This is a genomic window from Streptomyces sp. NPDC001393 (assembly GCF_053597455.1).
Genome location: NZ_JBSFIH010000012.1, coordinates 113037 through 169629, shown reverse-complemented (window position 1 = coordinate 169629; position 56593 = coordinate 113037). Strand labels below are relative to the sequence as shown.

Annotated in this window: 51 protein-coding genes and 5 tRNA genes (2 of these 56 only partly in view); 40 read left to right on the top strand and 16 right to left on the bottom strand. The window is 71.2% G+C overall.

What is annotated here, in order from left to right; all coding sequences use genetic code 11:
- From ACWC2T_RS16545 to ACWC2T_RS16520, 6 genes are all read left to right on the top strand, one after another.
- Positions 1-167, top strand: partial view of an HAD family hydrolase gene (locus tag ACWC2T_RS16545; protein ID WP_450671048.1) — the 3' end only. It extends 565 nt beyond the left edge of the window; 167 of the gene's 732 nt are visible here — the last part of the coding sequence; its start codon lies off the left edge, out of view; its stop codon occupies positions 165-167.
- 90 nt (positions 168-257) lie between these two features.
- Positions 258-329 (top strand) — tRNA-Gln (locus ACWC2T_RS16540).
- A 21-nt stretch (positions 330-350) separates the two neighbouring features.
- Positions 351-423: transfer RNA gene (locus ACWC2T_RS16535), tRNA-Glu, on the top strand.
- A 29-nt stretch (positions 424-452) separates the two neighbouring features.
- Positions 453-525: transfer RNA gene (locus tag ACWC2T_RS16530), tRNA-Glu, on the top strand.
- A gap of 21 nt (positions 526-546) precedes the next feature.
- Positions 547-618, top strand: a tRNA-Gln gene (locus tag ACWC2T_RS16525).
- A 28-nt stretch (positions 619-646) separates the two neighbouring features.
- A tRNA-Glu gene (locus ACWC2T_RS16520) sits at positions 647-719 on the top strand.
- A gap of 53 nt (positions 720-772) precedes the next feature.
- Here the strand turns inward: ACWC2T_RS16520 and ACWC2T_RS16515 are convergent.
- Entirely contained in the window at positions 773-1417 is a 645-nt protein-coding gene (locus tag ACWC2T_RS16515; RefSeq protein WP_450671047.1) for a MerR family transcriptional regulator, read from the bottom strand.
- Between the two features lie 85 nt (positions 1418-1502).
- Between ACWC2T_RS16515 and ACWC2T_RS16510 the strand changes: the two genes are divergently transcribed.
- A complete protein-coding gene (locus ACWC2T_RS16510; protein WP_450671046.1) occupies positions 1503-2012 on the top strand; it encodes a DUF4188 domain-containing protein in 510 nt (169 codons plus the stop codon).
- Positions 2013-2088: 76 nt separating this feature from the next.
- On the opposite strand, the gene ndgR is transcribed toward ACWC2T_RS16510, so the two are convergent.
- Positions 2089-2805, bottom strand: coding sequence for an IclR family transcriptional regulator NdgR (gene ndgR / locus ACWC2T_RS16505; protein WP_014675221.1), 717 nt, complete (start codon positions 2803-2805; stop codon positions 2089-2091).
- Positions 2806-3002: 197 nt separating this feature from the next.
- Between ndgR and leuC the strand changes: the two genes are divergently transcribed.
- The 4 genes from leuC (at position 3003) to ACWC2T_RS16485 (ending at position 6306) form a co-directional block, all read left to right on the top strand.
- Entirely contained in the window at positions 3003-4427 is a 1425-nt protein-coding gene (gene leuC / locus ACWC2T_RS16500; RefSeq protein ID WP_450671045.1) for a 3-isopropylmalate dehydratase large subunit, read from the top strand.
- Positions 4428-4433: 6 nt separating this feature from the next.
- A complete protein-coding gene (gene leuD, locus ACWC2T_RS16495; RefSeq protein ID WP_351216358.1) occupies positions 4434-5027 on the top strand; it encodes a 3-isopropylmalate dehydratase small subunit in 594 nt (197 codons plus the stop codon).
- Between the two features lie 264 nt (positions 5028-5291).
- Positions 5292-5522, top strand: a complete 231-nt coding sequence (locus ACWC2T_RS16490; protein ID WP_450671044.1) for an SCO5555 family protein — start codon at positions 5292-5294, stop codon at positions 5520-5522.
- 136 nt (positions 5523-5658) lie between these two features.
- Positions 5659-6306, top strand: a complete 648-nt coding sequence (locus ACWC2T_RS16485) for an HU family DNA-binding protein (RefSeq protein WP_450671043.1) — start codon at positions 5659-5661, stop codon at positions 6304-6306.
- 80 nt (positions 6307-6386) lie between these two features.
- Here ACWC2T_RS16485 and ACWC2T_RS16480 read toward each other — a convergent pair whose 3' ends face one another.
- Both ACWC2T_RS16480 and cofC read right to left on the bottom strand, forming a co-directional pair.
- Complete coding sequence (locus ACWC2T_RS16480) at positions 6387-6590, bottom strand: hypothetical protein (RefSeq protein ID WP_450671042.1); 204 nt, start codon at positions 6588-6590, stop codon at positions 6387-6389.
- Between the two features lie 50 nt (positions 6591-6640).
- A complete protein-coding gene (gene cofC, locus ACWC2T_RS16475; protein WP_450671041.1) occupies positions 6641-7279 on the bottom strand; it encodes a 2-phospho-L-lactate guanylyltransferase in 639 nt (212 codons plus the stop codon).
- Between the two features lie 154 nt (positions 7280-7433).
- Between cofC and ACWC2T_RS16470 the strand changes: the two genes are divergently transcribed.
- Genes ACWC2T_RS16470 through ACWC2T_RS16460 form a run of 3 tightly spaced genes read left to right on the top strand, consistent with a single transcriptional unit; the run spans position 7434 to position 10428 of the window.
- Complete coding sequence (locus tag ACWC2T_RS16470; protein ID WP_450671040.1) at positions 7434-8204, top strand: lysophospholipid acyltransferase family protein; 771 nt, start codon at positions 7434-7436, stop codon at positions 8202-8204.
- The gene (locus ACWC2T_RS16465; RefSeq protein WP_450671039.1) at positions 8201-9211 is read left to right on the top strand and encodes an NAD(P)H-dependent glycerol-3-phosphate dehydrogenase; all 1011 of its coding nucleotides are present in this window, start codon (positions 8201-8203) and stop codon (positions 9209-9211) included. Before ACWC2T_RS16470 ends, ACWC2T_RS16465 begins: the two co-directional genes overlap by 4 nt.
- Positions 9212-9270: 59 nt before the next feature.
- Positions 9271-10428, top strand: coding sequence for a D-alanine--D-alanine ligase family protein (locus tag ACWC2T_RS16460; protein ID WP_450671038.1), 1158 nt, complete (start codon positions 9271-9273; stop codon positions 10426-10428).
- Positions 10429-10440: 12 nt separating this feature from the next.
- On the opposite strand, the gene ACWC2T_RS16455 is transcribed toward ACWC2T_RS16460, so the two are convergent.
- Together ACWC2T_RS16455 and ACWC2T_RS16450 are read right to left on the bottom strand one after the other, a co-directional pair.
- The gene (locus ACWC2T_RS16455; protein ID WP_450671037.1) at positions 10441-10962 is read right to left on the bottom strand and encodes a DUF3515 domain-containing protein; all 522 of its coding nucleotides are present in this window, start codon (positions 10960-10962) and stop codon (positions 10441-10443) included.
- Between the two features lie 20 nt (positions 10963-10982).
- A complete protein-coding gene (locus tag ACWC2T_RS16450; RefSeq protein WP_003997603.1) occupies positions 10983-11216 on the bottom strand; it encodes an Lrp/AsnC family transcriptional regulator in 234 nt (77 codons plus the stop codon).
- 246 nt (positions 11217-11462) lie between these two features.
- On the opposite strand from ACWC2T_RS16450, the gene ACWC2T_RS16445 reads away from it, so the two are divergent.
- Both ACWC2T_RS16445 and thiD read left to right on the top strand, forming a co-directional pair.
- Entirely contained in the window at positions 11463-12428 is a 966-nt protein-coding gene (locus ACWC2T_RS16445) for a thiamine-phosphate kinase (RefSeq protein WP_208898615.1), read from the top strand.
- Complete coding sequence (gene thiD / locus ACWC2T_RS16440; protein WP_450671036.1) at positions 12425-13210, top strand: bifunctional hydroxymethylpyrimidine kinase/phosphomethylpyrimidine kinase; 786 nt, start codon at positions 12425-12427, stop codon at positions 13208-13210. Before ACWC2T_RS16445 ends, thiD begins: the two co-directional genes overlap by 4 nt.
- A 92-nt stretch (positions 13211-13302) precedes the next feature.
- Here the strand turns inward: thiD and rpmB are convergent, their stop codons facing one another.
- Entirely contained in the window at positions 13303-13488 is a 186-nt protein-coding gene (gene rpmB / locus ACWC2T_RS16435) for a 50S ribosomal protein L28 (protein ID WP_003993230.1), read from the bottom strand.
- A gap of 261 nt (positions 13489-13749) precedes the next feature.
- Between rpmB and ACWC2T_RS16430 the strand changes: the two genes are divergently transcribed.
- Positions 13750-15444 carry a DAK2 domain-containing protein gene (locus ACWC2T_RS16430; protein ID WP_450671035.1) on the top strand — a complete coding sequence of 565 codons (1695 nt, stop codon included), beginning with the start codon at positions 13750-13752 and terminating at the stop codon, positions 15442-15444.
- 22 nt (positions 15445-15466) lie between these two features.
- Here the strand turns inward: ACWC2T_RS16430 and ACWC2T_RS16425 are convergent, their stop codons facing one another.
- Both ACWC2T_RS16425 and ACWC2T_RS16420 read right to left on the bottom strand, forming a co-directional pair.
- Complete coding sequence (locus tag ACWC2T_RS16425) at positions 15467-18559, bottom strand: tetratricopeptide repeat protein (protein WP_450671034.1); 3093 nt, start codon at positions 18557-18559, stop codon at positions 15467-15469.
- Entirely contained in the window at positions 18559-20394 is a 1836-nt protein-coding gene (locus ACWC2T_RS16420; RefSeq protein ID WP_450671033.1) for an HSP90 family protein, read from the bottom strand. Before ACWC2T_RS16420 ends, ACWC2T_RS16425 begins: the two co-directional genes overlap by 1 nt.
- Before the next feature lie 151 nt (positions 20395-20545).
- Here ACWC2T_RS16420 and ACWC2T_RS16415 point away from each other — a divergent pair, with 151 nt between their 5' ends.
- From ACWC2T_RS16415 to ACWC2T_RS16375, 9 genes are all read left to right on the top strand, one after another.
- Complete coding sequence (locus tag ACWC2T_RS16415; protein ID WP_450671032.1) at positions 20546-23830, top strand: helicase-related protein; 3285 nt, start codon at positions 20546-20548, stop codon at positions 23828-23830.
- A gap of 41 nt (positions 23831-23871) precedes the next feature.
- Entirely contained in the window at positions 23872-24459 is a 588-nt protein-coding gene (gene rsmD, locus ACWC2T_RS16410) for a 16S rRNA (guanine(966)-N(2))-methyltransferase RsmD (protein WP_450671031.1), read from the top strand.
- A 26-nt stretch (positions 24460-24485) separates the two neighbouring features.
- Entirely contained in the window at positions 24486-24965 is a 480-nt protein-coding gene (gene coaD / locus ACWC2T_RS16405) for a pantetheine-phosphate adenylyltransferase (RefSeq protein ID WP_450671065.1), read from the top strand.
- Between the two features lie 66 nt (positions 24966-25031).
- Positions 25032-26090, top strand: coding sequence for a cell division initiation protein (locus ACWC2T_RS16400; RefSeq protein WP_450671030.1), 1059 nt, complete (start codon positions 25032-25034; stop codon positions 26088-26090).
- A gap of 128 nt (positions 26091-26218) precedes the next feature.
- Positions 26219-26869, top strand: coding sequence for a YceD family protein (locus ACWC2T_RS16395; protein ID WP_450671029.1), 651 nt, complete (start codon positions 26219-26221; stop codon positions 26867-26869).
- 2 nt (positions 26870-26871) lie between these two features.
- Entirely contained in the window at positions 26872-27045 is a 174-nt protein-coding gene (gene rpmF / locus ACWC2T_RS16390; RefSeq protein ID WP_003951102.1) for a 50S ribosomal protein L32, read from the top strand.
- Between the two features lie 8 nt (positions 27046-27053).
- Positions 27054-27911, top strand: coding sequence for a ribonuclease III (gene rnc, locus ACWC2T_RS16385; protein ID WP_450671028.1), 858 nt, complete (start codon positions 27054-27056; stop codon positions 27909-27911).
- Between the two features lie 83 nt (positions 27912-27994).
- Positions 27995-28876 carry a bifunctional DNA-formamidopyrimidine glycosylase/DNA-(apurinic or apyrimidinic site) lyase gene (mutM, locus tag ACWC2T_RS16380; RefSeq protein ID WP_450671027.1) on the top strand — a complete coding sequence of 294 codons (882 nt, stop codon included), beginning with the start codon at positions 27995-27997 and terminating at the stop codon, positions 28874-28876.
- A gap of 13 nt (positions 28877-28889) precedes the next feature.
- Positions 28890-29309, top strand: a complete 420-nt coding sequence (locus ACWC2T_RS16375; protein WP_450671026.1) for a DUF6924 domain-containing protein — start codon at positions 28890-28892, stop codon at positions 29307-29309.
- A gap of 12 nt (positions 29310-29321) precedes the next feature.
- On the opposite strand, the gene ACWC2T_RS16370 is transcribed toward ACWC2T_RS16375, so the two are convergent.
- Positions 29322-29714 carry a winged helix-turn-helix transcriptional regulator gene (locus ACWC2T_RS16370; RefSeq protein ID WP_450671064.1) on the bottom strand — a complete coding sequence of 131 codons (393 nt, stop codon included), beginning with the start codon at positions 29712-29714 and terminating at the stop codon, positions 29322-29324.
- 117 nt (positions 29715-29831) lie between these two features.
- Here ACWC2T_RS16370 and ACWC2T_RS16365 point away from each other — a divergent pair, with 117 nt between their 5' ends.
- Positions 29832-30428, top strand: coding sequence for a flavodoxin family protein (locus ACWC2T_RS16365; protein ID WP_450671025.1), 597 nt, complete (start codon positions 29832-29834; stop codon positions 30426-30428).
- 79 nt (positions 30429-30507) lie between these two features.
- Here ACWC2T_RS16365 and ACWC2T_RS16360 read toward each other — a convergent pair whose 3' ends face one another.
- Complete coding sequence (locus tag ACWC2T_RS16360; RefSeq protein WP_450671024.1) at positions 30508-31842, bottom strand: CAP domain-containing protein; 1335 nt, start codon at positions 31840-31842, stop codon at positions 30508-30510.
- 182 nt (positions 31843-32024) lie between these two features.
- Here ACWC2T_RS16360 and ACWC2T_RS16355 point away from each other — a divergent pair, with 182 nt between their 5' ends.
- The 4 genes from ACWC2T_RS16355 (at position 32025) to ACWC2T_RS16340 (ending at position 38414) form a co-directional block, all read left to right on the top strand.
- Positions 32025-32306, top strand: a complete 282-nt coding sequence (locus ACWC2T_RS16355; protein ID WP_351216313.1) for an acylphosphatase — start codon at positions 32025-32027, stop codon at positions 32304-32306.
- Positions 32307-32687: 381 nt separating this feature from the next.
- The gene (locus ACWC2T_RS16350) at positions 32688-32891 is read left to right on the top strand and encodes a hypothetical protein (protein WP_031167290.1); all 204 of its coding nucleotides are present in this window, start codon (positions 32688-32690) and stop codon (positions 32889-32891) included.
- Between the two features lie 247 nt (positions 32892-33138).
- Complete coding sequence (locus ACWC2T_RS16345) at positions 33139-36792, top strand: AAA family ATPase (protein ID WP_450671023.1); 3654 nt, start codon at positions 33139-33141, stop codon at positions 36790-36792.
- Between the two features lie 203 nt (positions 36793-36995).
- Entirely contained in the window at positions 36996-38414 is a 1419-nt protein-coding gene (locus ACWC2T_RS16340) for a sugar porter family MFS transporter (RefSeq protein WP_450671022.1), read from the top strand.
- 118 nt (positions 38415-38532) lie between these two features.
- Here the strand turns inward: ACWC2T_RS16340 and ACWC2T_RS16335 are convergent, their stop codons facing one another.
- The 3 genes from ACWC2T_RS16335 to ACWC2T_RS16325 are packed head-to-tail and all read right to left on the bottom strand — an operon-like array spanning position 38533 to position 41237.
- The gene (locus tag ACWC2T_RS16335) at positions 38533-38697 is read right to left on the bottom strand and encodes a hypothetical protein (RefSeq protein WP_450671021.1); all 165 of its coding nucleotides are present in this window, start codon (positions 38695-38697) and stop codon (positions 38533-38535) included.
- A 53-nt stretch (positions 38698-38750) separates the two neighbouring features.
- Positions 38751-39722: an LLM class flavin-dependent oxidoreductase gene (locus tag ACWC2T_RS16330; protein ID WP_450671020.1), complete on the bottom strand. Its 972-nt coding sequence runs from the start codon at positions 39720-39722 to the stop codon at positions 38751-38753.
- Between the two features lie 54 nt (positions 39723-39776).
- Positions 39777-41237, bottom strand: a complete 1461-nt coding sequence (locus tag ACWC2T_RS16325; RefSeq protein ID WP_450671019.1) for a cytosine permease — start codon at positions 41235-41237, stop codon at positions 39777-39779.
- Between the two features lie 171 nt (positions 41238-41408).
- Here ACWC2T_RS16325 and ftsY point away from each other — a divergent pair, with 171 nt between their 5' ends.
- Complete coding sequence (gene ftsY / locus ACWC2T_RS16320; protein WP_450671018.1) at positions 41409-42623, top strand: signal recognition particle-docking protein FtsY; 1215 nt, start codon at positions 41409-41411, stop codon at positions 42621-42623.
- Between the two features lie 250 nt (positions 42624-42873).
- Here the strand turns inward: ftsY and ACWC2T_RS16315 are convergent, their stop codons facing one another.
- Positions 42874-43530, bottom strand: a complete 657-nt coding sequence (locus tag ACWC2T_RS16315; protein ID WP_450671017.1) for a bifunctional DNA primase/polymerase — start codon at positions 43528-43530, stop codon at positions 42874-42876.
- Positions 43531-44030: 500 nt separating this feature from the next.
- On the opposite strand from ACWC2T_RS16315, the gene nsdA reads away from it, so the two are divergent.
- The 6 genes from nsdA (at position 44031) to ftsH (ending at position 53726) form a co-directional block, all read left to right on the top strand.
- On the top strand, positions 44031-45509 hold the full coding sequence (gene nsdA, locus ACWC2T_RS16310; protein WP_450671016.1) for a transcriptional repressor NsdA: 1479 nt from the start codon (positions 44031-44033) through the stop codon (positions 45507-45509).
- Positions 45510-45851: 342 nt separating this feature from the next.
- Positions 45852-47195: an ammonium transporter gene (locus ACWC2T_RS16305; RefSeq protein ID WP_450671015.1), complete on the top strand. Its 1344-nt coding sequence runs from the start codon at positions 45852-45854 to the stop codon at positions 47193-47195.
- Entirely contained in the window at positions 47192-47530 is a 339-nt protein-coding gene (locus tag ACWC2T_RS16300) for a P-II family nitrogen regulator (RefSeq protein WP_403960290.1), read from the top strand. Before ACWC2T_RS16305 ends, ACWC2T_RS16300 begins: the two co-directional genes overlap by 4 nt.
- A gap of 29 nt (positions 47531-47559) precedes the next feature.
- Positions 47560-50001: a [protein-PII] uridylyltransferase gene (locus ACWC2T_RS16295; RefSeq protein WP_450671014.1), complete on the top strand. Its 2442-nt coding sequence runs from the start codon at positions 47560-47562 to the stop codon at positions 49999-50001.
- 124 nt (positions 50002-50125) lie between these two features.
- Positions 50126-51676 carry a signal recognition particle protein gene (gene ffh / locus ACWC2T_RS16290; protein WP_450671013.1) on the top strand — a complete coding sequence of 517 codons (1551 nt, stop codon included), beginning with the start codon at positions 50126-50128 and terminating at the stop codon, positions 51674-51676.
- A 109-nt stretch (positions 51677-51785) separates the two neighbouring features.
- A complete protein-coding gene (gene ftsH / locus ACWC2T_RS16285) occupies positions 51786-53726 on the top strand; it encodes an ATP-dependent zinc metalloprotease FtsH (RefSeq protein ID WP_450671012.1) in 1941 nt (646 codons plus the stop codon).
- 285 nt (positions 53727-54011) lie between these two features.
- Here ftsH and ACWC2T_RS16280 read toward each other — a convergent pair whose 3' ends face one another.
- Positions 54012-55043 (bottom strand): SAM-dependent methyltransferase, encoded by a 1032-nt coding sequence (locus ACWC2T_RS16280; RefSeq protein ID WP_450671011.1) that lies wholly within the window; start codon positions 55041-55043, stop codon positions 54012-54014.
- A gap of 523 nt (positions 55044-55566) precedes the next feature.
- Here ACWC2T_RS16280 and ACWC2T_RS16275 point away from each other — a divergent pair.
- Both ACWC2T_RS16275 and rpsP read left to right on the top strand, forming a co-directional pair.
- Positions 55567-56163, top strand: coding sequence for a hypothetical protein (locus ACWC2T_RS16275; RefSeq protein ID WP_450671010.1), 597 nt, complete (start codon positions 55567-55569; stop codon positions 56161-56163).
- Positions 56164-56471: 308 nt separating this feature from the next.
- Positions 56472-56593, top strand: partial view of a 30S ribosomal protein S16 gene (rpsP, locus tag ACWC2T_RS16270; protein WP_450671009.1) — the 5' portion only. Its footprint extends 298 nt past the window's final position; 122 of the gene's 420 nt are visible here — the first part of the coding sequence; its start codon is at positions 56472-56474; the stop codon falls past the right edge of the window.

The following is a 56593-nucleotide window of genomic DNA, read 5'->3' as shown; positions in this document are numbered from 1 at the left end:
GGCAGGGTGCCGCCGAGGCCGGGCTGCTGTCCGTGTGGATCGACCGCGGGGCGGGCTCGGTGCAGGCCGGCGGGGACGTCGTCTGCCGCCGGATCTCGACCCTCGCCGAACTCCCCGCGCTCGTCCGCGCGGATACCCGTTTTGGAGCCCCGTCCACCTTCGGGTAATGTTCTTCCTGCGCCGAGGGGAGCGGGCCGGAAGGCCGGACCCCCGAGGAGCAAGCTAGAACGAGAACCCCGCAGGGGCTTGAGTTCCAGTGGCCTATGGTGTAATTGGCAGCACGACTGATTCTGGTTCAGTTAGTCTTGGTTCGAGTCCAGGTAGGCCAGCTCGCAGAGCTTATCTGCAAAGCCCCCGTTGTGTAGCGGCCTAGCACGCTGCCCTCTCAAGGCAGTAGCGCCGGTTCGAATCCGGTCGGGGGTACTGATCCTGATCTCGTCGGGATCGCTAGGGCCCCCGTTGTGTAGCGGCCTAGCACGCCGCCCTCTCAAGGCGGTAGCGCCGGTTCGAATCCGGTCGGGGGTACTGACTGGTCTAAACCATCATTGGTCTATGGTGTAATTGGCAGCACGACTGATTCTGGTTCAGTTAGTCTTGGTTCGAGTCCAGGTAGACCAGCTCGGACCTGCGGCAACGCAGAGTCCACGCCCCCGTTGTGTAGCGGCCTAGCACGCCGCCCTCTCAAGGCGGTAGCGCCGGTTCGAATCCGGTCGGGGGTACAGAAGGAAGGCCCTTCGCTTCGGCGGAGGGCCTTCGTCGTACCCGGCACCGGCTAGTCGAAGCCGTACCGCCGCGCCGTCTCCTCCTCCTGGGCCAGCCGGTGCAGCGCCTGCAGCACCGGCTCGTTGAGGATCGCCCCCAGGATCGCGAACTCGATCCGCTCCGCCTGCGACGGATACGTCTCCATGTTGTCCAGGTCGAGGACGGCGGTCCGGTGCATCAACTCGGCGTACGGCGCGAGCAGTTCGGACCCGAAGCCGTAGCCGAGCCGGCGGAACGCGGCCACCGCCACCACCAGCGAGCGGTACGCGGGGGAGATGGTCGTGAGCTGCTTGGCGTTCTGCCAGCCGAGCCGGTCCAGCAGCGCGTCGACCTCCCGGTGCGCGGCCTGGACGTACTCGTCCTCCTCGTCCGGCTCCGGCACCTGCGGCAGCGCCCACAGCGCCGCGCCCAGGCGGATCGTGCGGGGCAGGGAGTCGTCGTCCACGTGCCCGAGCACCTCGCGCACCTTCGCCACGGGCACCCGGCCCACCTGGATCATCGCCCGCACCAGCCGCAGCCGGCGCAGATGCTCCTCGTCGTACTCGGCCGTGGTGGCGTTGATCTGGCGGCCCGGCGGCAACAGCCCCTCGCGCAGGTAGTACTTGATCGTCGCGGTGGACACACCGCTGCGCTCGCTCAGCTCCGCCAGCCGCATCTCTTGCGCCTTTCCTTGGCAAGTGCCACTATCCAATCATCCGGTACTTGGATAGCGCCGCTTTCTAACGAGGGGGGAGTTGGTCATGGTGTCCCGTACGACCGCCGACGCGAAGGGCGAGGTCGTCGTCCTGCTGATCGGCATGCGCATCAACCGCTTCTGGGCCGTCCATCTGTGGCTGCCGGTGATGCTCGCGATGTTCCGCATGCTGCGGGAGCTGGAGAAGGACCCCGCGCGGGGCCTGCTCGGCCGGGTCATGCTGACGGCGTCGCCGCGGACGTACTACATCGTGCAGTACTGGGAGTCCAAGGAGAAGCTGTACGGCTACGCGACCGCGCCCGACGCCTTCCACCACAAGGCCTGGGCGACCCTCAACCGCAAGGAGCGGACCGGGAAGCTGCGCGGGCAGGTGGGTATCTGGCACGAGGCGTACGTCGTGCCGGAGGGGTCGTACGAGGCGATCTACGGGGACATGCCGGCGTTCGGCCTCGCGGCCGCGCACGGGCAGGTGCCCTTGGAGAAGCGGGGGCGGTACGCGAAGGACCGGTTCGCCCATCGGTCCCAGCAGCGGCCGGTGGCCGAGAAGGCCGGCTGAACCGGGGGATCGGGGGAGCGAGGAGGGCCTGCCGCGGCGTCGGGGCAGGCCCTCCTCGGCGTTCCCGTCGCGGGGCTCAGCCCGAGCGGCGCAGGGCCTCGGAGAGGCGGCCGGCGGCGTCGATGACCGCCTGGGCGTGCATACGGCCGGGATGGCGCGTCAGGCGCTCGATCGGGCCGGAGACGGACACCGCGGCCACCACGCGGTTGGAGGGGCCGCGCACGGGCGCGGAGACGGACGCGACGCCCGGCTCGCGCTCGCCGATGGACTGGGCCCAGCCGCGCCGCCGTACGCCCGACAGGGCCGTCGCCGTGAAGCGGGCGCCCTGCAGACCGCGGTGCAGGCGCTCGGGCTCCTCCCAGGCGAGCAGGATCTGCGCCGAGGAGCCGGCCTTCATCGTGAGCGTGGAACCGACCGGGACGGTGTCCCGGAGGCCGGACAGGCGTTCCGCCGCGGCCACACAGATCCGCATGTCACCCTGGCGTCGGTAGAGCTGTGCGCTCTCGCCGGTGACATCGCGGAGGTGGGTGAGCACGGGGCCCGCCGTCGCGAGCAGGCGGTCCTCGCCGGCCGCCGCCGCCAGTTCCGCAAGGCGCGGGCCGAGGATGAAACGGCCCTGCATGTCGCGTGCCACCATGCGGTGGTGTTCCAGGGCCACGGCCAGGCGGTGAGCCGTGGGTCGTGCCAGTCCGGTCGCGCCGACCAGACCCGCGAGGGTGGCCGGACCGGACTCCAGAGCGCTCAGGACGAGTGCCGCCTTGTCCAGAACGCCGACGCCGCTACTGTTGTCCATGCAACGATACTTGCGTCTCACTCTGTGAAACGCAAGTTCAATTTTCCGTGGAACGCGCCACTCTTGAATCACACAGCGGCCCGCAGACCAACGGGCCCGGCGGCGGACGCCCGGAATCACGACACCTGGGGCGCGGGCGTCTCCTCCTCAAGATCTCTAGTTGGGCCGGTGCACGCTTGCCGGCCGGAGGGAAAGCGATGGGTAGGACACTCGCGGAGAAGGTCTGGGACGACCACGTCGTCCGGCGCGCCGAGGGCGAGCCCGACCTCCTCTTCATCGATCTGCACCTGCTGCACGAGGTGACCAGCCCGCAGGCCTTCGACGGGCTGCGCAAGAACGGCCGCCGGGTGCGCCGCCTCGACCTCACCATCGCCACCGAGGACCACAACACCCCGACCCTCGACATCGACAAGCCGATCGCCGACCCGGTCTCCCGCGTCCAGCTGGAGACGCTGCGCAAGAACTGCGCCGAGTTCGGCGTGCGGCTGCACCCGCTGGGCGACGTCGAGCAGGGTGTCGTGCACGTCGTCGGCCCCCAGCTGGGCCTGACCCAGCCCGGTACGACCGTGGTCTGCGGCGACTCCCACACCTCCACGCACGGCGCGTTCGGCGCGCTGGCGTTCGGCATCGGCACCTCCCAGGTCGAGCACGTGCTGGCCACCCAGACGCTGCCCATGGCCCGCCCGAAGACCATGGCCATCACCGTCGAGGGCGAGCTGCCCGAGGGCGTCACCGCCAAGGACCTGATCCTGGCGATCATCGCGAAGATCGGTACGGGCGGCGGCCAGGGCTACGTCCTGGAGTACCGCGGCTCCGCCATCGAGAAGCTCTCGATGGAGGCCCGGATGACCATCTGCAACATGTCGATCGAGGCCGGCGCCCGCGCGGGCATGATCGCCCCGGACGAGACCACCTTCGCGTACCTCAAGGGCCGTCCGCACGCCCCCGAGGGCGCCGACTGGGACGCCGCCGTCGCGTACTGGAAGACGCTGAAGACCGACGACGACGCCGAGTTCGACGCCGAGGTCGTGATCAACGCCGACGAGCTGTCCCCGTTCGTCACCTGGGGCACCAACCCCGGCCAGGGCGCGCCGCTTTCGGCGGACGTCCCCGACCCGGCTTCGTACGAAGACGCTTCGGAGCGCCTCGCCGCCGAAAAGGCCCTGGAATACATGGGGTTGGAGGCGGGCCAGCCGCTGCGCTCCATCAAGGTGGACACCGTCTTCGTAGGCTCCTGCACCAACGGCCGCATCGAGGACCTGCGTGCCGCCGCCGAGCTCCTCAAGGGCCGCAAAGTCGCCGACGGCGTACGGATGCTGGTCGTCCCGGGCTCCGCGCGGGTGGGTCTGCAGGCCGTCTCCGAGGGCCTGGACGTGGTCTTCAAGGAGGCCGGCGCCGAATGGCGGCACGCGGGCTGCTCGATGTGCCTCGGCATGAACCCCGACCAGCTGGCCCCGGGCGAGCGCTCCGCCTCCACCTCCAACCGCAACTTCGAGGGCCGGCAGGGCAAGGGCGGTCGTACGCACCTGGTGTCGCCGCAGGTCGCGGCCGCGACCGCCGTCCTGGGCCACCTGGCCTCGCCCGCCGACCTGTCCGACGCCCCCGCGCCCGCTGGAGTCTGAGAAATCATGGAAGCCTTCACCACCCACACCGGCCGGGCCGTCCCGCTGCGCCGCAGCAACGTCGACACCGACCAGATCATCCCTGCTCACTGGCTCAAGAAGGTCACGCGGGACGGCTTCGAGGACGGGCTGTTCGAGGCCTGGCGCAAGGACCCCGAGTTCGTCCTCAACCGCCCCGAGCGGCAGGGCGCGACCGTTCTGGTCGCCGGCCCCGACTTCGGCACCGGCTCCTCGCGTGAGCACGCCGTCTGGGCGCTGCAGAACTACGGCTTCAAGGCCGTGATCTCCTCCCGCTTCGCGGACATCTTCCGGGGCAACTCGCTGAAGAACGGCCTGCTCACGGTCGTCCTGGACCAGAAGATCGTCGACGCGCTGTGGGAGCTCACGGAACAGGACCCCACTGCTGAGGTCACTGTGGACCTTGAGGCTCGTGAGGTTCGTGCGGAGGGCATCACCGCCTCCTTCGAGCTGGACGAGAACTCCCGCTGGCGGCTGCTGAACGGCCTGGACGACATCTCCATCACGCTCCAGAACGAGGCCGACATCGCCGCGTACGAGGCCAAGCGGCCGTCGTACAAGCCGCGGACGCTCCAGGCCTGATCACGACCCCGTAGCGGGTCGCGTTTCAGCCACCCCAACACCCCGCCAGTACCCCCGATCGCCACGATCGGGGGTACTGGCACGTCTGCACCCGAACGGCCCCGTGACCTTCGTGCTTCACGCTCAACTCGCCACGTTACGAAGGCCGTTGTCTGGGTACGTGAGTGCTGGGATCGCGTCCTCCGCAAGTGCCTGGAAGGCCATTTGAGGCGGTAGTTGCCCCCTGCGCAGGCGACAACTCGCCCCAGATGGCACAATCTGTGCATGGGACACGACGGCCAACTCCAGCTCTATACGGCGGTCGCGAACCAGCTCAAGGAAGCGCACTCAAGGGTGCGCGCACTGCAAGTCCCGGAGGGCGTACGGATGGCGCTGACCCGGAAGCTGCTGGTCATTACGGCCGCGGCCAAGCACGATCTCGCCGCTGCGGCAAGGCGGCTCGAGCGGTTCAACACGGACCTCGACGAGGGTCGGATCCCCGACGAGGACGACTGAACAGCCCGAGACCACCGAGTCCGTTGCGGCACAAGGGTGATTAGCCCGTTTCGTGTTTGATTTGCGGTATATATCTGCCTAACGTGCGAAAAAGCTTGAACACTTTCGTTCTGGCGATGTCTCCGAAGGGGAAGACGTGAACAAGGCGCAGCTCGTAGAAGCGATTGCCGACAAGTTGGGTGGCCGCCAGCAGGCCGCCGAGGCTGTCGATCATGTCCTGGACGCCATCGTCCGCGCGGTCGTCGCGGGCGAGCGGGTCTCGGTCACCGGCTTCGGGTCCTTCGAGAAGGTGGACCGCCCCGCCCGTTACGCCCGCAACCCTCAGACCGGCGAGCGGGTTCGGGTCAAGAAGACCTCCGTGCCGCGCTTCCGCGCCGGTCAGGGCTTCAAGGACCTGGTGAGCGGCTCGAAGAAGCTGCCGCGCGGCGGCGAGGTCGCGGTCAAGAAGGCGCCGAAGGGCAGCCTGACCGGCGGCGCCGCGGCGACGGTCAAGAAGGCCGCCGCGAAGAAGACCACCAAGGCGGCCGCGAAGAAGGTCACGGCCAAGAAGGCGGCGCCCACGAAGAAGGCGGCCGCCGCGAAGAAGACCACGGCGAAGAAGGCGCCCGCCAAGAAGACCACGGCGGCCGCCAAGACCGCCGCGGCGAAGAAGACCACCGCCAAGAAGGCGGCGGCCAAGAAGGCCCCGGCGAAGAAGGTCACCGCGAAGAAGGCCCCGGCCAAGAAGTCGACGGCCCGCAAGACCACCGCCAAGAAGGCCACCGCCCGCAAGGCGACGTCGTAAGGACGCCAGGGCGCTGCCAGGGCTCACGCGCCGGGCCGGACTCCCCCAGGGAGCCCGGCCCGCGGCGTGTGTAAGGGAAGTTACAGGGTTTGAAGGGTTACGAGGGTGATCCGCAGGGCGTCTCCCTGGCCCTCGGTCTCGATCCGCACCCGCTGTCCCGGCCGCAGCAGCAGCAGGCCGCCCGCGTCGAACGCGGGGGCGTCGAAGGAGACGGGGGTGCCGTCGTCGAGGAGCACCTGCCCGCTGCGGGTACGGGGATCGTAGGTGTATGCGGTGGCCTGCATGACGGCCAGCCTACTGCTCGTGTCCGGTACGGGTTTCGCCGTACGGGCCCTCACGACCCAGGGATCAGCAACCCCGCCGAGAGGGCAGCCGTATACGGGCCCACTCCCAATGCCAGCGCCGCCCGTAGATCCTCCGCCGTGTCCACGTCCTGCCGTACCGAATCCACCCCCGCCGGCTGGAGTTCCTCCGCCCCGGACGCCCGGTGCCGGGAACGGGAATCAATGCCGAACTCCGGCTGCAATTCCCCCTTCGGCCCCGCGGCCAGCAACGTCGTGCCCAGCCCCGCCGCATCCGCGAGAAACGCCCGCGAAAACTCCGCGGCCGCGCCCAGCACAACGGCCAGTTCCACCGGGCGCAACGCCGGCAGATCGGCGTTCAGGGCGGCAACAGGTGTGCGCGGGCGTATTTCCCGTACGACCGCGGCTCCGTGCGCCAGAGCGGCGTTCAGGCCGCTCCCCGGTGTGTCCGGGACGATCCGCGCGCCCAGCGCGGCCAGCTCGCGCGCCGCCAGCGCATCGTCCGTGACGACCGCCACATCCGCCACGGCCGTACAGGACAGCGCCGCGGCCACCGTGTCCTGCGCGAACGCGAGCGCCAGCCCTGGGCGCACCCCGTCGTCCGCGGCGCCCGAGAGCCTGCTCTTGGCCCGCGACAGGGGCTTCAGGGGGATGACCAAGGTCCACTGCACCGGCGTACCGTTCCTCTCTCGTCGCGATCATTGTTCCCCGCGCCATCTGGCGCCGTCGGTGGTGGGGCGTACGGTGTTCTCGACAGACCGGCGGCCCGGGGCGACAATCGTGCGGCCCCCGCCGGGGTGGCAGCCCCTAGAGGAAGGTGTCGGTGTGCCCCGCCGCAGAATCGGCTTCTGGTACCGCTTCGCCGCGGTGCTCTGCAAACCGCCGCTGGTGGTTCTGATCAAGCGGGACTGGCACGGAATGGAGCACATTCCGGCCGAGGGCGGATTTATCACCGTGGTGAACCACAATTCCCACGTGGATCCCTTCGCGTACGCGCACTATCAGTACAACACCGGACGGGTTCCGCGATTCCTGGCGAAGAGCGGACTTTTCAAGAAGGGATTCGTCGGCGCCGCCATGCGCGGCACCGGGCAGATCCCCGTCTACCGCGAGTCCACGGACGCGCTCAGCGCCTTCCGGGCCGCGATCGACGCCGTGGAGCGCGGCGAGTGCGTCGCCTTCTACCCCGAGGGCACCCTCACGCGCGACCCGAACGGCTGGCCCATGACCGGCAAGACCGGTGCCGCCCGCGTCGCCCTGCAGACCAAGTGCCCGGTCATCCCGGTCGCCCAGTGGGGCGCCAACGAACTGCTGCCGCCGTACGCCAAGAAGCCGAACCTCTTCCCGCGCAAGACCCATCACGTGCTCGCGGGCCCGCCCGTGGACCTCTCGCGCTTCTACGACAAGGAGATGACCCCGGACCTGCTCAAGGAGGCCACCGAGGTCATCATGGCGGCCATCACCCGCCAGCTGGAGGAGATCCGCGGCGAGAAGGCGCCCGAGACGCCCTACGACCCGCGTCGCGAGCGCATCGAACAGCGGCGCCGCACCCAGGCACAGACGCAGAGCGCGGAACCGGAGGGGCAGAGCAAGTGAGCAAGGCGGTAAAGGCGGCGGTCTTCAGCGCCGGTTCGTGGGGCACGGCGTTCTCCATCGTGCTCGCCGACGCCGGGTGCGAGGTCACCCTGTGGGCCCGGCGCGCGGAGGTCGCGGAGGCGATCAACACCACCCGCACCAACCCCGACTACCTGCCGGGTGTCGAACTCCCGGAGAACGTACGGGCGACGACCGACCCCGCCGAGGCCCTGGCCGGCGCGGACTTCACGGTCCTGTCCGTCCCCTCCCAGACGCTGCGCGCCAACCTCGCCGAGTGGACCCCGCTGCTCGCCCCGGACACCGTGCTCGTCTCCCTGATGAAGGGCGTCGAACTCGGCTCCGCCATGCGGATGAGCGAGGTCATCGACGACGTCGGCAAGGTCGGCGCCGACCGCATCGCGGTCGTCACCGGGCCCAACCTGGCCCGGGAGATCGCCGCCCGCATGCCGGCCGCCGCCGTCGTCGCCTGCACCGACGTCTCCGTCGCCCAGCGCCTCCAGGCCGCCTGCCACACGCCGTACTTCCGGCCGTACACGGAAACCGACGTGGTGGGCTGCGAGCTGGGCGGTGCCGTGAAGAACGTCATCGGGCTCGCCGTCGGCATCGCGGACGGCATGGGGCTCGGCGACAACGCCAAGGGCTCGCTCATCACCCGGGGCCTCGCCGAGACCGCGCGGCTCGGCGTCGCGCTCGGCGCCGACCCGCTGACCTTCTCCGGGCTCGCGGGCCTCGGCGACCTGGTGGCGACCTGCTCCTCGCCGCTGTCCCGCAACCACACCTTCGGCACCAACCTCGGCAAGGGCATGACCCTCGAGGAGACCATCGCGGTCACCAAGCAGACCGCCGAGGGCGTCAAGTCCTGCGAGTCCGTGCTGGATCTGGCCCGCAGGCACGGCGTCGACATGCCCATCACCGAGACGGTCGTCGCCATCGTCCACGAGGGCAAGTCCCCGGTGGTCGCCGTCAAGGAGCTGATGTCGCGCAGCGCGAAGCCGGAACGACGCTGAGCGAACCCCCTGGGTCGACGCTGTATCCGGGCTCTACCAACGGGTACTCTCGACGCGATATGAGCACCGAGAACCTTCCCCAGAGCCCTGAGCAGCCCTCGCGCAAGGCGCGCGTGGCCGTCGTGTTCGGCGGGCGCAGCTCCGAACACGGGATCTCCGTGGTCACCGCCGGCGCCGTCCTCAAGGCCATCGACCGGACGAAGTACGACGTCCTGCCGATCGGCATCACCCGGGACGGCCGTTGGGCGCTGACGGCCGACGAACCGGAGCGGATGGCCATCACCGACCGCCGCACCCCCGAGGTCGAGGACCTCGCGGAGTCGCACGAGGGCGGCGTGGTGCTCCCCGTCGACCCCGCCAACCGCGAGGTCGTCTACAGCGAGCCCGGCTCGGTGCCCAAGGCGCTCGGCGAGGTCGACGTGGTCTTCCCGGTGCTGCACGGCCCCTACGGCGAGGACGGCACCCTGCAGGGTCTCCTGGAGCTGTCCGGAGTGCCGTACGTGGGCGCGGGTGTGCTCGCCTCGGCCGTCGGCCAGGACAAGGAGTACATGAAGCGGATCTTCGCCTCCTACGGGCTCAAGGTCGGCCCGTACGTGGTGATCCGGCCCCGCGAGTGGCAGCGGGACACCTCCGCCGCCCGCAAGAAGATCGTCGACTTCGCCGGCGAGCACGGCTGGCCGCTGTTCGTGAAGCCCGCCCGCGCGGGCTCGTCCATCGGCATCACCAAGGTCGACGACCTGTCCGGCCTCGACGAGGCGATCGCCACCGCTCAGGCGCACGACCCGAAGATCCTGATCGAGGCCGCCGTGCGGGGCCGTGAGATCGAGTGCGGCGTCCTGGAGTTCGAGGACGGCCCGCGCGCCTCCGTCCCGGCCGAGATCCCGCCGCCGGACGCGCACGCGTACTACGACTTCGAGGCCAAGTACATCGACTCCACGCCCGGCATCGTCCCGGCGCCGCTCACCGAGGAGCAGACCGCCGAGGTGCAGCGGCTCGCGGTCGAGGCGTTCGAGGCGGCCTCCTGCGAGGGACTGGTCCGCGCGGACTTCTTCCTCACCGAGGACGGCGAGTTCGTGATCAACGAGATCAACACCCTGCCCGGCTTCACGCCGATCTCGATGTACCCGCAGATGTGGCAGGCCAGCGGCGTCAGCTACCCGGAGCTGATCGACCGCCTGGTGCAGGCGGCACTGCGCCGCTCGACCGGCCTGCGCTGAGCAACCGCCGCATCACCCGCGCATGGAGGCGATCCCCTCGGGGATCGCCTTCTTCACGGCCGGGGCGAGATCCGTGAGGATCGCGGTGCCCTCCTCCTGCGCCGACATCCCCTTCGGCAGACCGATCTGCACATACGCCACACGGCCCGCGGTGGTGAACCGCCAGGTGCCGTCGCTCTGCTTCTGCATCAGCCAGTCGACGCCGTTCACCCCGCCCGCGATGGCGTCGGGGTCACCGCCCTCGGCCACCTTGGGATCGATCATCTTCGGCGGCCGTGCGACACCGCAGCGCAGTATGATCGCCGGGTTTCCCCAGCCCGCCGTGTAGGCGGACCGGGGTTCGGGGTCGTTGCGGCTTCGCCCGTCGAGCTTCCGCGGCAGCGCCCGGTGCAGTTCCCGGCACACCGGTGCCGTCTTCGCGTCGGGGCTGGGAACCGCCACGGTGGCGCTGTCGTCTGCCGAGGAGCAGCCCGCGACCGCGATCAGCAGCGCGGGCGCGAGCAGGCCGAAGGGCCGGTGACCGAAAGACTTCACCGGCCAAGGGTAGACGGGGGCTACAGATGCACGACCGGACAGGTCAGGGTGCGGGTGATGCCGTCCACTTGCTGGACCTTGGCGACCACCATGCGACCGAGGTCGTCGACCGTGTCGGCCTGGGCGCGCACGATGACGTCGTACGGTCCCGTCACGTCCTCGGCCTGGATCACTCCAGGGATCTTGCTGATCGTCTCGGCGACGGTCGACGCCTTGCCGACCTCCGTCTGGATCAGGATGTACGCCTGTACCACGGAACCTCCAGGGCGGCCACGAGGATCATGTGGGGAAAAGGAACGCCACGGTATCGCGTCGCCGCTCCCCGCGGGGAGACCTGCGGGAACCGGGCTTGCGCGCCAGGGTGCAGGCACGACGGAAGTTGACGGTCGCAAGACCGTTCCTACGGTCATCCGGACCGTATCGACAGTCCCCTCGACCGTATCGGGGACACTGATGACGCGCGACTGGGCACGGCATGGCAGAGAAGGGGAGCAAGGGCAATGAAGGGCACTGTTGGTGAGCTCGGGGAGTTCGGGCTCATCAGGGAGCTCACCTCCCGTCTCACCACCACCCCGGCGGTCCGGATCGGCCCCGGCGACGACGCCGCGGTGGTCGCCGCGCCCGACCGCCGGGTGGTGGCGAGCACCGACATCCTGCTGGAGGGGCGGCACTTCCGCCGCGACTGGTCCACGGCCTACGACGTCGGCCGCAAGGCGGCGGCGCAGAACCTCGCCGACATCGCCGCGATGGGCGCCGTACCGACCGCCCTGCTGCTCGGCCTGGTCGTCCCGGCCGAACTCCCGGTGACCTGGCCCAGCGAGCTGATGGACGGGCTGCGCGACGAGTGCCAGGTCGCGGGCGCCTCCGTGGTCGGCGGTGACGTCGTGCGCGGCGACACGATCATGGTGTCGATCACCGCGCTCGGTGATCTGCGCAACCAGGAGCCCGTCACGCGCGCGGGAGCCCAGCCCGGCGACCTGGTCGCCGTCACCGGCTGGCTGGGCTGGTCCGCGGCCGGTTACGCCGTCCTCTCCCGCGGTTTCCGCTCCCCACGCGCCTTCGTGGAGGCCCACCGCCGCCCGGAGCCGCCGTACCACGCGGGTCCGGCCGCCGCGGGGCTCGGCGCGACCGCGATGTGCGACGTGAGCGACGGGCTGATCGCCGACCTCGGGCACATCGCCGAGGCGAGCAAGGTCCGCATCGACATCCGCTCGGGCGCGATCGACATCCCGACGCAGATGAACGACATCGGTCAGGCCGTCGGCGTCGACCCGCTGCAGTGGGTGCTGACCGGGGGAGAGGACCACGCGATCGTCGCGACCTTCCCGCCGGACACCAAGCTCCCGGCCCGCTGGAAGGTCATCGGCGAGGTCCTCAACCCCTCCGCGCTGCCCCAGGTGACCGTCGACGGGGCGCCCTGGACCAGCAAGGGCGGCTGGGACCACTTCGGGGACATCGAGTCATGATCCCGCGCGTACTGACCGTGGCGGGCTCCGACTCCGGGGGCGGGGCCGGCATCCAGGCCGACCTGAAGACGATGCTGGCGCTCGGTGTGCACGGGATGAGCGTGATCACGGCGGTGACCGCGCAGAACTCGCTGGGCGTGCAGGGCGCCTGGGAGCTGCCCGTGGAGGCGGTGCGGGCCCAGTACCGCAGCGTCGTGGACGACATCGGCGTCCAGGCCGTGAAGACCGGCATGCTGGCCTCGGCGGAACTGGTCGAGGCGGTCGCCGAGTTGATCTCCGGCACGGACGCGCCGGCCGTCGTGGACCCGGTGGGCGTCTCCAAGCACGGGGATCCGCTGCTGGCCGCGTCCGCGCTGGACTCCGTACGGACGAAGCTGCTCCCGGCGGCCACGGTCGCCACCCCGAACCTCGACGAGGTGGCTCAACTCACGGGGGTGCCGGTCGAGTCCGAGGACGATCTGCGGCGGGCCGCGGACGCCGTGCTGGAGTACGGGCCGCGGTGGGTGCTGATCAAGGGCGGGCACCTGGCGGGCGAGGCCGTGGACCTGCTCACGGACGGTGTCGCCGAGTACCGGCTGCGCGCGCCCCGCCACGACAACCGGCACACCCACGGCACCGGCTGCACACTGGCCTCAGCCGTCGCCTCGGGGCTGGCGAAGGGCAGAAGCGTGCCGGAGGCGGTCACGCAGGCCAAGGAGTACGTCACGGGGGCCATCGCGGCCGGGTTCGCGCTGGGCGCTGGTATCGGCCCGGTGGATCACGGCTGGCGGTTCAGGCGCTGATCTCGCGCGGGTACGGCAAAAAGCCGGCCCACCCTCGGGTGGACCGGCTCAGTGCAGCGAACCAGGCAGTGGCCGCGCGCTCAGCTGTAGCGTCAGCGCGAGACCTTGCCGGCCTTGATGCACGAGGTGCAAGCGTTCACGCGCTTCGGCGTCCCGCCGACCACGGTACGCACACGCTGGATGTTCGGGTTCCAGCGGCGGGACGTACGGCGGTGCGAGTGCGAGATGTTGTTGCCGAAGCCCGGCCCCTTGCCGCAGACGTCGCAGTTGGCAGCCACGGGTCACTCCAAAGACTTCAGATGCACTTACGGTTAATCCCGGCATGCCGGGATCGAGATCCTAAGATCTGAGATCTTGAGTGGCGTTGCCAGGGGAACGGCCCGATCAGGATCGGGCAACCGGAGCAGCATACAACGGCTGCGCCCGTAGAACGAAACTACCATGGCAGCTCAGGGCACCGCTTCCGGCCCTCTTCCGGTGGACACCACTTCGGGGTCTACGCTGCGTCCACGTCCAGCCAGCAGGTCAGGGAGGCGCAGGTGGCGCAGGTGCCGCAGACATTCCTCGATGCTCTCGCGGTGCGCACCTGGTGCGGTCTGGCGCTCACAGCGCTCGGGCGCGCGCGCGAGGAGATCGACGCGATCAACGTCTATCCGGTGGCCGACGGCGACACCGGAACGAATCTCTACCTCACCCTGGAATCGGCGGCCACGGCCGTGGAGGCGGTGTTCGCCGGGTACGAGACGGGTGCCGGGGAGCCCTCCCTGGGGGACGCCGTGCGCGCGATGGCCCACGGGGCGCTGATCGGGGCCCGGGGCAACTCCGGGACGATCCTGGCGCAGCTGCTGCGCGGCATGGCGCAGGTGCTCGCCGAGGGCGGTGCGGCGTCCCGCGTCGACGGCGCGGCGCTGCGGCTGGCGCTACGGCGGGCCGCCGACTCCGCCCGGCAGGCCGTCGCCCACCCCGTCGAGGGCACGGTGCTGACCGTCGCCTCGGCCGCCGCCGAGGCCGCCGAGGAGGCCGAGGGCGACTGCGGCACGGTCGCGCGGGCGGCCTACGAGGGCGCGCGGAAGGCTCTGGCCGCCACTCCGGGCCAGCTGCCCGTACTCGGCCGGGCGGGGGTGGTCGACGCGGGCGGACGGGGGCTCGTGGCGGTGCTGGCGGCGCTGGTGGAGGCGTTCACGGGGGAGGCGGTGCGCGAGGTGCCGGGGATGCGGGAGGCACCGGGGGCTTCGGACGCGGTTTCCGGCGGGCACGCGCGCGTGGAGGACATCTCCGATGCGGACCTGTGTGCCGAGGGCGCGGAGGACGGCGGTCCCGCCTACGAGGTGATCTATCTCCTGGAGGCCGGCGACACGGCGGTGGCCCGGCTCCGGGAACGCCTCGACGCGCTCGGCGACTCCCTGGTCGTGGTCGGCGGCGACGGGCTGTGGAACGTCCATGTGCACGTCGACGACGCGGGCGCCGCCGTGGAGGCGGGCGTGGAGGCCGGGCGGCCGTACCGGATCCGGATCACCCACTTCGGGCTCGGGGACGTCCACACGGGCGGCGGGCGGCCCCCGCGCGAGCGCGCCCAGCGAGCCGTCGTGGCCGTCGTACCGGGCGAGGGCCTGGCCGGGCTGTACACCGAGGCGGGCGCCACGACCGTGCTCGCGCGCCCCGGGGAGCCGCCCGCCAGCGGGGAGCTGGTGCAGGCGCTGCGGCGTGCCCACGCACGCGAGGTCGTCCTGCTGCCCAACGACGCCGAACTGCGCCACACGGCCGCGGCGGCCGCCGAGCAGGCCCGCGCCGAGGGCATCCGGGTGGCCCTGATCCCGACCCGCTCGGCGGTCCAGGGCATCGCCGCGCTCGCCGTGCACGAGCCGGGGCGCCGGTTCGACGAGGACGTGGTCCAGATGACGGCGGCGGCGGGCGCCACCCGGTACGCCGAGGTCGTCGTCGCCGAACGCCAGTCCTGGACGACGGCCGGCATCTGCCAGGCCGGGGACGTGCTCGGGCTGATCGACGGCGATGTGGCGGTGATCGGCGAGGAGGTCACCGCCACCGCCGCGACCGTCCTGGACCGCATGCTCCAGGCCGGCGGCGAGCTGGTCACCCTCGTCGTCGGCGACGAGGCCCCCGAGGCCGTCGCCGAGCATCTCCAGTCCCGCGTACGGGAGTCCTACCTCGCCGTGGACACGGTCGTGTACCGGGGCGGCCGGCAGGGGACCCTGCTGCTCATCGGCGTGGAGTGAGCTCCGGGAGAGGGCCCGGGCCTCACGGCTGAGGCTCGTCGAGCATCCGGATGGCTTCCGCGCGACGCGCCCGGACGGTGTCGTCCGTGTCGCCGGCCCCCTCGTAGGCGGCGAGTACGCCGCGCGCGCGTGCCGCCGCCTCAGCGGCCCGGCCGAGGCCGGCCTGAAGCCGGCCGGCGGCGAGTTCGGCACCGGTACGGTCGTGCAGCCCGTCCGCGCCCAGGGCGTCGAACAGCACGGCCGCCCGCTCCATCTGGACCAGCGCCGCCTCGAACCCGGCCTGGATCGCGCCGTCTTCGACCTCCTCGTCCGCCGAGCGGGCCAGCAGATCCCCGAACTGGCGGTGCGTGTGAGCGAGTTCGGCCGTGAGCTGTTCCCGGGACACCGGGTCGGCCGCGGCCCGAAGCGCGCGCTCGCACTCCCGCACCGCCTCGGTCATCAGCTCCCGGCCGCCCTCCGCGCCGCCCTCCCCGCGCAGCGCGAGCCAGCCGCGGGCGCGCAGCGAGCGGACGAGGAAGGCCGGGTTGCCCAGCGCGCGCCACAGTCCGCCCGCGCGCGTGTACGCCTCGTCCGCCTCTTGAAGCAGGCCGGCCGTGCTCAGGGACTCGGCGGCGAGGTGGGCGAGCGTGGCGTGGTCCTGCTGCTCGGGCCAGTGCCGGGCGGTCTCGGCCGCCCGCAGCCGCTGTTCGGCGGCCGCGCGGTGATCGCCCAGCTCGCTCAGGCAGTCGCCGAGCCACCACCGCGCCTGTACGACGGCCCCGTCCCCGTGCGTCTTGGCGGACAGGTCGGCCAGCGCCGACTCCAGCACCTCGGCGGCCTCGGCGTACCGTCCCTGCCCCAGCAGGAACCCGCCCAGCTGCTGCCGCGCCCAGGCACCCAGCGTGCCGCTCTCGCCCGCCTCGTCGGCCCAGTGCGCCGCCTGAAGCGCGTGCTCGGCCGCCTCGACGACCTCGCCCCGGGCGCCGACGACCTCGGCGAGCTGCAGATGCAGCTGGGCCCTCCCGACCGGCTCCACGTACGGCCCGCCGTGCTCCAGCGCGGCCCGCAGCGCCCGCTCGGCCCCGGCCGGGTCACCGGCCTGATGGGCCAGTGCGGCGACCTGCGCCTCGTACTCCACGGCGAACCACGGCAGCCCGGCGTCCACGTACCCGTCGGCCGCCCGCCGGAACAGCTCCGCGGCCCGCCCGGCGTCCCCGCGCAGCCCGGCGAGCTCGGCGAGCATGGCCCGCGCCTCCGCGGCCCGGGCGGCCAGCCGCACCTCGCCCCCGGTCCGCCCGTCGACCAGCGCCAGCACCTCACGCACGGCCTGCTCGGCCCGCACCAGAACATCCCGCACCCGCCCCGGCACAACCCCGGGCGCCACGGCGTCCCCGGCCCCCGCCCGACGCCCGGCCTCCTCGCCGGAGGCGGCCCCACCTGCCACGCCGTCGTCGGGGTGTGTGCCGTCCGGCAGCAGGCCTTCGCGTTCCGTCTCGCCCGAGCCCACCGAAGGTGCGGGGCTGTCTTCGGCCGGTGTCTTTAGGACCGGTGCCCCCTCGTGCACGCACCGCATCAGGATCCGGGCCCGGCTCATCAGCACAGACGCCGTCTGCCGTACGCCGGTGGACTCCTCGGCGTACAACGCCAGGACCTCGTCGTACAGGGCGGTGGCCGTCTCCAGGGCCACGTCCACCTCGCCCGTCAGGGCGCGGACGTACGCGCCACGCGCGCGTGCCGCCAGGGCCTCGCCGGCGTCGCCCGCCTCCGCATAGAGGGCGGCTGCCTGCTCGAACAGCTCGATGCCCGCCGGGCCGCGGGACATCGCCTCGTGGTCGGCGAGCTCCGCGCGGTCGCGCGGCTCCAGTTCCGTTTCGCCCGCCGCCCGCGCGACGGCCGCCCAGGCCTCCGGGGCGTGCGGCTGCAGCGTGTCCGACAGCCGCCGCGCCTCGGCGAGCAGGGCCGCCAGGTCAGGCGCGTCGGGCACCTCCGGCGGCGGGGGCGCGACCACCGCGGCCGGCGCGGGGCGCGAGCGCACGCCCAGCGGCAGGCGCTCCACCAGCGGCCGCCGGGCCATACGCGCGCGTGCCCGGTCGCCGACGTACGACGTGCCGTTGCGCCGGTCGAACCGCTCGGCCAGGTCCAGCGCCTCCACGCGCGCGTGGGCGGCGAGTTCGCCCGCCGTCCAGGTCCGCCCGGCCGGCCCCGGCACCCGCTGCCCGCCGAGGCCCAGCTCGGTCAGCCGGTCCATCAGCAGCGTCACCACGGCCATGAAGTCCAGCCGGCTGCGCGGATGCCCGGTGTCCGTGAAGTAGGCGGGGCGCTCCGCGAGCAGCTCCAGCGCGCGTGCCTCGTTCCCGGTCAGCGCGCAGAACTCCACATGGTCGGCGTACGCGCCGCGCATCGACTCCATCGGGCGGACGAGCCGCAAGCCCCGCAGATGGTTCGCGCGGGCCTCGTCGAGGCGCCCCAGGCGCAGCAGCGGGGCCAGCGAGGAGGCCAGCACGGTGTGCGGTTCGTGCGCGCAGGTGAACTCACCTTCCAGCACCGGCCGCCACAGCTCCAGGGCCTCCGCGTCCCGGCCGCGCTGGACCTGCCACTCGCCCTGCCTGTGCAGCTCGCACGCGTGACAGTCGGCCATCGCGTCCCGGTCCGCGGCGAGCCACGCCGCGTACGCCCGCTCCGCACGCGCCAGGTCCCCGATGTGCGCGGCCACACTGAACTCGGCGCCGCGCACGGCCCGTTCGGAGTAACCGGCGAGCCGGTAGCGGTGCTCCATCTCGCCGAGCCACTTCTCGATCGAGGCGAGCGGGACGTGCGGCTGGTCCAGCATGCCCGCCGACACCCACTTGAAGACCCAGTGCAGCGAGTGCGCCTCGTACGCGTCGAAGTCCTCGGGTCGTTCGTCCCACATGCGCAGCAGCCGCGCGAACGGGACGAACATCTTGTCCTTCTCGGAGCTGTAGTTGTACACCTTCAGCTGGTGCCCGAGCGCCTCGATGACGGCCAGCGGGATGCCGAGGCCCTCCGCCTCGGCCAGCAACTGCTCCGCGCGGGCGTTGCGGGCCGGGCCCTCCGGCTGCCCGGAGTTCTCCGCCATCGCCCGGCGCAGCGCGTCGAAGTCCGTGATCTCACCCATCAGTCGCCGTTCTCCCCGTGTGTGGCCCATTCCAGCAGGCCGATGAACGCCCGGTTCAGCAGCGCCGAGTCCGCCGGCCTGAGCGGGCGCTGCGCCATCAGCAGGGCCTGCCCGTACAGCGACTCGGTCGCCGTGCCGATCAGCTCCGCATCCTTGAGCGAACTGATCCTGCGCACCAGCGGGTTGAGATGGTTGAGGACCAGACGCGCGCGTGGCGCGCTGCCGCGCAGCGAGCCGAGGATGCCCGCCCACAGGTCGTCGGCCCGCTCCTCGGCCGCCGCGCGGGCCTGCTCGTGCCGCGCGGAACGGTCGTCCAGGTGCAGCGCGGGCACCGACAGCGGGTGGAAGGCCCGCAGGACGACATCGCAGCCCAGGGGGTCGAGTTTCGCCCGCGCGGCCGCCAGGAAGCCGGACAGGGCCAGCTCCTCGTCCGCATCGACCGCGTCCAGGTGCGCGGTCACGGTGTCCGCGTCCAGCTCGGCGACCACCGTGCCCGGCCGCACCGACGGCAGCGCCTCGACCAGGTCGCCGTCGTACGTGTAGCCGCCGTTGACCACGCCGACGCCCTGCGCGGAGGCGATCGGCGCGACCTGCCGGTACTCCTCGACGGTCCGCGTGAAGTGCACCACCGGGTGCCGCTGCGCGAACTCCTCCAGGGACAGCTGCCCGTCGGTCGTCTCGAACGGCAGCCAGGGCAGCATCGTGCGCAGCATGTCGCGATCGTGCCGGGCGAGGGACTTCACCCCCAGGTGGTGCACGGCGAGGAAGGCCGCGAGCCGCTCCGGATCACCGGCGGCCAGCCCCGTGAGCCAGGACCGGATCCTTTCGCCGAGCGCCTCCCGTACGGCGGCCAGCGTCTCGTCCTCGTACAGCGACTCGCGCGAGGCCGTGGGCCGCAGACTGTCGGTGTCCAGCACACAGCGCACGAAGAACGCCCAGTCGGGCAGCAGCTGTTCGGCTTGCTCGGTCAGCAACATGCCCTTCAGGTGCACCCGGTGCCTCGCCCGCTGGGCCGGGCTCACGGCCGCCGGCAGCACGTACGCCACCCCGCGGATCCCGGCCAGCGGCACGTCCAGGTCGATCGAGTCCAGCGGCGCGAACCCGAACAGCTCGTGGCAGTGCCGGGCCAGTGCCACCCTCCGGCTCGACGGGCTCGGATACGGCCGGTCCCAGGGCGCGGGCAGATCGGTGACCGGCTCCTCGCCCACCCGGACGTCGTAGGGCAGCAGCGCACCGACGTCGCGGGCCAGGGCCAGGACCCGTTCCGGCGCCAGCCACTCGGCCGCCCCGGGCCGGGCGGTCAGGTGGACGGTCGTACCGGGCTCGGGCCGCGCGGAGTGGGGCAGGGTCCGCACGGTGTACGAGCCGTCGTCGCACGCCGTCCACTCCACCGGTGGTGCGCCGGGCGTACGGGCGCTGCGGCTGACCACCCGGATCCGCTCGGCGACCACGAAGCAGGCCAGCAGGCCGATGCCGAACTGGCCGAGGAAGTCCGAGCGGGCCTCCTGCAGGCCCTCGGCCCGCTTGGAGCTGCGCCCGATGGTGGCCAGCAGCTCGTGCACGTCCGCCTCGGTGAGCCCGATCCCGCTGTCCTCCACCCGCAGGCCGCCGCCGTCGGCGTACAGCCGCACGCGGGCCGGGGCGTCGGGCTCCGCACTCCGCCGTGCCGTGATGGCGTCGACGGCGTTCTGCAGCAGCTCGCGCAGATAGACCTTGGGGCTCGAGTAGAGGTGATGGGACAGCAGGTCCACCAGACCGCGCAGGTCGACCTGGAACGTGTGAGGTCGGTGAGGTGATGGGGATGGCTGGGATGACTGTGAGGTCTGCGAGTCCATCGTCACTGCGCCGGAGGGGGAGGCATGCGGCGCGGGGTCGGGCGGTCCCGGCGGGGCGGTGACCGCGGGGGATGGCCGGAGCGCGCCATCCTAGGGCCGAACAGCCCGGCTGACCAGGGTTTTCCCGGCATTGTCAGTGACGTGGTGTGCAATGGATCTCGTGCCCGCACTGCAAGAACCACTGAAGCAGCCCCTGAAGTCGGTGCTCGGCCCCGCCACCGCGAAGGTGATGGCCGAGCACCTCGGCCTGCACACCGTCGGCGACCTCCTCCACCACTACCCGCGCAGATACGAGGAGCGCGGCCAGCTCACCCAGCTCGCCGACCTCCCCATGGACGAGCACGTCACGGTGGTCGCCCAGGTCGCCGACGCGCGCCTGCACACCTTCGCCTCCGCCAAGGCACCCCGCGGCAAGGGCCAGCGCCTGGAGGTCACGATCACCGACGGCAGCGGCCGGCTCCAGCTGGTCTTCTTCGGCAACGGCGTGCACAAGCCCCACAAGGAGCTGCTGCCGGGCACCCGCGCGATGTTCGCCGGCAAGGTCTCGGTCTTCAACCGTCGCCTCCAACTGGCCCATCCGGCCTATGAGTTGCTGCGCGGCGACAGCGAGGAAGCCGTGGAGAGCTGGGCCGGCGCGCTGATCCCCATCTACCCGGCCACCGCCAAACTGGAGTCCTGGAAGATCGGCAAGGCGGTCCAGACGGTGCTGCCCACCGCCCAGGAGGCCCTCGACCCGCTGCCGCCGTCCCTGCGCGAGGGCCGTGGCCTGGTCCCGCTCCCCGAGGCCCTGCTCAAGATCCACCGCCCGCACACGAAGGCCGACATCGCCGACGCCCGCGCCCGCCTGAAGTGGGACGAGGCCTTCGTCCTGCAGGTCGCCCTGGCCCGCCGCCGCCACGCGGACACCCAGCTTCCCGCCGTCCCCCGCACACCCAGGCCCGACGGCCTCCTCACGGCCTTCGACGACCGCCTGCCCTTCACCCTCACCGAGGGCCAGCAGAAGGTCTCCAAGGAGATCTTCGACGACCTCGCGACCGAGCATCCGATGCACCGGTTGCTGCAGGGCGAGGTCGGCTCGGGCAAGGCCCAGCCGCTGGACTCGCTCGTCCTCACCCCTGTTGGTTTCCGTCGCATGGGCGACTTGAAGACAGGGGACGAGGTCATCGTGCCGGACGGGGAGGTCGCCCTGATCGACGGCCTCTTCCCGCAAGGAGAACGCGACGTCTGGCGTCTGATCCTTTCGGACGGAAGTTCCGTGGAGTGCGACGACGAACATCTCTGGATCGTCGGCACGAGCTGCGGGTGGCATCGGGGTCAGCCGCCCAAGGTCATGACCACTCGGGAGATCCGCCTGGACACGTTCAAGGCCAACGGATCCTCGAAGTGGTACATTCCGGCCGCAGCCCCCGTCGACCTCGGAGACGACTCGGCGCTGCCGATGGATCCTTACCTTTTCGGCCTTCTCCTAGGGGACGGCTCCTTCCGCCACAACTTGCGCCTGTCCACTATCGATGACGAGATCCGGGATGCCGTGGCGGCCGCCGTGGCGCCAGAATGCCGGTTGGTGCCAGTGCAGGGCTCCCGTTGCGACTACACGATCCAGCTCGCGCAACGTGTCGGCGGGGCGCGAAATCCAGTGATCCAAGCCCTGCGCGATCTGGGTCTGTGGGATCTGACATCACACGACAAGTTCGTTCCTGACATGTTCAAGAACACGTCGATCAAGAACCGTCATGCTGTACTCCAGGGGCTCATGGACACTGATGGGACCGTCCATACGGGCGGCTTCAGCGCCTCGTTCTGCTCCGCCTCGCGCAGGCTCGCGGACGATGTCGCATGGCTGGTGCGCTCCCTGGGAGGCCGGGCGCGGATCCTGCCGGAGCGGGCTGCGTTCAATGTCTCCGTTTCCCTGCCCGATGCCTATGCCCCGTTCAGGCTTACGCGCAAGGCTGAACAGGTAGGTCCCCGGCCGAAGTACAACACCTTCCGACGCGGAGTCCGCTCAGTCGAGTACGTGGGACGAAAGCCGGTCCAGTGCATCAGCGTCGCCCACCCGAGCCACGCGTACGTCACCGACCACTTCACGGTCACCCACAACACCATGGTCGCCCTGCGCGCCATGCTCGCCGTCGTCGACGCGGGCGGGCAGGCGGCCATGCTCGCGCCCACCGAGGTGCTCGCCCAGCAGCACCACCGCTCGGTCACCGAGATGATGGGCGAGCTGGCCAGTTGGGGGCTGTGGCGCGAAGCGCCTCCGCAGAAGGGTGGTGGTGGGCGACGGGAGGGCGGCATGCTGGGCGGCGCCGAGCACGCCACCAAGGTCGTGCTGCTCACCGGCTCCATGGGCGCCGCCGCCCGCCGCCAGGCCCTGCTCGACCTGGTCACCGGCGAGGCCGGCATCGTCATCGGCACGCACGCCCTGATCGAGGACAAGGTCCAGTTCCACGACCTCGGCCTGGTCGTGGTCGACGAACAGCACCGCTTCGGCGTCGAGCAGCGCGACGCCCTGCGCGGCAAGGGCAAACAGCCCCCGCACCTGCTGGTCATGACGGCCACCCCGATCCCGCGCACGGTCGCCATGACGGTCTTCGGCGACCTGGAGACCTCGGTCCTCGACCAGCTCCCCGCCGGCCGCTCCCCGATCGCCAGCCATGTCGTCCCGGCCGCCGACAAGCCGCACTTCCTCGCCCGCGCCTGGGAGCGGGTCCGCGAGGAGGTCGCAGCCGGTCACCAGGCGTACGTCGTCTGCCCCCGCATCGGCGACGAGGAGGACGACCCCGGGAAGGCCAAGCAGAAGTCGCCCGAGGACGAGGCGGAGAAGCGCCCGCCGCTCGCGGTCCTGGACGTCGCCGACCAGCTGGGCCGCGGCCCCCTCCAGGGCCTGAAGGTGGAGGTCCTCCACGGCCGTATGAACCCCGACGACAAGGACGCGGTGATGCGCCGCTTCGCGGCCGGCGAGACGGACGTCCTGGTCGCCACCACGGTCATCGAGGTCGGGGTGAACGTCCCGAACGCCACGGTGATGGTCATCATGGACGCCGACCGCTTCGGCGTCTCCCAGCTCCACCAGCTCCGCGGCCGCGTCGGCCGGGGATCGGCCCCCGGCCTGTGCCTGCTGGTCACCGAGATGCCCGAGGCCAGCGCGGCCCGCCAGCGGCTGAACGCCGTCGCCGCCACCCTCGACGGCTTCGAGCTCTCCCGTATCGACCTCGAACAGCGCCGCGAGGGCGACGTCCTCGGCCAGGCCCAGTCCGGCGCCCGCTCCTCCCTGCGCGTCCTCGCGGTCATCGAGGACGAGGAGGTCATCGCGGAGGCGAGGGCGGAGGCGACGGCGCTGGTGGCGTCCGATCCGGAGCTGGAGCGCCTGCCGGGTCTCCGTACGGCTCTGGACGCTCTGGTGGACGAGGACAGGGAGCAGTACCTGGAAAAGGGCTGAGCCACAATGAACGTAATGCCGCCCACGAAGAAGGACCCCACATGACCCGCGTGATCGCCGGCCGGGCCGGCGGACGGCGCCTCTTGGTACCCCCCGGCACCGGAACCCGGCCGACATCGGACCGCGCACGCGAAGGCCTCTTCTCCACCTGGCAGTCACTGCTGGGCGGCCCCCTGGACGGAGAACGCGTCCTCGACCTCTACGCCGGCTCGGGCGCCGTGGGCCTGGAGGCCCTCTCCCGGGGAGCGAGCCACACCCTCCTGGTCGAGGCCGACGCCCGCGCGGCGAGGATCGTCCGCGAGAACGCGAAGAACCTGGGTCTCCCGGGCGCCGAGGTCAGGGCAGGCAAAGCGGAACAGATCATCAGACAACCGGCCCCACAAGAGCCGTACGACCTCGTCTTCCTCGACCCCCCGTACGCCGTCACGGATCACGATCTTCGCGAGATTCTGCTCACACTCCACTCGGAGGGCTGGCTCGCTGAGCAAGCGCTCGTCACCGTGGAGCGCAGCACCAGAGGCGGCGCATTCCGGTGGCCGGACGGCTTCGAGGCGATCAGGTCCCGTCGCTACGGCGAGGGAACGTTTTGGTACGGTCGCGCCGCCTCTACGTGCGAAGACGCACGATGACCGGACCGGAGAGCGAGGGATCACAAGTGCGCCGCGCCGTCTGTCCCGGGTCGTTCGACCCGATCACCAACGGACACCTCGACATCATTGCCCGAGCCTCCCGTCTCTACGACGAGGTGTACGTCGCGGTGATGATCAACAAGTCCAAGAAGGGCCTGTTCGAGATCGAGGAGCGGATCGAGCTGATCCGCGAGGTCACCGCCGAGTACGCGAACGTCCGGGTCGAGGCCTTCCACGGCCTCCTCGTCGACTTCTGCAAGCAGCGCGACATCCCCGCCATCGTCAAGGGCCTGCGCGCCGTCAGCGACTTCGACTACGAACTGCAGATGGCCCAGATGAACATCGGCCTCACGGGAGTCGAGACGCTGTTCGTGCCCACCAACCCCACCTACAGCTTCCTCTCCTCCTCCCTGGTCAAGGAGGTCGCGGCCTGGGGCGGCGACGTCTCCCACCTGGTGCCCGCCCCGGTGCTCGAGGCCCTGAACAAGCGCCTGCGCAAGGTCTGATGGGACCGATGGGACTACAGTCGTCCCGTCCGTCTCCATCCCGGCTGTAGAGAGTGGCGAGCACAGGTGGACGTGCAGAAGAAGCTCGACGAGATCGTCTCCACGGTCTCCGGCGCCCGGTCCATGCCCATGTCGGCGTCGTGCGTGGTCAACCGTGCCGAGCTGCTCGCGATGCTCGAAGAGGTGCGCCAGGCGCTGCCCGGCTCCCTCGCTCAGGCGCAGGAGCTGATCGGCGACCGTGAGCAGATGGTCGAGCAGGCCCGCATGGAGGCCGAGCGGATCATCGAGAACGCGCACGCCGAGCGCGGCTCGCTGATCTCCGACACCGAGATCGCCCGCCGCTCCCAGGCCGAGGCCGACCGGATCCTCGCCGAGGCCCGCAAGGAGGCCGAGGAGATCCGCGCCGAGGCCGACGACTACGTCGACTCCAAGCTCGCCAACTTCGAGGTCGTCCTCACCAAGACCCTCGGCTCGGTGGGCCGGGGCCGGGAGAAGCTGCTCGGCACCGGGCCCGGCCTGGACGAGAACGGCTACGAGGACGAGGACGCCCCCGAGCGCAGCCACGACCCGGAGACCCTGCGCCACAACGCCGACCAATACGTCGACGTCAAGCTGGGCGCCTTCGAGGCGGTCCTCGCCAAGACCCTGGAGGCCGTCGGGCGCGGCCGGCAGAAGCTGCACGGCCGGATCGCCACGGACGACCTCGGCGCCCTCGCCGACGACACCACGACCTTCCAGCACTCCAGCGACGCCGACTACCTGGCCGACCTGGCCGCCCTCGCCGAGCAGGACACCCCGGCCGAGCGCACCGACCGCCAGCAGCAGCCGCAGCAGCCGTCGTACGAGCCGCAGCCCGCGTACGCGTCGTACGAGCAGCAGCAGCCCGACCCCTACGGCGGCTTCCCGCAGCAGCCCGCCTACGGGCAGCAGGACCCCTACGGCTACCAGCAGGCCGACCCCTACGCCTATCAGGGCTACGAGCAGCAGCAGGCCGCCTACGACCACCAGCAGGCCCACCAGCAACAGCAGCAGGGCTATGCCCTGGACGAGACCAGCCTCTTCGACACGAGCATGATCAGCGCCGAGCAGCTGAGGGCCTACGAGCAGGGGCGCGGTCTGCAGTGACGTACCGGATTGGGCCCTGAGCGAAAGGTCCAGTATCCTGGCTCTTCGGTCGCGCGTACGTCCGCGATCACCGCTGCCCGCGACACCGCTGGGTGGCGGCCCTCCGAGCTCGAAGATCGAAAGCAGGAATGGCCTCCAACGCCCGCCTCGACCACCGCAACCCCCTCGTGTTCGACACGCACGAGCTGGGCCGGCGTCCTGGCGCGCTCCAGCGCCTGTCCCGCACGATCGACGCTCCCGCCGATCTCGGCATCCAGGAGGTCATCGGAGTGCCGGAAGGCGCCCCGGTGGAGCTCGAACTCCGGCTCGAGTCGGTCATGGAAGGGGTGCTCGTCACAGGCACCGCCCGTGCACAGGCCGAGGGGGAGTGCGTAAGGTGTCTGGAGCCGCTCGGGCTGGAGCTCGAAGCGGACTTCCAGGAACTGTTCTCGTACCCTGACGCCGACGACCGGGGCCGTGTGATCGCGGAACCGGGCGACGACGCCGAGGACGACGAGGACAGGTTCTTCCTCGAGGACGGACTCTTCGACCTCGAACCTCTGCTGCGCGATGCGGTGGTGCTCGCACTGCCGATGCAGCCGGTGTGCCAGGAAGACTGCCCGGGCCTGTGCTCCGAGTGCGGAGCGCGGCTCGCGGACGACCCGGACCACCATCACGACGCCGTCGACATCCGTTGGGCGGCTTTGCAGGGACTCGCCGGTTCACTCGAAGACGGCGAGAAGGACGAGATGAGCGGCGCTGACGCGGAAGCGGGCGTCGACGAGAAGCAGGAGAAGTAGCCGTGGCTGTTCCGAAGCGGAAGATGTCGCGCAGCAACACGCGCCACCGCCGGTCGCAGTGGAAGGCTGCGGTCCCCACCCTGGTTGCGTGCGAGCGCTGCCACGAGCCCAAGCAGCAGCACATCGCGTGCCCGTCTTGCGGCACCTACAACAAGCGCCAGGTCCTCGAAGTCTGAGCGGGCTGGTGAGAGGCACTGTGTCCAGTCCCAAGAAGGCGGAAGACGCCAAGGCGGACGCACCCGCCAAGAAGAAGGCGGACAACCAGGCCTCGTCCCACACGCTTCTGGAAGGGCGGCTCGGCTACCAGGTCGAGTCCGCCCTTCTGGTGCGCGCGCTGACCCACCGTTCCTACGCGTACGAGAACGGCGGTCTGCCGACGAACGAGCGGCTGGAGTTCCTCGGTGACTCCGTCCTCGGCCTCGTCGTCACGGACACGCTGTACCGCACCCACCCCGACCTGCCCGAGGGCCAACTGGCCAAGCTGCGGGCCGCGGTGGTCAACTCGCGTGCGCTGGCGGAGGTCGGCCGCGGCCTCGACCTGGGCTCCTTCATCCGGCTCGGCCGCGGTGAAGAGGGCACGGGCGGCCGGGACAAGGCGTCCATCCTCGCCGACACCCTCGAAGCGGTGATCGGTGCGGTCTATCTCGACCAGGGCCTCGACTCGGCGTCCGAGCTGGTGCACCGGCTCTTCGACCCGCTGATCGAGAAGTCCTCGAACCTCGGTGCCGGCCTGGACTGGAAGACCAGTCTCCAGGAGCTGACCGCGACCGAAGGACTCGGCGTGCCCGAGTACCTGGTCACGGAGACCGGCCCCGACCACGAGAAGACCTTCACTGCTGCCGCCCGCGTCGGAGGCGTCTCGTACGGCACCGGCACCGGCCGCAGCAAGAAGGAGGCGGAGCAGCAGGCCGCCGAGTCCGCCTGGCGGGCCATCAAGGCCGCGGCGGACGAGCGCGCCAAGGCGGCCAAGGAGGCCCAGCAGGCCGACGAGGCGGCCAAGGCCGCGGCCAAGGACGACGCGTCGTCGTCCGCTCCCGCCTGACCCACAGCAGTACCGAGCGCCCGCCCCGCCCGTCACGGCGGGGCGGGCGCTCGGCCATCCACCGCTTGCGTACGGGGGTCCCGATGCCCGAGTTGCCCGAGGTCGAGGTCGTCCGGCGCGGTCTGGCGCGCTGGGTCGCCCACCGCACCGTCGCCGAGGTCGAGGTGCTGCACCCGCGCGCCGTACGCCGGCACGTCGCGGGCGCCGACGACTTCGCGCACCGCCTCAAGGGCCACCACATCGGCGACCCGAGCCGCCGCGGCAAGTACCTGTGGCTGCCGCTGGAGGAGACGAACCAGTCAGTCCTCGCCCACCTCGGCATGAGCGGCCAGCTGCTGGTGCAGCCGCAGGAGGCGCCGGACGAGAAGCACCTGCGCATCCGGATCCGGTTCGCCGACTCCCTCGGCACCGAACTGCGCTTCGTGGACCAACGCACCTTCGGCGGGCTGTCGTTGCACGACAACACCCCCGACGGCCTGCCCGACGTCATCGCGCACATCGCCCGCGACCCCCTCGATCCGCTGTTCGACGACGAGGCGTTCCACCGGGCGCTGCGCCGCAAGCGGACCACCGTCAAGCGGGCTCTGCTGGACCAGTCGCTGATCAGCGGCGTCGGCAACATCTACGCGGACGAGGCGCTGTGGCGCGCCCGCATCCACTACGAGCGCCCGACGGCGAACCTCACCCGCCCCGTCACGACCGAACTCCTCGGCCACGTCCGGGACGTGATGAACGCGGCCCTCGCCGTCGGCGGCACCAGCTTCGACAGCCTGTACGTCAACGTCAACGGCGAGTCGGGCTACTTCGACCGGTCGCTGGACGCGTACGGCCGCGAGGGCGAGCCCTGCAAGCGGTGCGGCACCCCGATCCGCCGCCGCCCCTGGATGAACCGCTCCAGCTACTTCTGCCCGAAGTGCCAGCGCCCCCCGAAGATCCGGGCGGCGGTGCCGGCCGGCCGGGGCTGAGAGGAAGCGCCGTATGGCCCTGCCCGGACAGGGCGAGTTCTCGCTCGTCCTGCGCACCGACTTCTCCGACGACCCGGCCTGGGACGCGGTGTGCGCGGAGATCGAGGAGGCGGAGGAGTTCTCGACGGCCGTGTTCGTCAGCGATCCCCGGTTCGCCGGGGTGAGCGTCGAGGCGCTGGTCGAGGAGGACGCCGCCGCCGACGACGACGCGAAGGTCTTCTACGTGTTCCTCGCGGACGCGACCACCATGGCGGACGCGGAGCACCGCCTCCTGGCCGTCGACCTCGCCGACGAGCCCGGCCGCACCTTCCGGGTCGCGCCTGCCTGGTTCTCCGACATCTCCGTCAACCTCGGCATCGCGAACATGGACTTCGCCGAGTTCGCGGACTGCGTCGACGGCTCGGGCACCTACCGGGGCTGCGGCGACGGCTGACCGCCGCCCCGGCTACGCCGGCCGGCGGCCGTCGTAGGCCTCGCGCGCCGCCAGCACCTCGTCCATGGCACCTTCCACGCAGTGGATGAGCGCCAGCAGCCGCTCGGCGACCTGGCGGCCCAGGGGAGTGAGGTCGTAGTCCACGCGCGGCGGGTTGGTCGGCTGTGCCTCGCGGTGCACCAGGCCGTCGCGCTCCAGCGCGTGCAGCGTCTGGGACAGCATCTTCTCGCTCACCCCGTCCACGCGGCGGCGCAGTTCGTTGAAGCGCAGCGAGCCCTCGTACAGCGCGCCGAGCGTGAGACCGCCCCAGCGGCCCGTGACGTGCTCCAGCGTGCCGCGGGACGGGCAGGCCTTGGCGAAGACGTCGTAGGCGAGGTCGTCGTGGTCCTGGGTGGTGGCGCTCATACCGGCGGTCATGGCACAAGGATACTCCCGCACAGCGCTAACCGGCGGGTTGCACTAACCAGCGGTTAGTGCTTTCCTGGGGTCACCGCTTTCGAGCTGCCCATTCGAGGAGTCTCTGTGACCACCCCTGTCACCACCCCTGTCGTTTCCATCGCCTACCACTCCGGCTTCGGCCACACCGCCGTCCTCGCCGAGGCCGTCCGGACCGGTGCCGCCGACGCCGGGGCCGAGGTGCACCTGATCAAGGTCGACGAGATCACCGACGAGCAGTGGGAGACGCTGGACCGCTCCGACGCCATCGTCTTCGGCTCGCCCACCTACATGGGCACGGCCTCCGGCGCCTTCCACGTCTTCGCCGAGGCCACCTCCAAGCGCTGGTTCGGCCAGGCCTGGAAGGACAAGCTGGCCGCGGGCTTCACCAACTCGGCCTCCAAGAGCGGCGACAAGCTGCACACCCTGCAGTTCTTCCAGACGCTCGCCGCCCAGCACGGCATGACCTGGGTCAACCTCGGCCTGATGCCCGGCTGGAATGCCAGCACCGCCTCCGAGAACGACCTCAACCGCCTCGGCTTCTTCGCCGGCGCCGCCGCCCAGAGCAACAACGACCAGGGTCCCGAGGGCGTCCACAAGGCGGACGTGGCCACGGCCGAGCACCTGGGCCGCCGCGTCGCGGACACGGCCCGGCAGTTCGCGCGGGGCCGGATCGCCGCCTGACGCCAGGACGGCGAAGCCGAGCGGCTGGGCCATCGCGTCCGGGGTCCGCAGACGATGGGGCGGGCTGCGCCGAGTGGGCTCAGTACCCGAAGTCCTGCGTCCACCAGGGCCCGCCCGGGCCGAAGTGGACGCCGACGCCCAGGGTCTTGAAGTCGCAGTTCAGGATGTTGGCGCGGTGGCCGGGGCTGTCCATCCAGGCCTGCATCACGGCCGCCGCGTCGGCCTGGCCGCGGGCGATGTTCTCGCCGCCGAGGCCGGTGATCCCGGCCGCAGCGGCCCGGTCCCACGGCGTCCTGCCGTCCGGGTCGGTGTGGTCGAAGAAGTCCCGTGCCGCCATGTCGTCGCTGAACGACCCGGCCAGCCTGGTCAGCGAGGAGTTCGCGGTCAGCGCGCTGCACCCGACCTTCGCCCGCTCCTCGTTGACGAGCCTGAGCACCTCCGCCTCCGCCGCGGCCGTGTCCGTCTTCGACACCGCCGCCGGTGCGGAACCCGCCTTCGGCGCCTTGGACGCCGTACCCGACGGGACCGCCGTCGACGGGGCGGACGGCGTCGCCTGCGGCGTCGGCGTCCCGGTCGCCGTCTTCGACGCGGTGGGCGTGGGGGAGGCCGACGCGGACGCCGACCGGGAGGCGGAGGCCGACGGACTCTGGGCGGACGGGCTCGGGGACTCGGCGGGCCCGGAGGCCGGACCGGCGCCGCCCTTGGAATCGTCGGCACTGCCCGAGGCGCCGCCCTGCTCGGCGGCCGTGTTGCTCGGCGCGGGCACCGCCTGCAGCCGCGCATCGCCGGTGGTGTGCGTGTCGCCGCCGAGCCGGTAGTTCTGCAGACCCGGCACCACGCCGGTGGCCACCGCGGCCGTACCGAGGGCCACGGCCGCGGACACCCCGAGCAGGCCCGTGCGCACCGGCCGCGCGCCCTTCCTGCGGCGCCGGTGACCGGAGGAGAGGTTGTCGGCCGGGGTGAAGCCACCGCCCCCGGAGCCGCCCGGGCCGTCGTGCTCCGCCGCGAACAGGTAGGCGTGCGCCCTGGCGGTCGCCTCGGCGTAGGCCATCGGCTGCAGACCGGTCGCCGGGGTGTGGAACTCCGGGTTCAGATACGGCGCGATGCCCCGCGGCGCCTGTTCGCGCCGGACGATCTCCGTCCGCCCGCGCCGGACGATCTCACCCGGGTACGAGTCCCGCCGGGCCTCGGCCGCGTACGACTCCTGCCAGGCCTCCGCCGCGTACGACTCCTGCCGGGCGCCACCCTGGTACGGGTCCTGCCAGGCCTCACCCGCGAACGAGTTCTGCCAGGCCTCACCCGCGAACGAGTCCAGCGGGGTGCCGCTCCCGGTGACGGAGTGCTGGGTGTGGGTGCCCCCCGTGGCGCGGCCCGTGGCGGAGCGGCCGGCGGCGGAGCGTCGGTGGCGTCCCATGTCCTTGCCCTCTTCCTCGTCCTCGCGGTGGGCCGGCGCCTGCGCGGCCGGTGGCTTCCCATGGCCAACCCGACTCACTCGATCGAGTGAGTTTCATATGAGATGCATGGGGTCGGGACGCTACCGCATGCCGTCTGCGAGCGATGTGAACCGAGCGACACCGGCCAGGTTAGGTTGCACCCATGAGCGAAGATGTACGACTGGTCGCCTGGGTGCGTGGACGCGTGCAGGGTGTGGGTTTTCGCTGGTTCACGCGTGCCAAGGCGCTGGAGATCGGCGGCCTGAGTGGTTTTGCTCTCAATTTGGCCGACGGCCGCGTCCAGGTCGTCGCGGAGGGCCCGCGCGAGGACTGCGAGGGACTGCTGGACTGGCTCCAGGGCGACGACACGCCCGGACACGTGGACGGAGTCACCGAGATCTGGGACACACCCCGCGGCGGCTACGACGGCTTCGCCATCCGCTGAGCCGATTCTGTAAAGGCGCGCAGGCCGGCGCACCGGGAGCTGCCGGGGGCACATGCATACCGCAGAAACGACCTGGTGGTTGCCAAGAACGGGCCGGCATGGCAGGCTCCCCAGGAACAGCTGATCGCCACGCCCTGAGGGCCCCGGAAGACTCGCTGCGCCGCCGCTTTTCCGGCCGCGCGCCCCGGTTTGCCCGCCAATACAGGGCGTGATCGTGTTGACCGTCAAACTTTTTGGTGAGACGCTGAAAGCCCCGCGCACCTTAGCTGTTTGGCATGGAGCAGCACTAGAGCAACACCCGAATGTGCCAAGCACCGCGGGTGCTATCCCTCACGACCCACACCGCATCGGTCGGTCACTCATTGTGGAGGACCATCCATCATGGCAAAGGCGCTTCTCGGTTACGTCGGCGGCTCCGACCCTCGACTCCTCGCCGAGATGCGACGGCTGCAGCAGCGCGTCCAGGACCTGGAGTCCGAGCTCGTACGGATCCAGGCGGAGAACGAAGCGCTGTCGGCTGCCGCCTCTCAGGACAGGATCATGGAGAGCATCGACGCACACCAGGCGGAGCCTGCGCTCACCTGATCACTGCATCAGCTCCACAACAAGCAGTCGCAGTGGTTGGGCTGCCCGTATCAACCGCTCAGTCCATGAGGACGACCGCAACCCGGTCGTCAGAGTTGCAAGGGACGCTTCGGCGTCCCTTCTTTCTTCCCCCGCGCATCCTTTCACCCTCTTTAACGTACGGTGTGCCCTGCATGTTCATTGGCGAAACCGCGCGGTTGCGAGGGTTCATGGAGTGAGATAGCGGCGCCCGGTAGAGTCCAGCGGCGTGCACCTCAAGGCCCTGACCCTCCGCGGGTTCAAGTCGTTCGCCTCGGCGACCACACTCCGGTTCGAGCCGGGGATCACGTGTGTCGTCGGCCCGAACGGCTCGGGCAAGTCCAACGTCGTGGACGCGCTCAGCTGGGTCATGGGCGAACAGGGCGCCAAGTCGCTGCGCGGCGGCAAGATGGAGGACGTCATCTTCGCCGGCACCACCGGCCGCCCCCCGCTGGGCCGCGCCGAGGTGTCCCTGACCATCGACAACTCCGACGGCGCCCTGCCCATCGAGTACGCCGAGGTCACCATCACGCGGATCATGTTCCGCAACGGCGGCAGCGAGTACCAGATCAACGGCGACACCTGCCGCCTCCTGGACATCCAGGAACTCCTCTCCGACTCCGGCATCGGCCGCGAGATGCACGTCATCGTCGGCCAGGGCCAGCTCGACTCCGTCCTGCACGCCGACCCCATGGGCCGCCGCGCCTTCATCGAGGAGGCGGCCGGCGTCCTCAAGCACCGCAAGCGCAAGGAGAAGGCCCTGCGCAAGCTGGACGCGATGCAGGCCAACCTCGCGCGCGTGCAGGACCTGACGGACGAACTGCGCCGCCAGCTCAAGCCCCTGGGCCGCCAGGCGGCGGTGGCGCGCAGGGCGGCCGTGATCCAGGCGGATCTCAGGGACGCGCGGTTGCGGCTGCTGGCCGACGACCTGGTACGCCTGCGCGAGGCGCTCAAGGCCGAGATCGCGGACGAGGCGGCCCTGAAGGAACGCAAGGAGGCCGCCGAGCAGGAGCTGAAGAAGGCCCTGCACCGCGAGGCCCTCCTGGAGGACGAGGTACGGCAGCTCACGCCGCGCCTCCAGCGCGCCCAGCAGACCTGGTACGAGCTGTCCCAGCTGGCCGAGCGCGTCCGCGGCACCGTCTCGCTCGCCGACGCGCGCGTGACGAGCGCCACCTCCGCCCCGCCCGAGGAACGCCGGGGCCGTGACCCCGAGGACATGGAGCGCGAGGCCGCCCGCATCCGCGAGCAGGAGGCCGAGCTGGAGGCCGCCCTGGAGGCGGCCCAGCGCGCCCTGGACGACACCGTCGCCCACCGCGCCGAGCTGGAGCGGGAGCTGGCCGCGGAGGAGCGCCGGCTGAAGGACGTCGCCCGCGCCATCGCCGACCGCAGGGAGGGCCTGGCCCGCCTGTCCGGCCAGGTCAACGCGGCCCGCTCCCGTGCGGCCTCGGCGCAGGCCGAGATCGACCGCCTGGCCATGGCCCGCGACGAGGCCCAGGAACGCGCGGTGCGCGCCCAGGAGGAGTACGAGGCCCTGAAGGCCGAGGTGGACGGCCTCGACGCGGACGACGCGGACCTGGCCGAACAGCACGAGGCCGGCAAGCGCCGGCTCGCCGAGGCCGAGGCCGCCCTGAGCGCGGCCCGCGAGGCGGCCACCGCGGCGGAGAGGAGCCGCGCGGCGACCCAGGCCCGCCATGAGGCGCTGGCACTGGGTCTTCGCCGCAAGGACGGCAGCGGGATACTGCTCGGTGCCCGGGACCGCCTCACCGGAGTCCTGGGCCCGGCGGCGGAACTGCTGACGATCACGCCGGGGTATGAGGTTCCGCTGGCAGCGGCCTTCGGCGCGGCGGCGGACGCGATCGCCGTGGCGAACCCCGCAGCGGCGGCAGAGGCCATCAGACTCCTGCGCAAGCAGGACGGAGGCAGGGCCGCGCTGCTGCTGGCGGGAGCAGCTGAGGCGCCCCGAAGGGGCGCGGGGCAGTATCAACATGCGGCTCCGCCGCGGGGCGCGACCAGCCACGATGAACCCGCAGACACCGAACTCCCCGTCACCGCCCCTCCCGCGGAGCGCCCCGCACCCACCGGTGGGCGCATTGCCGCCGACCTGGTTCGTGGCCCTGCCGAGCTGATGCCCGCCGTCCGCCGCCTCCTGCAAGGATTCGTCGTCGTCGGCACCCTCGAGGACGCCGAGGACCTCGTCTACGCGCACCCGGAACTCACCGCCGTCACCGCCGACGGCGACCTCCTCGGCTCCCACTTCGCCCACGGCGGCTCGGCCGGCGCCCCCAGCCTGCTGGAGGTGCAGGCATCCGTCGACGAGGCGGCGGCCGAGCTGGCCGAGCTGGCGGTGCGGTGCGAGGAGCTGGCCGAGGAGCAGCGGGCGGCGGCGGAACGGCGTACCCAGGCCGCCGCCCTGGTGGAGGAGCTGGGGGAGCGGCGCCGGGCGGCGGACCGGGAGAAGTCGGCCGTCGCCCAGCAGCTCGGCCGGCTCGCCGGACAGGCGCGGGGCGCCGCCGGCGAGGCCGAGCGGTCCGCCGCGGCCGCCGCACGCGCGCAGGAGGCGCTGGAGAAGGCCGTACAGGAGGCCGAGGAGCTGGCCGAGCGGCTCGCGGTGGCCGAGGAGATGCCGGTCGAGGAGGAGCCGGACACCTCGGTACGCGACCGGCTCGCCGCCGACGGCGCCAACGCCCGGCAGACCGAGATGGAGGCCCGCCTCCAGGTCCGTACCCACGAGGAGCGGGTCAAGGGGCTCGCCGGGCGGGCCGACTCGCTCGACCGGGCCGCCCGCGCGGAACGCGAGGCACGCGCGCGTGCCGAGCAGCGCCGCGCCCGGCTGCGGCACGAGGCGGCCGTGGCCCAGGCCGTCGCCTCCGGCGCCCGGCAGCTGCTCGCGCACATCGAGGTGTCCCTCGCCCGCGCCGAGCAGGAACGCACCGCCGCCGAGGCCGCCAAGGCGCAGCGCGAGCAGGAGCTGACCGCCGCGCGCACCGCCGGACGCGAACTGAAGGCCGAACTGGACAAGTTGACGGATTCGGTGCACCGCGGCGAGGTGCTCGGCGCCGAGAAGCGGCTGCGGATAGAGCAGCTGGAGTCCAAGGCGCTGGAGGAGCTGGGGGTCGAACCGGAGGGGCTGGTGGCCGAGTACGGCCCGCACCAGCCCGTGCCGCCCTCGCCCCCTGCCGAGGGTGAGGTGCTGCCGGAGGATCCGGAACACCCGCGTAACCAGCCGAGGCCCTTCCACCGCGCCGAGCAGGAGCGCCGGCTCAAGGCCGCCGAGCGGGCGTACCAGCAGCTCGGCAAGGTCAACCCGCTGGCCCTGGAGGAGTTCGCGGCGCTGGAGGAGCGGCACAAGTTCCTCAGCGAGCAGCTGGAGGACCTGAAGAAGACCCGCGCCGACCTGCTGCAGGTGGTCAAGGAGGTCGACGAGCGCGTCGAGCAGGTCTTCACCGAGGCCTACCGGGACACCGCCCGCGAGTTCGAGGGCGTGTTCAGCAGGCTGTTCCCCGGTGGCGAGGGCCGTCTGGTGCTGACCGATCCCGACAACATGCTCACCACGGGTGTGGACGTCGAGGCGCGTCCGCCGGGCAAGAAGGTCAAGCGGCTGTCCCTGCTCTCCGGCGGCGAGCGCTCGCTGACCGCCGTGGCGCTGCTGGTGTCGATCTTCAAGGCCCGGCCGAGCCCGTTCTACGTCATGGACGAGGTCGAGGCGGCGCTGGACGACACCAACCTCCAGCGGCTGATCCGGATCATGCAGGAGCTTCAGGAGGCCTCGCAGCTGATCGTGATCACGCACCAGAAGCGCACGATGGAGGTCGCCGACGCGCTCTACGGCGTGTCGATGCAGGGTGACGGCGTCTCCAAGGTCATTTCCCAGCGCCTTCGTTAGCGCGCCCATTCAAGATCAACTGACCATGTGTTCAAGAAGTGAACGCATGGTGATCGGGCATATCGAAAAACTCACAGGGGTTGAAGTATTGACTTCGAAACTTGAAGGCATAGTCTCTGCAACGTTGCTTTTACCTTCAGGTCTCACCTGTAAGGGCTCGCCCCCCCCACGCGGCAGCGCTGCCGCGGCCCGAGGAGATTCACGTGACCAGCACAGCGCAGGCACCTCAGACAGGAGCCAGAACGGCCCACCCCGACCATCTCGGGCACGTCATCTTCATCGCGGCGGCCGCCGCCATGGGCGGTTTCCTCTTCGGTTACGACAGCTCCGTGATCAACGGCGCGGTCGAGGCCATCCGCACCAAGTACGACATCGGATCCGCGGCCCTCGCCCAGGTCATCGCGGTCGCCCTGATCGGCTGTGCCGTCGGCGCCGCGACCGCCGGCCGCATAGCCGACCGGATCGGCCGTATCCGCGTCATGCAGATCGCGGCGGCCCTCTTCGTCGTCAGCGCTGTCGGCTCCGCGCTTCCGTTCTCCCTGTGGGACTTCGCCTTCTGGCGCATCGTCGGCGGCTTCGCCATCGGCATGGCCTCCGTCATCGGCCCGGCCTACATCGCCGAGGTCGCCCCGCCCGCCTACCGCGGCCGGCTCGGCTCCTTCCAGCAGGCCGCGATCGTCGTCGGCATCGCCGTCTCCCAGTTGGTCAACTGGGGCCTGCTCAACGCCGCCGGCGGCAACCAGCGCGGTCACCTGATGGGCCTGGAGGCCTGGCAGGTCATGCTCGGCGTCATGGTCGTCCCGGCCGTCCTCTACGGCATGCTGTCCTTCGCGATCCCGGAGTCCCCGCGCTTCCTGCTCTCCGTGGGCCGGCGTGAGCGCGCCAAGGAGATCCTCGCCGAGGTCGAGGGCACGGACGTCGACCTGGACGCGCGCGTCGCCGAGATCGAGCACGCGATGAAGAGCGAGCACAAGTCCGCCTTCAAGGACCTGCTCGGCGGCGGCTTCTTCTTCAAGCCGATCGTCTGGATCGGCATCGGCCTGTCGGTCTTCCAGCAGTTCGTCGGCATCAACGTCGCGTTCTACTACTCCTCGACGCTGTGGCAGTCGGTCGGCGTCAACCCGACGGACTCGTTCTTCTACTCCTTCACGACGTCGATCATCAACATCATCGGCACCGTGATCGCGATGATCTTCGTGGACCGCGTCGGCCGCAAGCCGCTCGCGCTCATCGGCTCGGTCGGTATGGCCGTCGGCCTGGCGCTGGAGGCCTGGGCGTTCTCGTACCACCTCGTCGACGGCAAGCTCCCGGCCGCCCAGGGCTGGACCGCCCTGATCGCCGCCCACCTGTTCGTCCTCTTCTTCGCCCTGTCGTGGGGTGTGGTGGTCTGGGTCTTCCTCGGCGAGATGTTCCCGAACAAGATCCGCGCCGCCGCCCTGGGCGTCGCCGCCTCGGCGCAGTGGATCGCCAACTGGGCCATCACCGCGAGCTTCCCGTCGCTGGCCGACTGGAACCTCTCCGGCACCTACATCATCTACACGGCCTTCGCCGCGCTCTCGATCCCGTTCGTCCTGAAGTTCGTCAAGGAGACGAAGGGCAAGGCGCTGGAGGAGATGGGCTGACCAGCCCCCGTGAACTCGGGGAGAAGGGCCAAGTCCCCGCTGCCCTCCTCCTCGTACCGTCCGCCGCCCCCGGCCCGGCCACTGCCCGGACCGGGGGCGGCGGTGTCGTACGCGCGGGTCACCAGATGAGAACGCGGGCGCCGAGCCGCCGGGCCCGTAGCGTCGCCGCCTCGATGTTGTCCAGGCGGCTGTCGATCCCGTACGGATGCTCCCCGGGCGCCGCGCAGATCATGTCCAGGTGCGTGTGCAACGCGCGGACGACCACATCCACACTCAGGCTCACCGTCCCAGTGGAGCACTGCCGGACCCGCCCGGACCACCGGATATCGCCACAGGTCAGTCGCCCAGTGCCGGAATCACCCGCTCCGCGAACAGCCTGAGGCTCCGCCACCCCTCCTCCACCGGCATCCCGCCCACCAGCGGATGCAGTACGAGGCTGTCGGCGCCCAGCGTCACGCACTCCTCCGGGGTGAGGACGCGGTACACGCCCTCCGCGCGGAGCTCCCCCACCGTCGTGGCCGCCGACTTCACCGCCGACCGGATCTGCCCCGACTGCCAGGAGGCGTAGGTCCGCGCCTCGTGCAGGAAGTGCTCGCCGTACACCGCCCACGCCCGGTCAGGGTCCTCGGCGATGTGCAGCAGGGGAGTCTCGGCCGCAGGCATCATGACCCAGCCCTCGGTGCCGTACTCGGCGAGCTGTTCCTTGTAGTACGACTCCAGCTCGGGCAGATGCGCGCTCGGGAAGAACGGCAGGCCGAGCCGGGCGGCCCGGCGGGCGGCGGCCCTGGAGGAGCCGCCGACCAGCAGGAGGGGGTGCGGGTCGGTGTACGGGCGCGGGGTCAGCCGTACCGTGCGGCCCCGGTACTCGAACTCTTCGCCGGACCACGCCTTCAGCAGGGTCTCCAGCAGCTCGTCCTGGAGCCGGCCCCGGCGTTTCCACTCCACGTCGAACAGGGCGTACTCCTCGGGCCGGTAGCCGATCCCGGCCACCGTCACCAGCCGCCCGCCGCTCAGCAGGTCCAGTACGGCGATCTCCTCGGCCAGCCGCAACGGGTCGTGCAGCGGGCCGATCACCGCCGACACGGTCACCGCGATCCGGCGGGTCGCCCCGAACACCGCGCCCGCGAAGGCGAACGGCGACGGCAGCCAGTTGTTCTCGGCGCCGTGGTGCTCCTCGGTCTGCACGGTGCTGATCCCGTGCTCGTCCGCGTACGCGGCCATCTCCAGGGCGGCCCGGTAGCGGGCGGAGAGGGCGGCAGGGGAGGAGCCGGGAGCGACGAGGTTGAAACGGACGACCGTGACGGGCATGGGAAGTCCCCCTCCGGTGCGATGCGGTGGAGGGGGACGGTAGCTGACGCAGCGTCAGATGGCCATGGCGTCGACGGTCGCGCGCTCCTCGGCCGGCTCGGCGGCCTCCGTCGGTTTCGTCACCGCCGGCTTCGGCAGCGCCAGGTACAGCAGGCCCGAGATCACGATCGTGGCGACCCAGCCGAGGCCGTACTCGCCGATGACGTTGTTCTTCGCGAGCGGGCCGGTGAACCAGTCCGAGGTCGTGAACATCAGGCCCGACACCAGGCCGATCGCCCAGGCGGCCACGGCCGCGGGGGAGAAGCCGCCCTTGTACCAGTAGGCGCTGGCGCGGGTCGTGTCCGTCATGGCGCGGCCGTCGTACTCGGTGCGGCGCAGCATGTCCGCGCCGAAGACGCCGACCCAGGCGGAGAAGGCGACCGCGAGCAGCGACAGGAAGGCGATGAACGAGCCCATGAAGCTCGTCGCCACCAGCATCAGCACCCCGCCGAAGACCAGCGAGATCACGGCGTTCACCGAGACCGCCCAGTGCCGCGGCACCTTGAAGCCCAGGGTCTGCGCGGTGAAGCCCGCCGAGTACATCGACATCGAGTTGATCAGCAGCATGCCGATCAGCGCGATGAACAGGTACGGCACCGCGATCCACGTCGGCAGGATCTCGCCGAGGAACGACACCGGGTCGGTCGCCGAGGCCAGGTCCGGCGTGGACACCGCCATCACCGCGCCCATCAGAACCATGGGCAGCACGACGATGCCGGCACCGCCCACCGCCGTACCGACGATCGCCTTCGAGGACGCCGTGCGCGGCAGGTAGCGGGTGAAGTCCGGCGCCGTCGGGATCCAGCTGACGCCGCCCGCCGCGATCATGCCGATACCGGTGATCACCGCGGCCGTGGAGCCGCCGCCGTGGTGCAGCACCTTCGACCAGTTCGTGTTCGCCACCAGGTAGACCAGGACCAGCACCGAGAAGACGCCGAAGAAATAGGTGGCGTACTTGTTGCACTTCTGCACGGCGTTGATGCCGAGCCCGGAGATCGCGAAGGTCGCGACGACGAAGACCAGCAGCATCACCATGTCCAGCACGCTGTTCGCCTTGATGCCGAACAGGATCTTCACGATGGTGAGCATCGCGTAGGCGCCGGTGACCGCGTTGATCGTCTCCCAGCCCCAGCGCGCGACCCAGATCAGCGAACCGGGCAGCAGATTGCCGCGCTGGCCGAAGACCGCGCGCGAGAGCGCCATGCCGGGTGCGCCACCGCGCTTGCCCGCGATGCCGATCAGACCGACCAGGCCGTACGACACGACCGGCGCCGCCACCGCGACGACGAGCGCCTGCCAGATGTTCAGGTGGTACGCCACGACGAGGCTCGCGCCCATCGTCAGCAGCAGCACGCTGATGTTGGCGCCGACCCAGGTGGGGAACAGCTCGCGGGTCTTCGCGGTGCGCTCGTGATCCGGGACCTGCTCGATCCCTCGGGTCTCGAGAGCGCCTTCGGTCTCGACGGTTTTGCTCATGAAAAAGGGGCACCAGACGTGGGGGGACGGGGACGGTGGGGACTCTACGCGCGTCAACAGAGTCGCCACCATCGTACTTTGCTCCGAGTCCTAGTAATAAGTGGCCTTTGTCTCTCGGAGGAAGCCACAAACAGGCTCCCGCCGTAAGCCATGGCTGATACTGGAGCCGTTATGGAAACCGTCATCCTTGCTGTAGTCATCGCCGTGGTCGTGCTCGCGGCACTCGGCGGGCTGGTGGTGGGCACCCGGCGCAAGAAGCCGCTGCCTCCGCCGCCCCCGAAGACGCCCGACATCACCGCGCCCCCGGTCGAGCCGCACATCGGCGAAGAGGCCGAGACGCCGCGCGAAGAACCGCGCCGGACCATCGAGGAGGTGGATCTCCCCGGCGGCCCCGCACCGGTCGCCGTGGAGGAGCCGCCTGCCGTCCCCACCCTTGAAAAGGCGCCCGAGCTCGAGATCCCGGAGCCCACCGCCGGGCGGCTGGTCCGCCTGCGCGCCCGCCTGTCCCGCTCCCAGAACGCCCTCGGCAAGGGCCTGCTCACGCTGCTCTCGCGCGAGCACCTGGACGACGAGACCTGGGAGGAGATCGAGGACACCCTGCTCACCGCCGACGTCGGCGTGCAGCCCACCCAGGAGCTGGTCGAGAGCCTGCGCGAGCGCGTGAAGGTGCTCGGCACGCGTACCCCTCAGGAGCTGCGCGGCCTGCTGCGCGAGGAGCTGCTCAAGCTGGTCGGCACCGAGGTCGACCGCACGGTCAAGACCGAGCCCGAGGACCGCAAGCCCGGCATCGTCATGGTCGTCGGTGTCAACGGCACCGGGAAGACCACCACCACCGGCAAGCTCGCGCGCGTGCTCGTGGCCGACGGCCGCACCGTCGTGCTCGGCGCCGCCGACACCTTCCGTGCCGCCGCCGCCGACCAGCTGCAGACCTGGGGCGAGCGGGTCGGCGCCTACACCGTGCGCGGCCCGGAGGCCGGCGACCCCGCCTCCGTCGCCTTCGACGCGGTCAAGGAAGGCAAGGAGATGGGGGTCGACGTCGTCCTCATCGACACCGCCGGCCGCCTCCACACCAAAACCGGCCTCATGGACGAGCTCGGCAAGGTCAAGCGGGTCGTGGAGAAGCACGCGCCGCTCGACGAGGTGCTGCTCGTCCTGGACGCCACCACCGGCCAGAACGGCCTGGTGCAGGCCCGCGTCTTCGCGGAGGTCGTGGACATCACCGGCATCGTGCTGACCAAGCTGGACGGCACGGCCAAGGGCGGCATCGTCGTCGCGGTCCAGCGTGAGCTGGGCGTGCCGGTCAAGCTGGTCGGACTCGGCGAGGGCGCGGACGATCTGGCGCCGTTCGAGCCGGAGGCGTTCGTGGATGCCCTGATCGGTGACTGAGGGCAGTAACTTCACTATCTGACGGTAGTGAATGTGCCACTCACCGGGCTGCGAGAAGCGCCCGCTCCCAAGGTGCAGTTGGGGACGGGCGCTTCGCCTTGCCTGGGGTGCGTACGACGCGGAACAAGACCACATACCGAAATTGGTGGGTGACCGGTGGTTGCCGCATTCGGCAGCCGGCAAGAAGCGCCCGGCCCCGAGGTGCAGTCGGAGTCGGGCGCTTCGCCTTACCCGGCGTGCGTACGACCGATCACGCCCGCGACCGGTGCGCCACATACGCCAGTGTCCCCAGCAGCAGCCGTGCCGCCGGTGGGCGGGTGGCCGAGTCCAGGGCCGGTGGGCGCAGCCAGCGGGCCGGGCCCAGGCCGCCCCGGTCGGAGGGCGGGGCGGTGATGTGCGTACCGGGGCCGAGGCCGCGCAGGTCCAGGGCCGAGGGGTCGTCCCAGCCCATGCGGTAGAGCAGCCGGGGGAGCTCGGCGGCGGCGCCGGGGGCGACGAGGAAGTGGGCGCGGCCGTCGGGGGTGGCGGTCACCGGGCCGAGGGGGAGTCCCATCCGCTCCAGGCGGGCCAGGGCGCGGCGGCCGGCGGCCTCGGACACCTCGACGACGTCGAACGCCCGGCCCACGACAAGCATCACCGCGGCGCCCGGGAACTCCGACCAGGCCTTGCTCACCTCGTCCAGCGTGGCCCCGGCCGGCACCTGGGGCGCGAAGTCCAGCGGATGCGCGCCCGGCGCCGGGCAGTCGGCGCGCCCGCACGAGCAGACGCCCGCCTGGGCCCGGGCTCCCGGCACCACGTCCCAGCCCCACAGCCCGGTGAACTCGGCGACGGCGGTGCACTCCGACGAACGGCCGCGCCGACGCGCGCCGGAGCGGATCTCGCGAATGCCGCCGATCGTGAAGCCCATGCCCCCTCCAACGGGTCCAGCGCGCCGGTGGTTACGACACGGAACGAGACGGAAGCGGAACGTAATGCTACGGCTCCGCCTTCCCCGATCGATGCGAGGTCAAGGTGGCGCCTTGAGGTGCAGCGGGTGGCGCGTCAGGGTATGCACGCCCCGGTGTGCCTCACTCCGCCCACTTCCAGCCGTCCTATGTCAAGTGAATCGCGGACTGTCGACCGTGAGTTCATTCGAAGGGGTGGCGAATGGTGGCGTTTCCGGGATCCCCGTGGCTGAGCGGGTGATCGTAGGATTACTGTGAGTGTGCGAGTCCGGACGGCATATGCCTGGACGGGTATGCCGGAGGCGAGTCGTCAGCTCGTTCGAAGGGTGAGAACCGGCGGACAAGAGACCGTATTTACCGGCATTCTGATAAGGCTTGGCGCGTGGTGGTCTCCCTCCGGGGCGACCGAGGTCGCAGCGACGACAAAGCGACGACAAGTGGTCTCAGGGATGGGGGCGTTCCAGTGAGCGGCAACGGCGGTAGCGGAGCGAACGCTGACAGGCGCCCCAATGAGCTGCTCGGCTCGTGGTTCGTGCGCAGCGGCTGGTCCAAGGGCGAGCTGGCCCGCCAAGTGAACCGCCGGGCCCGCCAGTTGGGTGCCAACCACATCTCCACCGACACCTCGCGCGTACGCCGCTGGCTGGACGGGGAGAACCCGCGCGAGCCGATCCCGCGCATCCTTTCGGAGCTGTTCTCCGAGCGCTTCGGCTGTGTGGTCTCCATCGAGGACCTGGGCCTGCGCGCCGCCCGCCAGTCACCCTCCGCGTCCGGCGTCGACCTGCCCTGGACGGCCCCGCAGACGGTCGCCCTGCTCAGCGAGTTCTCGCGCAGCGACCTGATGCTCGCCCGGCGCGGCTTCCTCGGCACCTCGCTCGCGCTGTCCGCCGGCCCCTCCCTCATCGAGCCCATGCAGCGCTGGCTCGTCCCGAGCCCCGCCGCCCCGGTCCCCGCCGAGCCGGAGCCCGTCCTCGACTCCCGCAGGCCCGGCCGGCTGTCCAAGCCCGAGCTGGACCTGCTGGAGTCCACCACGCGCATGTTCCGGCAGTGGGACGCCCAGTGCGGCGGCGGCCTGCGCCGCAAGGCGGTCGTCGGCCAGCTGCACGAGGTCACCGACCTGCTCCAGGAACCCCAGCCCGAGGCCACCACCCGCAAGCTCTTCAAGGTCGCCGCCGAACTCGCCGAACTGGCCGGCTGGATGTCGTACGACGTCGGGCTCCAGCCCACCGCGCAGAAGTACTTCGTCCTCGCCCTGCACGCGGCCAAGGAGGCCGGCGACAAGCCGCTCGGCTCGTACATCCTCTCCAGCATGAGCCGCCAGATGATCCATCTCGGTCGGCCCGACGACGCCCTGGAGCTGATCCACCTCGCCCAGTACGGCAGCCGCGACTGCGCGAGCCCGCGCACCCAGTCCATGCTGTATGCGATGGAGGCCCGCGCCTACGCCAACATGGGCCAGCCCGGCAAGACCAAGCGCGCGGTCCGCATGGCCGAGGACACCTTCGCCGAGGCGGACGAGTGGGACGAGCCGGATCCCGACTGGATCCGCTTCTTCTCCGAGGCCGAGCTGTACGGCGAGAACTCCCACTCCTTCCGCGACCTCGCCTACGTCGCCGGACGCAGCCCCGCCTACGCCTCCCTCGCCGAGCCGCTGATGCGCAAGGCGGTGGAGAAGTTCTCCGCGGACAGCGAGCACCAGCGGTCGTACGCGCTCAATCTGATCGGCATGGCCACCGTGCACCTGCTCCAGCGCGAGCCCGAGCAGAGCACGGCCTATGCCTCCCAGGCCATGGACATCGCCAAGAAGGTCCGCTCCGAGCGTGTGAACACTCGTATCCGAAAGACGGTCGACACGGCCGTACGGGACTACGGCGATCTCGCCGCCGTGGTCGACCTCACCGATCAGCTCGCCGTCGACCTGCCGGAGACCGCCGAGGCGGTCTGACACACCCGGCTCCCCCGCCCCGGCCGCGGCCGGTCCTCCCGAACTGCCCGACTCGGCTCCCCCACGCCAGGTCATCGGAGAGGCCCGCCGCGGCCGGCCTGTCGCTCCGGCAGGATCACCCGGAGCAGGTTGCGTCACGATAACGATCGACGAGCCGCGAATCCGGCGGTTCATCCAGGCGTAACAAGCAGGGCGCCTTCGTCACCCCGGCGAAACAACGAGGGGCTTCCACCGAAACCGCGCTGCGCCAATCTCATGGCGCATAACCGGCCCACCCCCACACCCGCCGGACCGCTCAGGCACCGCCCGCACGGGGCCGTACCAACCGACGAGGAGACGCCGATGGCACCAGCCATCACGCTTGCCGCGGAGGCACCCAAGCTGTCTGCCGCGAACACAGGCTTCATGCTCATTGCTTCCGCCCTGGTGTTGATCATGACGCCCGGCCTCGCCTTCTTCTACGGGGGCATGGTCCGCGTCAAGAGCACCCTGAACATGCTGATGATGAGCTTCATCAGCATGGGCATCGTCACCATTCTGTGGGTGCTCTACGGCTTCTCCCTCGCCTTCGGCACGAACAACGGCCTCATCGGCTGGGACTCCGACTGGTTCGGCCTGCGCAAGATCGGTCTGACCGAGCTGTGGCCCGGCTACACCATCCCGATCTTCGTGTTCATGGTCTTCCAGATGATGTTCGCGATCATCACCCCGGCTCTGATAAGCGGCGCCCTCGCGGACCGCGTCAAGTTCTCGGCCTGGTCGCTCTTCATCGCCCTGTGGCTCACGCTCGTCTACGTTCCGGTCGCCCACTGGGTCTGGGGTGCCGACGGCTGGGCCTTCAAGCTCGGCGTGATCGACTTCGCGGGTGGTACGGCGGTCCACATCAACGCGGGCGCGGGGGCGCTCGGCGTCATTCTCGTCATCGGCAAGCGCGTCGGCTTCAAGAAGGACCCGATGCGCCCGCACAGCCTCCCGCTGGTCATGCTCGGCGCAGGGCTCCTGTGGTTCGGCTGGTTCGGCTTCAACGCGGGCTCCTGGCTCGGCAACGACGACGGCGTCGGCGCGCTGATGTTCGTCAACACGCAGGTCGCGACGGCCGCCGCCATGCTGGCCTGGCTCGCCTACGAGAAGATCCGGCACGGCGCGTTCACCACGCTGGGCGCTGCCTCCGGCGCGGTCGCCGGTCTGGTCGCGATCACCCCGTCCGGCGGCGCGGTCTCCCCGCTCGGCGCGATCGCCGTCGGCGCCATCGCCGGTGTCGCCTGCGCCGCGGCCGTGGGCCTGAAGTTCAGGTTCGGCTACGACGACTCCCTCGACGTCGTCGGGGTCCACATGGTCGGCGGCATCATCGGCTCCCTGCTGATCGGCTTCTTCGCCACCGGCAAGGGCCAGTCCACCGCCACCGGCGTCTTCTACGGCGACCACTCCTTCACCCAGCTGTGGAAGCAGTGCGCCGGTGTCGGCGCGGTCCTCGCCTACTCGCTGGTCGTCTCCGCGGTCCTCGCCTTCCTGCTCGACAAGACGATCGGCATGCGGGTCACCGAGGACGAGGAGATCTCCGGTATCGACCAGGCGGAGCACGCCGAGACCGCATACGACTTCAGCGGCGCCGGCGGCGGTGTCATCGGCACCGCCGCCCACGCCCCCGCCCTGGCCGGCGCGCAGACCAAGAAGGTGGACGCATGAAGCTCATCACCGCCGTAGTCAAGCCCCACCGGCTGGACGAGATCAAGGAGGCCCTGCAGGCCTTCGGCGTGCACGGCCTGACGGTCACCGAGGCCAGCGGTTACGGTCGTCAGCGGGGCCACACCGAGGTCTACCGCGGTGCCGAGTACACCGTCGACCTGGTCCCCAAGATCCGCATAGAGGTCCTGGCCGAGGACGACGACGCCGAGCAGCTGATCGAGGTCATCGTCAAGGCGGCCCGCACCGGCAAGATCGGTGACGGCAAGGTCTGGTCCCTGCCGGTCGAGGCGGCGGTACGGGTCCGCACCGGCGAGCGCGGCCCGGACGCGCTCTGACCACAACTTCGCAGAACGGGAGTCGCTGGGTGACGGGAACGGACGAGCGGATGGCAGAGGACTCGGGACCCAGCGGCTACGCGGCGGCCCGGCTGCGCCTCCTCACCGAGGGGGCGCGGTCCGGGCCGCCGCGCCGTGCCGCCCTCGCGGAACTGACCGACGACTGGCTCGCCGGACTGTTCGCGGCGGCGGCAGGGGACATCAAGGGCGCCTCCCTGGTCGCCGTCGGCGGCTACGGCCGCGGCGAGCTCTCCCCGCGCAGCGACCTGGACCTCCTGCTGTTGCACGACGGCTCCGACCCGAAGGCGGTCGCCGCCCTGGCCGACCGGCTCTGGTACCCCGTCTGGGACCTCGGCCTCGCCCTCGACCACTCCGTGCGCACCCCGGCGGAGGCCCGCAGGACCGCCGGGGAGGATCTGAAGGTCCACCTCGGCCTCCTGGACGCCCGCCACCTCGCCGGCGACCTCGGCCTCACCACAGGCCTGCGTACGGCCGTCCTCGCCGACTGGCGCAACCAGGCCCCCAAACGCCTCCCCGAACTCCAGGAACTCTGCGCCGAGCGCGCCGAGCGCCAGGGCGAGCTGCAGTACCTGCTGGAGCCCGACCTCAAGGAGGCCCGCGGCGGCCTGAGGGACGCCACCGCGCTGCGCGCCGTGGCCGCCTCCTGGCTCGCGGACGCCCCGCGCGAGGGCCTCGCCGACGCCCGCCGGCGCCTGCTCGACGTACGGGACGCCCTGCATCTGGCGACCGGCCGGGCGACCGACCGTCTGGCCCTGCAGGAGCAGGACCAGGTGGCGGCCGAGCTGGAGCTGCTGGACGCGGACACCCTGCTGCGGCAGGTCTACGAGGCGGCGCGGGTCATCTCGTATGCCAGTGACGTCACCTGGCGCGAGGTGGGGCGCGTGCTACGTGCGCGCGCCGTCCGGCCCCGGCTGCGCGCCATGCTGGGCGGCGGCAAACCCGTCGCGGAACGGTCGCCGCTGGCCGAAGGGGTGGTGGAGCAGGAGGGCGAGGTCGTGCTCGCCCGCGCCGCACGCCCCGAGCGCGATCCCGTGCTCCCCCTGCGTGCCGCGGCCGCCGCCGCGCAGGCCGGCCTCCCGCTCTCCCTGCACGCCGTACGGCGTATGGCCGCCACCGCGCGCCCCCTGCCCACGCCCTGGCCCGCCGAGGCCCGGGAACAGCTGGTCACCCTGCTCGGCTCCGGCCGCCCCACCGTCGACGTCTGGGAGGCCCTGGAGGCGGAGGGCCTGATCAGCCGCCTGCTGCCGGACTGGGAACGGGTCCGCTGCCGCCCGCAGCGCAATGCCGTGCACGTGTGGACGGTCGACCGGCACCTCATCGAGACGGCCGTCCGCGCCTCCGAGCTCACCCGCCGTGTCAGCCGCCCCGACCTGCTCCTGGTCGCCGCCCTGCTGCACGACATCGGCAAGGGCTGGCCCGGCGACCACTCGGTGGCCGGCGGGATCATCGCCAAGGACGTCGCGGCACGGATCGGCTTCGACCGCGCGGACGTGGAGGTGCTGTCCGCCCTGGTCCGCCACCACCTGCTGCTTATCGAGACGGCCACCCGCCGCGACCTCGACGACCCGGCCACGGTCCGCTCGGTCGCCGAGGCGGTCGGCACCCAGAGCACCCTGGAGCTGCTGCACGCCCTGACCGAGGCCGACGCCCTCGCCACCGGCCCCGCGGCCTGGTCCTCCTGGCGCGGCTCCCTCGTCGCCGACCTGGTCCGGCGGGTCTCCGCCGTGCTCGCCGGCGACGCCCCCGAGGAGCCGGAGCCCGCCGCGCCCACCGCCGAGCACGAGCGGCTGGCGATCGAGGCGTACCGCACGGGCGGCCCGGTCCTCGCGCTGCGCGCCCAGACGGAACCGGTCACCGATGAGGAGCCCTCCGGCGAACCCCTCGGCGTGGAGCTGGTCATCGCCGTACCCGACCAGCCCGCCGTCCTGCCCGCCGTCGCCGGTGTCCTCGCCGTGCACCGCCTCACCGTCCGCACGGCGGAACTGCGCACCCTCGGCCTGCCGGACGACGTCGACGACGGCTCGGTGCTGCTGCTCAACTGGCGGGTGGCCGCCGAGTACGGCTCCCTGCCCCAGGCGACCCGGCTGCGCGCCGATCTCGTCCGCGCCCTGGACGGCACCCTGGACATCGCCGGCCGCCTGGCCGAACGGGACGCGGCCTATCCGAGGCGCCGTGGCTGGGTCGCACCGCCGCCGCGGGTGACCGTCGCTCCGGCGGCCTCCCACCACGCCACGGTGATCGAGGTCCGCGCCCAGGACGCCCCGGGCCTGCTGTACCGGATCGGCATGGCCCTGGAGAAGGCGGCGGTGCGGGTGCGCAGCATGCACGTCAGCACGCTGGGCTCCAACGCGGTGGATGCGTTCTACGTCACCACGGGCACGGGGGCGCCGCTGCCGGCCGAGGACGCGGGAACGCTGGCCCGCGTCCTGGAAGAGGCGCTGCGGGCGTGACTCCGCGGCCGTGCCATGTCCCTGCCCGCCCCTTCGAGCGAGCGGGCAGGGACGAATAGGTTGCGGGGCCGGATACCCTGGAGGGCAGCCCGAACCGACTCCGACCTCGAGGACCGACGCCACCGTGTTCGATACCCTCTCCGACCGCCTCAGCGCGACTTTCAAGAATCTCCGCGGCAAGGGGCGCCTCAGCGAGGCGGACATCGACGCCACGGCGCGCGAGATCCGCATCGCGCTCCTCGAAGCGGATGTCGCCCTGCCGGTCGTCCGGACCTTCATCAAGAACGTCAAGGAAAGGGCACTCGGCGCCGAGGTCTCCCGCGCGCTGAACCCGGCCCAGCAGGTGCTGAAGATCGTCAACGACGAGCTCGTCACCATCCTCGGCGGTGAGACCCGGCGCCTGCGCTTCGCCAAGCAGCCGCCCACCGTGATCATGCTGGCGGGTCTGCAGGGTGCCGGTAAGACCACCCTCGCGGGCAAGCTCGGCCGCTGGCTGAAGGAGCAGGGCCATTCGCCGCTGTTGGTCGCCGCCGACCTCCAGCGCCCGAACGCCGTCAACCAGCTGAGCGTCGTCGCCGAGCGCGCCGGCGTCGCCGTCTACGCGCCCGAGCCCGGCAACGGCGTCGGCGACCCGGTGAAGGTCGCCAAGGACTCCATCGACTTCGCGAAGTCCAAGGTCCACGACATCGTGATCGTGGACACCGCCGGCCGCCTCGGTATCGACGCCGAGATGATGCAGCAGGCCGCGGACATCCGCGACGCCGTCTCCCCGGACGAGATCCTGTTCGTGGTCGACGCGATGATCGGTCAGGACGCCGTCAACACGGCCGAGGCCTTCCGCGACGGCGTCGGCTTCGACGGCGTGGTGCTCTCCAAGCTGGACGGCGATGCCCGCGGTGGTGCCGCCCTGTCGATCCGGCAGATCACCGGCAAGCCGATCATGTTCGCATCGAACGGCGAGAAGCTGGACGACTTCGACGCCTTCCACCCGGACCGGATGGCCTCCCGCATCCTCGACATGGGTGACCTGCTCACCCTGATCGAGCAGGCGGAGAAGACCTTCAGCCAGGAAGAGGCCGCCAAGATGGCCTCGAAGCTGGCGTCCAAGAAGGGCCAGGACTTCACCCTGGACGACTTCCTGGCCCAGATGGAACAGGTCCGGAAGATGGGCAGCATCAGCAAGCTGCTCGGCATGCTCCCGGGCATGGGCCAGATCAAGGACCAGATCCAGAACATCGACGAGCGGGACGTCGACCGCACCGCCGCGATCATCAAGTCGATGACGCCGGGCGAGCGCCAGGACCCGACGATCATCAACGGCTCCCGCCGCGCCCGTATCGCCAGGGGTTCCGGCGTCGAGGTCAGCGCGGTGAAGAACCTGGTCGAGCGGTTCTTCGAGGCCCGCAAGATGATGTCCCGCATGGCCCAGGGCGGCGGTATGCCGGGCATGCCGGGGATCCCGGGCATGGGCGGCGGCCCCGGCCGGCAGAAGAAGCAGGCGAAGAAGGCCAAGGGCAAGCAGCGCTCCGGCAACCCGATGAAGCGCAGGCAGCAGGAGCTGGAGGAGGCCCAGCGCCGCGAGGCCGCGGCACAGGGCGGAGGCGCCTTCGGGCTGCCGCAGCAGGGCGGCCAGGACTTCGAGCTGCCGGACGAGTTCAAGAAGTTCATGGGCTGACGCACCGGAAGTCCATGGGCTGAGTCCCGCTCGTACGACTCCGAGGGCGCCCCGGCCGGGGGCGCCCTCAGCGCATGCCGACGTCCGCCAAATGCCTTAACGTCCAGATATGAGCGATGCGGCGCCACCACGCAGGAACCCTGATCAGCCGTGGCGCACCGAGGGCACCCCCGACGAATCGCCCCGACGGCCCGGCGGGGGAAGGCTCCGCGGCGGAAAGTGGTGGGGCCTGCTCGTCACCGCGGTGGTCGTCTTCCTGCTGGCCTATGCCGGGCTGAACTACCTCGGCCGGGGCAACCAGCCGACGATCTCGTACACGGAGTTCAGCAGGCAGGTCACGGCAGGCAACGTCGCCAAGATCTATTCCAAGGGTGACGCGATCCAGGGCCAGCTCAAGAGCGCGCGGGCCAATCCCGAGGGCGGCGGGAAGTACACCCGGTTCACGACACAGCGCCCGGCCTTCGCGAACGACAGGCTCTGGCAGAACCTGAGCAGCCACGGTGTCACGGTGACGGCACGACCGGTCGTGCAGGAGCGCAGCCTGGTGTCCAACGTGCTTTTCTCGCTGATCCCGATCGCCGTCCTGGTCGCGGTGTGGATCTTCTTCTCGCGGCGGATGGGCGCGGGCCTGCCCGGCGCGGGCGGCCTGTTCGGCCGACGGGCGCCGCCCAGACCGGTCGGGCTGCGGCCGGGTACCGAGCGTACGACCTTCGCGGACGTGGCCGGTATCGACGAGGTCAAGGGCGAACTGGACGACGTCGTCGACTTCCTGGAACACCCCGACGTCTACCGGCGCATGGGCGCGAAGCTGCCCCGCGGTGTGCTGCTCGCGGGCCCGCCCGGCACCGGCAAGACGCTGCTCGCACGCGCGGTCGCGGGAGAGGCCGGCGTGCCGTTCTTCTCCGCCTCGGCGTCCGAGTTCATCGAGATGATCGTCGGCGTCGGCGCGTCCCGCGTGCGCGAACTGTTCGCCGAGGCCCGGAAGGTGGCGCCGTCGATCATCTTCATCGACGAGATCGACACCATCGGCCGGGCGCGTGCCGGCGGCGCTTCGATGAGCGGGCACGACGAGCGCGAGCAGACGCTGAACCAGATCCTCACGGAGATGGACGGCTTCTCGGGCGCGGAGGGTGTGATCGTCATCGCCGCCACCAACCGGGCGGACATCCTGGATCCGGCCCTGACCCGTCCGGGCCGCTTCGACCGGGTGGTCAACGTGGCCCCGCCGGACCGCGCCGGCCGCGAGTCGATCCTGCGCATCCACACCCGGGAGATCCCGCTCGCGCCCGACGTCGACCTGGCCCAGCTGGCCCGCGTCACCCCCGGTATGACGGGAGCGGACCTGGCCAATCTCGCCAACGAGGCCGCACTGCTCGCGGTCAAGCGCAAGCAGGAGCAGGTGACGGCGCCGGACCTGTCCGAGGCGCTGGAAAAGGTCCAGCTGGGCGCCGAACGCACGCTCGTGATGCCCGAGGAGGACCGCCGGCGCACCGCGTACCACGAGAGCGGCCACGCCCTGCTGGGCATGCTCCAGCCCGGAGCCGACCCGGTCCGCAAGATCACCATCGTGCCGCGCGGCCGGGCACTCGGGGTGACCATGTCCACGCCCGAGGTGGAGCGGTACGCCCACTCGGAGGAGTACCTGCGCGGCCGCATCATCGGCGCCCTGGGCGGGATGGCGGCGGAGGAGGTCGTCTACGGCGTGGTCACCACGGGCGCGGAGAACGACCTCGAACAGGTCACCAACATCGCGCGCGGCATGGTGGCCCGCTGGGGCATGAGCGAGCGGGTCGGCCGCCTGTCCGCCCTCCCGAGCGATGCCCAGCAGGCCTACGGGCTCTCCGCCGCCCCGCAGACCCTCGACGTGATCGACACGGAGATGCGGCGGATCGTGGACGAGTGCTACGAGGAGGCGTGCCGCAAACTCCGGGACCACCGCGGCCAGTTGGATGCCCTCGCCGAGGCGCTGCTGGAGAACGAGACACTGGAGGAGGCGGACGCGTACCGGGTCGCCGGGATCCCGCGCCTGACCAAGGAGACCGAGGTCTAGGTCCTGTCGTCACATTCCCGCCGTCCGCCCGGAGGGCGGGCCCTGCGCCCGCCGCGATGGGGGTGCCCCCGCGCGAGCCTGTTCGAGCGTGGGGGAGGCTCGTGTATGCCGTAGGTGCGTGCTCTGGGGGTCCCCCCGGCCGAAGGCTGGGGGAGTGTCGGGGCCTGGCCCTCGTACTGGATGTACTTGGGCCCGGTGCGGCGAGTGGGGGCACGTCCCACGCCCTTGAGGCAGTGGGGGAGCGTGCATGGCGTCGCGGGGCAGGCGGGAATTTGACGACAGGGCCTAGGGCACGCGGGCGACGAGGTAGCGGAAGACGTTCGGCATCCACACCGTCCCGTCCGGGCGCCGGTAGGGGTGCAGCGCCTCCGTCAGCTCCTTGTCGACCTGCTTGGCGTCCGTCGCCGCGATCGCCGCGTCGAACAGACCGGTCGACAGCAGCCCCCGTACGGCGCTGTCGACGTCGGCGTACCCGAACGGACAGGCCACCCGCCCCGAGCCGTCCGGCTTCAGCCCCGCCCGCTGGGCGACCTCCTCCAGGTCGTCCCGCAGGGCCGGCCGCCAGCTGCGCGCGCTGCGCAAGGGATCGGCCAGTTTCGTCGCCACCCGCAGCACCGAGGAGGTGGCGCAGCGCTCGGGCGGACCCCAGCCGGCCAGGACCACCGCGGCCCCGCGCGCGGCCAGCGGCAGCGCGTCCGCCAGCAGCTCACCGAGCCCCTCGGAGTCGCCCGCGAGGCACCCGATCGGCTCGAAGACGGTCACCAGGCTGAAGGCGGCGGTCTCCGCCCCGGCCACCTCACGGGGTGAGCCCGCGACGAGCTGCACGGCACGCGCGCGTGGCCCGCCGCCCGCACCGCGCCCCCTGCCGTCGCCGTACGGAGCGCGCCCGGTGCCGCCGCGTACGCCGGACGCGGCGGGCTCGCCGGCGTGGTGGGCACCGGGGCCGCCGGGGAGACCCGGCGCGCCACGGCTGCCGCCATGCTCCCCGGGCCGGCCGAAGACGCTCCCGTCGGCGCCGCGCGAGGCGTCCGGCAGCAGGCGTTCGCGGGCGAGGGCGAGCCGCTCGGGCGAGGCGGCGTCGACACCGGTGACGGCGGCGCCTCTGCCGGCCGCCAGCAGCAGGGCGAGCCCGGCGCCGCAACGCAGCCCCAGCAGCCGGGTGGCAGGCCCCACTTCGAGCCGTTCGTAGACGGCCTCGTAGAGCGGTACCAGCATCCGCTCCTGGATCTCGGACCAGTCACGCGCGCGTGCGCACAGGTCCACGCGGGATGCGGGATCCGCGTGAGGCACGTGCTGCCGCACGAGCGTAGGTGTCATAGGTAAGCGCCCCAATCCGCCGACAGTTCACCGCTGTGCCCGGTTGCGTGGCCCCCGTGCCGTGCGCGGACTTCCCACGTATGTCAGGTAACTCCCGGCTCGCTGCGCCGTCCAGGGGTCGTAGGGCCCCGTTTGGGGTGAGGGCGCGGGTGTGGCGAGATTTCACATCCCGGCAACCTGGATGGCCTTACGGTGTCCGCGCCGGGGGGGGGACCGGCTGGTACCGGGGCGCCGGACAGCGTGGGGTAACGCCTCGCGCGTCACGGACGCTGACCGGAGTGAGGCTTCACGACGAGAGCGGCCGAAACGCCTCTTGACTGGCGTCGACCGCACCCGCAGCAGGGTCTACGCGCAGGGTCGTACGGCGGGCTACGCACCAGCTTGGTATGAGCTGTACGGCTTCTCCGCAGATCAGCGCACCCGCCCTCGTCCGGACGCATCAGCGGCAACTGACGGGTACGTGCAAATTATTTGGGATGCCCCGGAATAGGAACACATTCGAGCTCCCGCTCGTTGTCATTACGTGAGCACGACACAGACACCACCTGTACTCGCCGCAGAGCTGGCACAGGCGTGGGCCGACATTCAGCGGTACCACCCCGAGCTGCCGGACCTTGCCGCGCCAGAGTCCCTGATCGGGGAGTCGTCGTCCGCGTGCGGACACGAGCTCTCCTTCGAACGACTGCTCCATGAGGCAGTCCACGGCATCGCCGCCGCCCGTGGGATCCGCGACACCTCCCGCGCCGGCCGCTACCACAACCGCCGTTTCCTCGCGATCGCCGAGGAACTGGGCCTCGACCACCCCGAGGAGCCGCACCCGAGCAGCGGTTTCTCACTGGTCACGCTCAATCCCGAGGCCAAGCGGCGCTACCGCCCGACCATCGAGCGGCTGCAGCGCGCGCTGAAGGCGCACACGGCGGCGACCACCTCGGACACCACCCGCACCTTCCGCGGCCCGGCCGCCCGGCACGGCTCCTCCGGTGGCGGCGTACGGGTCAAGGCGGTCTGCGACTGCGGCCGCAATGTCCGCGTGGTCCCCTCGGTCCTCGCCCAGGCACCCATCGTCTGCGGCGGCTGCGGCAAGCCGTTCAGGATCCCGGAGGTCGCGGGGGCGGCGTGACCGCGGGCCGCGAAGAACCGGCATCTCGTGGGTGCCGGATCGCGGGGCGGCAACTTCACAGCACCGGGCAGCGCACCCGACGTGATCTCACCTCCACGCCGGGTGCCTCCCAGGCATGCCCGGAGTCCGCCGGCCCGCCCCGGGCCAGAAGCGACCCGCAGGGTGTGGCACAATGGCTAGCTGTACTCGACAGCCGCACAGGACCCCTCTCTCCTCCGGCTGACGCGTCCATCGGGCATTCGGGTACCGCAACCCCACGCGGCAGCTCGCCGTGCCCAACCACGTCAAATCCAGGAGAACCCACTCCCGTGGCAGTCAAGATCAAGCTGAAGCGTCTGGGCAAGATCCGTTCGCCTCACTACCGCATCGTCGTCGCCGACTCCCGTACCCGCCGTGACGGCCGGGCCATCGAGGAGATCGGCAAGTACCA

Excerpts from the sequence above, each read along its gene's own strand:
- ACWC2T_RS16515 (WP_450671047.1), bottom strand. The coding sequence starts at position 1,417 with ATGCGGCTGGCGGAGCTGAGCGAGCGCAGCGGTGTGTCCACCGCGACG.
- ACWC2T_RS16510 (WP_450671046.1), top strand. The coding sequence starts at position 1,503 with ATGGTGTCCCGTACGACCGCCGACGCGAAGGGCGAGGTCGTCGTCCTG.
- ndgR (WP_014675221.1), bottom strand. The coding sequence starts at position 2,805 with ATGGACAACAGTAGCGGCGTCGGCGTTCTGGACAAGGCGGCACTCGTC.
- leuC (WP_450671045.1), top strand. The coding sequence starts at position 3,003 with ATGGGTAGGACACTCGCGGAGAAGGTCTGGGACGACCACGTCGTCCGG.
- leuD (WP_351216358.1), top strand. The coding sequence starts at position 4,434 with ATGGAAGCCTTCACCACCCACACCGGCCGGGCCGTCCCGCTGCGCCGC.
- ACWC2T_RS16490 (WP_450671044.1), top strand. The coding sequence starts at position 5,292 with ATGGGACACGACGGCCAACTCCAGCTCTATACGGCGGTCGCGAACCAG.
- ACWC2T_RS16480 (WP_450671042.1), bottom strand. The coding sequence starts at position 6,590 with ATGCAGGCCACCGCATACACCTACGATCCCCGTACCCGCAGCGGGCAG.
- ACWC2T_RS16460 (WP_450671038.1), top strand. The coding sequence starts at position 9,271 with ATGAGCACCGAGAACCTTCCCCAGAGCCCTGAGCAGCCCTCGCGCAAG.
- ACWC2T_RS16445 (WP_208898615.1), top strand. The coding sequence starts at position 11,463 with ATGAAGGGCACTGTTGGTGAGCTCGGGGAGTTCGGGCTCATCAGGGAG.
- thiD (WP_450671036.1), top strand. The coding sequence starts at position 12,425 with ATGATCCCGCGCGTACTGACCGTGGCGGGCTCCGACTCCGGGGGCGGG.
- ACWC2T_RS16425 (WP_450671034.1), bottom strand. The coding sequence starts at position 18,559 with ATGGGTGAGATCACGGACTTCGACGCGCTGCGCCGGGCGATGGCGGAG.
- ACWC2T_RS16420 (WP_450671033.1), bottom strand. The coding sequence starts at position 20,394 with ATGGACTCGCAGACCTCACAGTCATCCCAGCCATCCCCATCACCTCAC.
- ACWC2T_RS16415 (WP_450671032.1), top strand. The coding sequence starts at position 20,546 with ATGGATCTCGTGCCCGCACTGCAAGAACCACTGAAGCAGCCCCTGAAG.
- rsmD (WP_450671031.1), top strand. The coding sequence starts at position 23,872 with ATGACCCGCGTGATCGCCGGCCGGGCCGGCGGACGGCGCCTCTTGGTA.
- ACWC2T_RS16395 (WP_450671029.1), top strand. The coding sequence starts at position 26,219 with ATGGCCTCCAACGCCCGCCTCGACCACCGCAACCCCCTCGTGTTCGAC.
- mutM (WP_450671027.1), top strand. The coding sequence starts at position 27,995 with ATGCCCGAGTTGCCCGAGGTCGAGGTCGTCCGGCGCGGTCTGGCGCGC.
- ACWC2T_RS16375 (WP_450671026.1), top strand. The coding sequence starts at position 28,890 with ATGGCCCTGCCCGGACAGGGCGAGTTCTCGCTCGTCCTGCGCACCGAC.
- ACWC2T_RS16370 (WP_450671064.1), bottom strand. The coding sequence starts at position 29,714 with ATGAGCGCCACCACCCAGGACCACGACGACCTCGCCTACGACGTCTTC.
- ACWC2T_RS16360 (WP_450671024.1), bottom strand. The coding sequence starts at position 31,842 with ATGGGACGCCACCGACGCTCCGCCGCCGGCCGCTCCGCCACGGGCCGC.
- ACWC2T_RS16355 (WP_351216313.1), top strand. The coding sequence starts at position 32,025 with ATGAGCGAAGATGTACGACTGGTCGCCTGGGTGCGTGGACGCGTGCAG.
- ACWC2T_RS16350 (WP_031167290.1), top strand. The coding sequence starts at position 32,688 with ATGGCAAAGGCGCTTCTCGGTTACGTCGGCGGCTCCGACCCTCGACTC.
- ACWC2T_RS16330 (WP_450671020.1), bottom strand. The coding sequence starts at position 39,722 with ATGCCCGTCACGGTCGTCCGTTTCAACCTCGTCGCTCCCGGCTCCTCC.
- ACWC2T_RS16325 (WP_450671019.1), bottom strand. The coding sequence starts at position 41,237 with ATGAGCAAAACCGTCGAGACCGAAGGCGCTCTCGAGACCCGAGGGATC.
- ftsY (WP_450671018.1), top strand. The coding sequence starts at position 41,409 with ATGGAAACCGTCATCCTTGCTGTAGTCATCGCCGTGGTCGTGCTCGCG.
- ACWC2T_RS16315 (WP_450671017.1), bottom strand. The coding sequence starts at position 43,530 with ATGGGCTTCACGATCGGCGGCATTCGCGAGATCCGCTCCGGCGCGCGT.
- ACWC2T_RS16305 (WP_450671015.1), top strand. The coding sequence starts at position 45,852 with ATGGCACCAGCCATCACGCTTGCCGCGGAGGCACCCAAGCTGTCTGCC.
- ACWC2T_RS16300 (WP_403960290.1), top strand. The coding sequence starts at position 47,192 with ATGAAGCTCATCACCGCCGTAGTCAAGCCCCACCGGCTGGACGAGATC.
- ftsH (WP_450671012.1), top strand. The coding sequence starts at position 51,786 with ATGAGCGATGCGGCGCCACCACGCAGGAACCCTGATCAGCCGTGGCGC.
- ACWC2T_RS16280 (WP_450671011.1), bottom strand. The coding sequence starts at position 55,043 with ATGACACCTACGCTCGTGCGGCAGCACGTGCCTCACGCGGATCCCGCA.